This window comes from Streptomyces sp. NPDC001744 (assembly GCF_042892575.1).
Classification (GTDB): Bacteria; Actinomycetota; Actinomycetes; order Streptomycetales; family Streptomycetaceae; genus Streptomyces.
In genome coordinates this window covers 1-54,034 of record NZ_JBIAUG010000014.1, presented here as the reverse complement: position 1 = coordinate 54,034, position 54,034 = coordinate 1, and the positions used below count along the sequence as shown (strand labels likewise).

Sequence of the window (54,034 nt, the reverse complement as noted above, 5' to 3'; positions counted from 1 at the left end):
TCCGGGCGGCGGGAGCGGCGGAGCACGGCCATCGGGGTCCTCCTTCGGGGTCGGCGGCCGGGAGTCGCGGGGCGGACCGACGGAGCACGGGTCCGTGCCGGACGGGGCGGGGCGGGAGCGGGCGCGCCGCGCCGGGAACGGGGACCGGACGTGGCCGCAGCGTATTCCACGCCCGGCACGGGCGGGCCCGGCCCCCTCGTCCGGGGAGCGGGGCCGGGGGTCAGAAGTCCGTCGCGTAGTTCTTGTCGCGACCGCCCGTGCGGGCGCCGGGCGTGGGCGCGCCGGCGGCCTCGGTGGCGGCGAGGGCGCGGGCGGCGTCCAGGCGGGCCGGGCGGCGGTAGTAGTCGCTGCCCGCCCGCCGGTGGACCACCAGCGGGACCACGCCGAGGAGCAGGCCGCCGAGGCCGATGGCGAGGGCGGTCCTGGAGAGTTCGCCGAGCGATGCGACGAAGGCCCAGAGCATGAACGCCGAACCGAACAGCGGCCAGAGGCCGCCGATGACCAGGTTGGGCACGGAGCGGAACAGGACCGACTTGTACGCGACGACGGCGGCGATGCCCGCGAGGCCGTAGTAGAAGGCGATCTGGAGGCCGATCGCGGCGACCGCGTCCCTGAGGACGCGTTGGACGGAACCGGCCGCCGCCGCGGCGGCGAACAGCAGCAGTGCCGCCCCGCCGACCGTGACGATCGCGACCCAGGGGGTGTTCCAGCGGCGGTGCACGGTGCCGAGCGCGGCCGGCAGGGTCCGGTCGCGGCCCATCGCGAAGAGCGAGCGGGTGACCTGGATGAGCGTGGTCTCCAGGGTGGCGACGGTCGACAGGAGCACGGCCCCGACGAGCAGCTTGCCACCGATGCCGGGCCACACCTCCTGCCCGACGACGGCGAGGACGTTGGGCCCGGCGGCGCGGATCTCCTCCGCCGTCAGGAGGAGGTTGACGGTGACGGTGATGACCTCGAAGAGGACGAAGACGAAGCCGACGCCGACGAGCGCGGAGACGCCCGCGGTCCGGCGGCTGTCGCGGGTCTCCTCGCTGAGGTTGCCGGTGACGTCCCAGCCCCAGTAGTAGAACGCGGCGATCAGCGCCCCGGCGGCGAAGCCCTGCGTTCCGTGGAACTGGCCGAGGCCGAACCACGACCAGTCGAAGGCGCTGGCCCGGCCCCGGTGCATCACGGCCGCGAGGACGAAGCCGGCCAGGATCAGCATCTCGATCCCGGACATGACCAGTTGGGCCCGCACGGTGAGCCGGGCGCCGCCCAGGACGACGAGCAGCATCGCCAGGAACCAGCAGGCGCCGACCGCCGCCGCGAGCGGGGTGCTGTCGGCGAGGTCCGGGGCGATCAGGGAGAGCGTGAGGGTCCCGGCGGGCAGCGAACCGGCCACCATGAAGACGGTGGTGGAGAAGACCAGCGCCCAGCCGGAGAGGAACCCGAGGAAGGGGTGCAGGGTGCGGCCCACCCAGGAGTACGCGGCACCGGCGTTGACGTCGATCCGGCCCAGCCGGGCGTACGCGAGGACGATGCCGAGCATCGGTATCGCGCAGTACAGCAGGGCCGCAGGACCGCCGAAGCCGACCGCGCCGAAGAGGACGGCGGTGGTCGCGGCGAGCGAGTAGGCGGGGGCGCTTCCGGCGACGGCCATCACGATCGTGTCGAAGGTGCCGAGGACATTGGGCTGGAGCCCTCTGCCGCTGGTGGTGGTGCGCATGGCGGGTCCTCGGGGCGCGGGGGCGAGGCAGGACGAAGTGGCCTGCCCGCCGGGCCGGTCGACACCGGCGGCGGCGGGCGCGGATCACCGTGAATGGGCGCATCGTAGTCGGAGGGACGGAAGGGGGTGACGGCGGTGGAAGGATTCCGTTCCGTCACCGCCGGTGAACCGCCGCGTACGCCTCCGGGAGGGGGTCAGCGCAGGTCGGGTCCGGCGATGGCGCGCGCGGCCCGGACCTCCTGGCGGAGCGGCTCCAGGACTCCGTTCTCGTCGCCGGGCAGTTCGGTGCGGACCTCCACGAGGGTGTCGCTCGACCGCAGCCCCTCGGCGAGTTCGCGCAGTTCCCCGGCCACGGCGGCCACTTCGGCCCGGTCGGGGGCGGGGGCGCCGTGGCCGGCCCGGACGCGGGCGGCGGTCGTGGCGTCCACGATCCGTTCGACGGCGACGACCAGCGGCCACCAGGCGGCGGCGCGGGTGCCGGTCGGCGGGGGTTCGGTCAGCGCCCGCTGGAACTCGGAGCGGACCGTCGACAGGTCCCGGTAGAGCGTCCGGCGGGCCCGCAGCCGCGCGTGCGGATCGGACCGTTCCGTGTCGGAGAACGCCATGTCCACGTAGTCGGCGGTGTCGGAGACGGCGTCCGCGAGCCGGGCCCCGACCCGGGTGTGCCAGGACTCGGGCCAGAGCAGGTACCCGGCGACGAGCGTGATCCCGCAGCCGATGAGCGAGTCGTAGAGGCGCGGCAGGACGAGGGCGGAGCCCTGGTGGTTGAGGACGTCGGAGAGCAGCAGGATGACGGGGGTGACGGCGGCCGTCTGGAAGGCGTACCCCTTCGCGGAGAACGCCGGGATCAGGGCGGCGAGCACCAGCAGGACGGGCACGTCCCACCAGCCCCGGGGCACTCCGGACAGGACGAGGGCGGCGAGGACGAGGCCGAGCACGGTGCCGGCGGCGCGGAGCACGGCCCGGGAGAAGACCGAGCCGAAGTCGGGCTTCATCACGAAGGTGACGGTGAGGGCGACCCAGTAGGAGCGGGGCACGGGGACCAGCGACACGAGCGCCTGCGCCAGGCCGACGCAGAGCGCGAGCCGCAGTCCGTACCGCCAGGAGGCGCCGGAGAGGAGGACGGCGCGGGCGTTGCGCCGCACGCGGACGCGGAGCGCGGCGGGCCGGCCGAGCCGGTCGCCGGGATCGGGTTCCCGCTCGTGGACGACGTTCGCCGCGTGCCGCAGGGCGTGGTCGACGGCCTTCTCGGAGGGCCGCTCCGGGACGGGCAGGTCCGGGACGGGGGCGCCGGTGCGGCCCTCCTGGACGGCGTCCGCGAGCTCCCGCACGGCCGCCGGGACCGCGGCGGGCAGCGGGCCGGACCGCCGGGCCCCGAAGTGGGCGGCGGGCGCGGCCTCGACGAGCGGGACGAGGACGTTGAGCCGGGCGAGCAGCCCGACCAGGGGCGAGGCGCGGCCGTGCTGGCGGGCGCGCCGGGCCAGGACCAGGTCGTAGGCGTGGTTCAGGGAGTCGGTGACGGCCTGCCGTCTCCCGTCGTACGCGGAGGTGCCCGCGGCCTCGTAGAGGTCGGCCACCGCCCGGTACGTGGCGGCGACGGCGTCCCGTTCGGGCGCGCCCCGCCGCACCGGCCAGCCGAGCAGGGTGAGGACGAGGACGACGAGCCCGCCCAGGGAGAGCAGGACGGGCGCCGTCCACCAGGGGTCGGGCAGGGGGAGCCCGGCGCCGACGACGGCGTTGAGGAGCAGGAGCAGCCCGGAGACGGAGGCGACCGCGCCGATCGAGGAGATCATCCCGGAGACGAGCGCGACGCCGGTGAGCACGGCGACGGCGACCCAGCCGTGCCCGAAGGCGAGGGTGCCGAGGGTGACGCCGAGGACCCCGAAGAGCTGCGGCACGGCGATGTTGAAGACCCGCATCCGGTAGGCGTCGGCGGTGTCCCCGATGACCCCGGACAGGGCGCCCATGGAGACCAGCGCCCCGTACGCGGGCCGGTCGGCGGCCAGTCCGGCGGCGAGCGGCGCGGCCATCGCGACACCGGCCCGGAGGACGGCGGCCCGGGGAACCGGCACGGGCGCGGGCCTGAGCCCGGCGGTCAGCCAGGCCGGCGGGACGAGCCGCCCGGCTTCTTCGGTACGCGCCATGCCGTCCAACGTACTGTCCGGCCCGCCGGGGCGCCGCCGGGCGGGCGGCCCCGGGGGTCCCGCCGGTCCCTAGGATGGAGGGCCGTCACGAGAAGAAACGAGCACGCATGCGTCCTCAGCGGTTCACCGATTTCGTCGTAGGCGTCGTGAAGGACACCCCGACCGCCGGCGGGGTGCGGACCCTCGCCGAGACGGGCGACACGAAGCACCCCTTCGGGGTGGTCGTCACGGTGGGATCGGCCGAGCACCGGTGGCAGTTCACCGGGCTGCTGCCCGAAGGGGCCAAGCACGAGGGGTTCCTGGACGAGCCCGTCACCGGCGACCCGGTGCCGCCCGGGGAGGAGCCCCGGGCGGACGACTCCCCGGAGGCGTGGCTCGCCGCCGCCCTCGCGCGGGCCGGGAGCCCGGAGATCTCGGGGATCGAACGGTGGTCCGCCCAGCCCGACACCGTCGGCCGGGCGGGGCTGACCGTGTCGTTCCACAGCGGGGCCCGGATCTACGCCCGCGTCTTCTGACGGCACCGGCGGGTCGTCCCGTACGGCGCCGACCGGTCCCGGACCGCACCGGACCGCGCCGGTCGCACGGCCCCGGCTCAGTTGCGGTAGGACTCCACCTCGGCCGCCGGGCGGATCGTCTCCGTGTCCGGGTCCTCGCCGAACTCCGCCTTCGCGCGGCGCCGGCGCAGCAGGTCCCAGCACTGGTCGAGGCGGATCTCCACCTCGGTCAGGCGGGCCCGCTCCCCGGGCGTGAGGCCGTCCCCGCGCTGCCGCAGCGCGCGTTCCTCCTCCACGAGGGCGCCGATGTCGTCCAGGATCTCCTCGTTGTCCATGCCTTCCAGCGTGGCCGATCAGCGCCCTTCCCGCAGGTCGAGATCGGCGAGCACGGCCCGGTGGTCGCTGCCCGCGAGGTCCAGGAGGCGGAAGCCCACCGGGACGAAGCCGGGGCCGGCCAGGACGTGGTCGATCTGCACGTACGGGGGGAGGGGGCCCTCCAGCGGCCAGGTGGGGGCGCGGCTCCTCCCGGCCTGCCGGGCCGCGTCGTGGAGGCCGCCCGCGTCGAGGATCGCGCGGAAGGCCGCGTGGTCCTGGGAGGCGTTGAAGTCGCCCGCGATCAGGACCGGCTCCCGGGACCCGGCGGCGAAGTCCGCGATCCGGCCCAGCTCCCGCTTCCACACGTCCACCTGGCCCGGCAGCGGTGGCATCGGGTGGGCGAGCTGGAGGCGCACCGGACGCCCGCCGATCTCGGCGGTGGCCCCCGGCATGCCCATCGTCGCCGGGATTGTCCACCGGTCGCGCAGCGGGAAGGCGCTCAGCAGGACGGAGCCCGCCGAGCCGTCCGCCCCGACGGAGACGTGGTGGGGCAGTTCGGCGGCGAAGGCCGTGGTCAGGGCGCGCCCGCAGGCGCGGTCGCACTCGGAGACGTACACGAGCCGGGGCCGTTCGCGTCCGACCGCGGCGATCAGCGCCTCCGTGGCCTGTCCGAACTCGACGTTGGCGGCCAGGACGCGGACCCGGGCGAGGAGCGCCCCGTGGCCGTCGACGGCCCCCGCCCGCGGGGGGAGGGCGCTCCAGCCGGTGGCGGCGAGGACGACGACGGCGGCGAAGGAGAGGGCGCGGCGGCGGGCGGCGGCCGCGAGGAGCAGTCCGAGCCCGGCCGGGACGGTGAGCCAGGGCAGGAACGAGAGCAGCTGCGGCACGGGCGTGACCGCGTCCGTGCCGAGCAGGCGGCAGCCGGCGACCGTCGCGGGCACGGCGAGGAGCGCTCCGGCGGCCCCGGCGAGGAGGCGGCGCCTCCGGCGGAGGGGCGGCGGGGCCGCGTCCGCCGTGGCGGTTCCGGGGGGTGCGGAGGAGGCGGGGTCGGGGGCCACGCCCGCCAGTGTCGCAGGGCCCGTCCCGTCCCCGCCCCGCCGTACCCGGGAGCCGGTGGGGCCCCGGAGGCGCGCCGGTCCTCAGTACCGCTCGTCGGGTCCGTACGCGTCGTCCGTCGCCAGGGCCCAGATCACGAAGATCGACACGGCCATGGAGAAGAGCGACCACCACGGCTGGTAGGGCAGGAAGAGGAAGTGGAACAGGATGTTCAGGGAGGCGAGCACGATGCCCGTGACCCGGCCCCACTCGGCGCCCTTCAGGATGCCGTAACCGGCGACGACCAGGATCACGCCCAGGATCAGGTGGATCCAGCCCCACGTGGTGAGGTCGAACTTGAAGACGTAGTCGCCCACGCGGGTGTAGACGTCGTCCTCGGCGATCCCGGCGATGCCCTGGAAGACGTCCATGAAGCCGATGACCAGCATGAGGACGCCGGCGAAGAGGGTGCCGCCGGAGGCCCAGGCCCCGGCGGTGCTCCGCCTGTGGGACGGGTCGGTGCTCTGTGTACGGGGCGGGGCGGTGTTCCGGCCCGTGGCTCCGTCGTCGTTCTGGCTCATGACCCCATCGTGGGAGCGCCCGCCCGTCCGCGAACCTCCAGGCGGGCCGTACGGGTGAACGGGGGGAGCCGTCCGCGGGCCCGTCCCCGGGTACGGGCGCGGCCCGGCCCGGGGGCGCGTCCGGGGCCGCCGCACGCCGGGGCCGGAGGGACGGCCGCGGACCTTGACCTTCCCCGTACGGGAAGGCCGAGCATCCTCGTCACCGGGCGCCACGAGGGCGGCCGGTACGGGGAGGTGGCACGCGGTGGAACGGCACGGAACGTCCGGAGAGCGCGAACCGCTCATGACGATCGGGGAGTTCGCCCGCGCGTCCCGGCTCTCGGCCAAGGCGCTGCGCCGCTACGACGAACTCGGCCTGCTCCCGCCCGCCCGCGTCGACGCGTACACCGGTTACCGGTACTACGCCGGGACGCAGGTGGAGCGGGCGCGTCTGGTGGCCTGGCTGCGGCGGATCGGGATGCCGCTCGCGGAGGTCGGGGACGTGTGCGCGCTGCACGGCACGGACCCGGGGGCGGCGGCCCGCGCGGTCCGGGCCCACTGGGCGCGCGTCGAGGCCGAGACGGCGGCGCGGCGGGACCTGGCCGCCTCCCTGGCCGACCGACTGGGAGGAAGTACCCACATGACGACGAACGTACGGCCCGGGTCCGTGTGGCCCTGTGCCCTGGCCACCGCCGCGCTCTCGGAGCGCGGGCGGGTGCGGGAGACCAACCAGGACCGGGCGCACGCGGGTCCCCGTCTGCTCGCCGTCGCGGACGGCTACGGCCCGGTGGGGGACCTCGCCGCGTCGGCCGCCCTCGCGGCGGTCGGCGCGGTTCCGGTGACCGGCCGGGCCGGGGACCTGCTCAACGCCCTGGAGGACGCCGTCCGCCGCGCGGACGCGGAGGTGGGCGCGGCGGCGCCCGGCGCGGGGACGACCCTGACGGCCGGGGTGTGGACCGGCTCCCGGCTCGCGCTCGCGCACGTGGGGGACGGGCGCGCGTACCTGCTGCGGGACGGGGGGCTCGTCCGCCTCACCCGGGACCACACCGCGGTGCAGGCCCGGGTGGACGCGGGCGAACTCACCCCGTCCGAGGCGGCGGACCACCCGGACCGGGCCCTGCTCCTCCGGGCGCTCGACGGGGCGGGGGCGGGAAGCGGTCCCGTACCGGACCTGAGCCTGCACGAGGGGCGGCCCGGGGACCGCTGGCTGCTGTGCACGGACGGCCTGTCGGCGGTCGTCCCGGAGGCGGAGCTCCGTGCCGTCCTGGCGGCGGGCGACGACCCGGACGGCACCGTCCGGGCCCTCGCCGCGCTGGCCGACGCGCGGGGCGGCCCGGACAACGTGTCGTGCGTCGTGGCGGACGTGCGGCCGGCGGACGCGCCGCCGGCGCGCACCGGTCCGGATCACTGAGGGCCGCCCCGCCGTACGGGCCGGTCCCGCCCGCCGCACGGGCCGGCCCGGTGAGGGCGGGGCGGCGGCCGGGCCGGGGCGGTCAGCCGGGCCGCAGGCCGGCCAGCTGCTCCTCGAACGGCACGACCTCGTCCTCGTCCGCCTCCCGGACCGGCCGGGCCGCCACCGCGTCCGCCAGTTCGTGCCCGGCCCGGGTGATCCGGGCCGGCAGCCCGTCCGTGTGGGCGTCGCCGCCCGAGCCCCAGTCCTCCGAGGCCGCGTAGACGGCGGTGGGGACGGTGTGGGCCCGCAGGTAGGCGAAGAGGGGGCGCAACGCGTGGTCCAGGACGAGCGAGTGGCGGGCGGTGCCGCCGGTCGCGCCGATCAGGACCGGGGTGCCGGTCAGCGCGGCCGGGTCGACCAGGTCGAAGAACGACTTGAACAGGCCGCTGTACGAGGCGGTGAAGACCGGCGTGACCGCGACGACGCCGTCCGCGCCGGTCACCGCGTCGATCGCTTCCCGGAGCGCGGCGGAGGGGAAGCCGGTGACGAAGTTCTTGGCGATGTCGACGGCCAGGTCGCGCAGTTCGACGACCTGGACGTCGACCGCGTACTCCCGCTCGGCCAGCCGGTACCGGGCCGCCCGGAGGAGGCGGTCGGCGAGCAGCCGGGTGGAGGAGGGGGAGCCGAGGCCGGCGGAGACCGCGACCAGTTTCAGCGTCCGCACGGTGTCAGACCTCCTTGGTGGCGAGGACGGCGGGGTGGAGCGGGGCGGTGGCGGGGACGCCGGCCGGGCGCAGGCTCTCGAACTCCTTGCGCAGCACCGGGACGACCTCTTCGCCGAGGATGTCGAGCTGTTCCAGGACGGTCTTCAGGGGCAGGCCCGCGTGGTCGACCAGGAACAGCTGGCGCTGGTAGTCGCCCGCGTACTCGCGGAAGGACAGGGTCCGCTCGATGACCTCCTGCGGGGAGCCGACGGTCAGCGGGGTCTCGCGGCTGAACTCCTCCAGGGAGGGGCCGTGGCCGTAGACCGGGGCGTTGTCGAAGTACGGGCGGAACTCCCGTACCGCGTCCTGCGAGTTCTTCCTCATGAAGACCTGGCCGCCGAGGCCGACGATCGCCTGCTCGGGGGTGCCGTGGCCGTAGTGCGCGTACCGCTGCCGGTAGAGCCGGACCATCTTCTCGGTGTGCTGCTTGGGCCAGAAGATGTGGTTCGCGAAGAACCCGTCGCCGTAGTAGGCGGCCTGCTCGGCGATCTCGGGGGAGCGGATGGAGCCGTGCCAGACGAAGGGCGGGACGCCGTCGAGCGGGCGCGGGGTGGAGGTGAAGCCCTGGAGGGCGGTGCGGAACGTGCCCTCCCAGTCGACCACGTCCTCCCTCCACAGCTTGTGGAGGAGCGCGTAGTGCTCGATGGCGAGCGGGATGCCCTGCCGGATGTCCTGGCCGAACCACGGGTAGACCGGGCCGGTGTTGCCGCGTCCCGTCATCAGGTCCACGCGTCCGTCCGCGAGGTGCTGGAGGGTCGCGTAGTCCTCGGCGATCTTCACCGGGTCGTTGGTGGTGATCAGGGTCGTGGACGTGGACAGGACCAGGTTCTCCGTGCGGGCGGCGATGTGCCCGAGGAGGGTGGTGGGGGACGACGGGACGAACGGCGGGTTGTGGTGCTCGCCGGTCGCGAAGACGTCCAGGCCGACCTCCTCGGCCTTGAGCGCGATGGCGACGGTGTTCTTGATCCGCTCGTGCTCGGTGGGGGTGCGGCCGGTGGTGGGGTCGGTCGTCACGTCACCGACGGTGAAGATCCCGAACTGCATCGTGCTCACCTCTCGCGTTGCCTCGCGTTTCCGCGTATTGGTTGAATCTTAAACCATCTCGTCCAACGGTGCGACCGCCCCGGCTATTCCGTCTTCGCTGTTCCCGCTCCCGCTGTTCCCGCTCCCGCTGTTCCCGCTCCCGCTGTTCCCGCTCCCGCTGTTCCGGCCCCGCGTCCGCCCGCGCCCGTGTCCGCTCCGGACTCCCGCGCCCGTACGCTGAAGGGCATGACCGCCCCCGTGACCGACACCGAGCGCTGGAAAGAGCGCGGCGTGATGCTCCGCGTCTTCGTGTACGTCTTCGCCACGCACGCCTTCGCCGGCTTCGTCTGGATCCTCTTCTCCGTCGGGCAGCACGCCCAGAAGTGAGCGGAGGGACGGACGGCCCGTCCTCCCGGACGTGAGCACGGCCACGAGGAGGGGGAACCGGGGCCTCCCGTAGAGTTCGGCGGCGTGAACGGTGCGATATCGGTCGTCGGAATCGGCGCGGACGGCTGGGACGGGCTCCCCGAGTCCTCCCGCCGCGTCCTGCGCTCCGCCGAGGTCCTGCTCGGCGCCCCCCGCCAGCTCGGCCTGCTGCCCGCCGGCGACTGCCCCGGCGAGCGGATCGCCTGGCCCTCCCCCCTCCGTCCCGCCGTCCCCGGTCTGATCGCCGCCCACGAGGGCCGCGCGATCGCCGTCCTGGCCAGCGGCGACCCCTCCTTCCACGGCATCGGCCGCACCCTCGCGGAGACCGTCGGCGCCGACCGGCTCCGGATCCACCCGCACCCGTCCTCCGTCTCGTACGCCTGCGCCCGGCTCGGCTGGCCCCTGGAGCGGACCGAGACGGTGTCCCTGGTGGCCCGGCCGCTCGCCGCCCTCGCCGCCGTCCTCCACCCCGGCCGCCGGGTCCTCGTCCTCGGCGAGGGCCCCGGCACCCCCGCCGACGTGGCCGCGTACCTCCGCGACACCGGCTGGGGCGGCACCCGCGTCCGGGTCCTGGAACAGCTCGGCGGACCCCGCGAACGGCTCCTCGACGCGACCGCCGCCGACTGGCCGTACGAGCGGACCGACGCCCTCCACGTCCTCGCGCTCGACTGCGTGCGCGACCCGGGCGCCCTGCGGCTCGGCGCCGTGCCCGGCCTCCCGGACGAGGCGTACGAACACGACGGGCAGCTCACCAAGCGGTACGTGCGCGCCGCCACCCTCGCCGCCCTCGCCCCCGCCCCCGGCGAACTCCTCTGGGACGTCGGCGGCGGCTCCGGTTCCATCGGCATCGAATGGATGCGGGCCCACCGCTTCTGCCGCGCCGTCGCGATCGAGAAGAGCCCCGGACGGGCCGCCCGCATCGCCCGCAACGCCGACGCCCTCGGCGTCCCCGGCCTGGAGGTCGTCACCGCCCCGGCGCCGGAGGGACTGGCCGGCCTCCCCACCCCGGACGCGGTCTTCGTCGGCGGCGGCCTGACCGCCCCCGGCCTGCTCGCGGCCTGCTGGGACGCGCTGCCCCCCGGCGGACGGCTCGTCGCCAACACCGTCACGCTGGAGTCCGAGGCGCTGCTCGCCGAAGCCCACCGCCGCCACGGCGGGGAGCTGGTCCGCCTCGCCGTCGCCACCGCCGTCCCCGTCGGCGGCTTCACCGGCTGGCGTCAGGCGATGCCGGTCACGCAGTGGTCCGTCACCAAGGAAGAGGAAGCATGACCGTCTACTTCATCGGCGCGGGTCCCGGCGCGGCCGACCTCATCACCGTGCGCGGCGCGCGGACCCTGGCGCGGTGCGGGGTCTGCCTCTACGCCGGCTCCCTCGTCCCCGTCGACCTGCTCGCCGAGTGCCCGCCGGACGCCCGGCTCGTGGACACGGCCCGGATGGACCTGGACGGGATCGTCGCCGAGATCGCCGCCGCCCACGAGGCCGGACGGGACGTGGCCCGGCTGCACTCCGGGGACCCGTCGGTGTTCAGCGCGATGGCGGAGCAGATGCGGCGCCTCGACGCGCTCGGCATTCCGTACGAGGTCGTCCCGGGCGTCCCGGCCTTCGCGGCGGCCGCCGCCGCGCTCAAGCGGGAGCTGACCGTCCCCACGGTCGGCCAGACCGTCGTCCTCACGCGCGTCGCGCAGCAGGCCACGCCGATGCCCGAGGGCGAGGACCTGGCGACCCTGGGCCGCAGCGGCGCCCTGCTCGTCCTCCACCTCGCCGCGCGGTACGTGGACCGGGTCGTCGCCGAACTCGTCCCCCACTACGGCGCCGACTGCCCGGCCGCCGTCGTCGCGATGGCCAGCCGCCCCGACGAGGTGGTCCTGCGCGGCACCCTGGACGACATCGCGGAGCGGACGAAGGCGGCCGGGATCACGAAGACCGCCGTCATCCTCGTGGGCCGCACCCTCGCGGCCTCGGAGTTCCGCGACAGCCACCTGTACGACCCGGCGCGCGACCGCCACGCCTGCTGAGGGCCGTCCGCGCGCGAGGAGGGGCCCCGGGGATCTCCCCGGGGCCCCTCCGGCGCGTCGGCCCGGCTCAGGTGTTCGGCCGCTTGCCGTGGTTCGCGCCCTTCTTCTTCCGGGCCCGCCGCTTGTTGCCGCGCTTCGACATGAGACTCCCTCTCGGTTCATCGGTCGGGTGTTCGTCGGCAAGCCTAGGGGCGGGGGACCGGAGTCGCACGTGGACCGAAAACCGGTACGGCGCTCCGTACGGAGAGTATGGTCGTGAGTATGGCCACGAAGAAGGTGACGGTGACGATTCCGGAGGACCTCCTGGAGGAGGTCCGCGCCGAGGCGGCCGAGCACGGCTTGTCGGCGTACGTCGCGGAGGCGCTGCGGCTGCGTCGCGACCGCGACCGGCTGCGGGAACTGGTCGACTGGCTGGAGGAGGAGCACGGGCCGGTCACGGCGGCCGAGCGGGCCGGCGCGCACGCCGAGCTGGACGAGCTCGACGCCGAGCACGAACGTCGTCGGCGGGCGCGGGAGGCGCGCACGGGTGAGGCCGCGTGACGAAGCGGACGGACCGGCGGCCCCGGGTCTTCGTCCTGGACAGTGAGGCGCTCTCGCTCGCGGTCCGGGGAGACCGCGTGATGATCGCCCGCCTCGACCTGGCCGCCCGCGGGGAGGCCGATGTGATCACCTCCCCCCTGACCCTCGTCGAGGCGTACGACGGCAGGACGACCGAGCAGCGCTGGGACTGGGTGCTGTCCCGTGTCCGGGTCGCGGACATCGGCAGGGACGAGGCCCGCCGGGCCCGCCGCCTCCTGGCCGACACCGGACTGCACGGGCACAAGTACGCCATCGACGCCGTCCTCGCCGTCGTCGCCCGGGAGCAGGCGGGCGACGTCACGGTCTTCACGTCGGACGTGGACGACCTGGAGAAGCTGGTTCCGGACCGGATCGTCGTCGTCAAGGTCTGACGGACCGATCCGCCCTACGCCCCCGCCCCCCGCACCGGCGACCGCCCCACCACCGTCCCCGCCCGGTCGACGCAGACCACGTCCACCGCGACCGGGGCGCCCCGCAGGACCGCCAGGGCCTCGTCGCGGGCGCGGACGGCGACCAGGTCGCCCAGGGGGACGGCGGCGGCCTCGCAGAGGCGGAGGGCGGCCAGGCCCGTGTTCGCGGTGGCGATCTCCGCCGCCAGGGCCTCGGACGCGCCGCCCGTACGGGCCAGGTCCGCCAGGAAGCCCTTGTCGACCTGGGAGCGGGCCGAGTGCAGGTCCAGGTGGCCGGCCGCGAGCTTGGAGAGCTTCGCGAAGCCGCCGCAGACCGTCAGCCGGTCCACCGGGTGGCGGCGGACGTACTTCAGGACCGCGCCCGCGAAGTCGCCCATGTCGAGCAGGGCGATCTCCGGCAGGCCGTACAGGTCCGTCACCGTCCGCTCCGAGGTCGAGCCGGTGCAGCCGGCGACGTGCGTGAGGCCGCCCGCGCGGGCCACGTCCACGCCCCGCCGGATCGAGTCGATCCAGGCCGAACAGGAGTACGGGACGACGACCCCGGTCGTGCCCAGGATCGACAGGCCGCCGAGGATGCCGATCCGGGGGTTCCAGGTGGAGCGGGCGATCTCGGCGCCGTCGTCGACGGAGATCGTGATCTCGACGTCGCCCGTGCCGCCGTGCGCGGCGGCGACCCGCGCCACGTGCTCCCGCATCAGCTGCCGGGGCACCGGGTTGATCGCCGGTTCGCCCACGTCGAGGGGCAGCCCGGGGAGGGTGACCGTGCCGACGCCCTCGCCCGCCCGGAAGACGACGCCGGAACCCGGCGGAAGGAGCCGTACCGTCGAGCGGATCACGGCGCCGTGCGTGACGTCCGGGTCGTCGCCCGCGTCCTTGGTCACGGCCGCCATGGCCGTACCGGCACCCAGGGACTCGGCGGTCAGCGCGAACGACGGCGTCCGCCCCTTCGGCAGCGCGATCGTCACCGGGTCCGGGAAGTCCCCGGTGAGCAGGGCCGTGTACGCGGCGGTCGTCGCCGCCGTCGCACAGGCACCGGTCGTCCACCCCGGCCGCAGGCCGGTGTGCTTGAGTTGGGCCTCGCGCCCGCCGCCTGAACTCACGAAGGGGCTCCTGTGCACGTACTCGTTCTCGGCGGGACCACCGAGGCCCGCGCCCTCGCGGGACTGCTCCACCCCCGCGTCCGGGTCACCAGCTCGCTCGCGGGCCGGGTCGCCCGGCCCCGGCTGCCCGAGGGCGAGGTCCGGATCGGCGGCTTCGGCGGCGCCGAAGGACTCGCGGCGTGGCTGCGGGAGCACGCGGTGGACGCGGTCATCGACGCCACCCATCCCTTCGCCGAGCGGATCAGCTTCCACGCGGCCCGTGCGGCCGCCTCCACCCATGTTCCCCTGCTCGCGCTGCGCCGTCCCGGCTGGGTCCCGGAGGAGGGCGACGACTGGCGCGACGTGGGCTCCCTGGACGAGGCCGCCGCCGCCCTCGACGCCCTCGGCGACCGCGTCTTCCTCACCACCGGCCGCATGGGCCTCGCCGCCTTCGCCGCGCGCCCGGAGTGGTTCCTCGTCCGCTCGGTGGACCCCCCGGACGGACCGGTGCCGGCCCGCGCCGACATCCTCCTCGACCGGGGCCCCTTCACCCTCGACGGCGAACGCGGCCTGCTGCGCCGCCACCGGATCGACGTCCTGGTCACCAAGGACAGCGGCGGCGCGGCCACCGCCCCGAAGCTCACCGCCGCCCGCGAGGCCGGCGTCCCGGTCGTCGTCGTGCGCCGCCCCCCGGTCCCGGAGGGCGTCCCGGTGGCGACGACCCCCGGGGAGGCCGCCGCCCTGGTACTGGAGGGCCGGCTCAGCCGTACCGGCGCGGCGTCCACGTGAGCGTGCGGCCGTCCGGGCGCTCCACCGTCCGCGTCTGCGACGAGCCGATCAGGAGCAGGGTGCGCATGTCGACCTCGGAGGGGTCGAGGGACTTCAGGGTCAGCACCCGAACCGACTGCTCCGGGCCGCCCACGTCGCGCGCGACGACCACCGGGGTGTCGGGGGAGCGGAGCTCCAGGAGCAGCTCGCGGGCGGCCGCCACCTGGTGGGTGCGGGACTTCGAGCCCGGGTTGTAGAGGGCGATGACCAGGTCCGCCCCGGCCGCCGCGCGCAGCCGGTCCGCGATGACGTCCCAGGGCTTGAGCCGGTCGGAGAGCGAGATCGTCGCGTAGTCGTGGCCGAGCGGGGCGCCCGCCGCGGCGGCGGCCGCGTTGGCGGCGGTCACCCCCGGGAGGACCCGTACGGGAACGTCCGCGTACTCCGGTTCCGACGCCACCTCCAGGACCGCCGTCGCCATCGCGAAGACGCCCGGGTCACCGCCCGAGACGACCGCGACCCGGTGCCCGCGCCGGGCCAGGTCGAGGGCGAACTCGGCGCGCTCCGACTCCACCTTGTTGTCGGAGCCGTGCCGCCGCTGCCCGGGGCGCAGGACCGGCACCCGGTCCAGGTAGGTGGTGTAGCCGACCAGGTCGTCCGCGTTGAGCAGCGCCCCGCGCGACTCCGGGGTCAGCCAGGGCGCGCCCGCCGGCCCGGTGCCGACGACGACGACCTCGCCCCGGTCCCGTACGGGGGGCTCCTGGTCGATGCGGGAGGGCAGCACGGCGACCGAGAAGTACGGGACGGACTCCGGGTCCACCTCCGCCAGGCGCTCCGTCCGCTCGCCCGCCATGAACGCCCGCTCCACGTACCGCGCGTCCTCCAGGCGGCCCGCCCGCTCCAGGGCCCGCCGCACGGTGGGGAAGGTGCGGCCGAGCTTCATGACGACCGCCGAGTCGGTGCCCGCGAGCCGGGCCGTCAGCTCGTCCTCCGGGAGCGTGCCGGGAACGATCGTCAGGACCTCCTCCGCCTCGCACAGCGGCTCGCCGAGCCGGGCGGCGGCGGCGCTCACCGAGGTGACGCCCGGGACGACGGTCGTGTCGTAGCGGTGCGCGAGCCGCTTGTGCATGTGCTGGTACGAGCCGTAGAAGAGCGGGTCGCCCTCGGCGAGGACCGCGACGGTGCGGCCCGCGTCCAGGTGGGCGGCGAGGCGGGCCGCCGCCTCCTCGTAGAAGTCGTTCAGGGCGCCCCGGTAGCCGCCGGGGTGGTCCGTGGTCTCCACCGTGAGCGGGTACACCAGCCGCTCCTCGACGTGGTCCTCGCGCAGGTGCGGGGCGGCGATCGAGCGGGCGATGGAGCGGCCGTGGCGGGCCGAGTGGTACGCGACCACGTCGGCCTCGGCGATGGCCTTCACGGCGGCGAGGGTGAGGAGGTCCGGATCGCCGGGGCCGAGGCCCACGCCGTACAGCTTGCCGACGGTGTTCCCGGTCACTGCTGGATCTCCGCTTCGTGCGCGAGGGCGTTGATCGCGGCGGCCGTCATGGCGCTGCCGCCGCGCCGGCCCCGGACGACGAGGTGGTCGAGGCCGAGGGTGTTGGCGGCGAGGGCGTCCTTGGACTCGGCGGCGCCGATGAAGCCGACCGGTATGCCGAGGACGGCGGCGGGCCTCCCCGCGCCCTTCGCGACCATCTCCAGGAGGTGGAAGAGGGCGGTGGGGGCGTTGCCGATGGCGACGACGGAGCCTTCGAGGCGGTCCCGCCACAGCTCCAGGGCGGCGGCGGAACGGGTGGTGCCCAGCTCGGCGGCGAGGTCCGGCACGGCCGGGTCGGAGAGGGTGCAGACCACGTCGTTGCCGGCGGGCAGCCGCTTGCGGGTGACGCCGCTGGCGACCATCTGCGCGTCGCAGAGGATCGGCGCGCCCGCCCGGAGCGCGGCGCGGGCGCTCGCGACGACGCCCGGCGAGTACGCGATGTCCCGGACGAGGTCGGTCATGCCGCAGGCGTGGATCATCCGGACCGCCACCTGGGCGACGTCGGCGGGCAGGCCCGTGAGATCCGCCTCGGCGCGGATCGTGGCAAAGGACCGGCGGTAGATCTCCGTCCCGTCCTTCTCGTAGTCGAACATCCTGTTGCTCTCGCTCATCTCGTCGTACGGGCCGTGGCCACGGCTTCGGGCAGGGAGGTGCGGGGGGTGGGGGCGCCGTTCACCAGGTAGCCGCCGCCGGGGACGGCGAGGACGTCGATCCAGTCGCCGTGCGGACGGCCGCAGCGCCGCTCGCACCCGGAGTAGTGGACGGGCAGGCCGGGGGAGCCCGGTACGGCGTCCGCCCGGACGTCCGCGAGCGACTTGGCGCAGCCGGGCCGCCCGGTGCAGGCGCTGACGCCGGCCCAGGGGGAGCCGGGCCGGGTGATCAGGCCGTGCGCCTCCAGGGCGGGCAGCCGTCCGGGGTCCGTCCCGGTGACGACGGCCCCGCGCCAGGGCGTGAGCCGCACCTCGCCGGCGGGCAACAGGGCCCGCAGCTGGGCGGCGGTGAGGCGGCCGAGGGGGGCGAGGACGTGGAGGGCGGAGGCGCCGAGGGGGCCGGGGGCGGGGGGCGCCGCGCGGGGCGGGACCGGCTCCCGTCCGTCCTCCGCCGCGATCCCGGCCCGCGCGAGCGCTTCCCGCACGTCCACGTCGTGCCCCTCCGGCAGTTCGCGGACGCGCCAGGCGCCCGTACCGGCCTCGCGGGCGGCGGACAGGAAGGCGCGGGCGGCGGCGAGCGCGGCGCGCGGGGCGTCGGCGGCGGCGACGCGGACGGTGCGGCCGCCGAGGCGCAGGAGCGCGGCGTCCGGGGCCGCTGCGACCAAGGTCACATCGCCGCCGAGGCCGGTGACGTCGCCCCGGCCGTCGTCGAGGACGAAGAGGAAGCGGCCCGAGAGCGCCGCCGCCCAGGGCGCGGCGCAGAGCCGTTCGTCCAGCTCGCGGGCCCACAACTGCACGTCGGCGTGGCCGAGTCCGTCGAGTCCGGCGGCCGGGGAGGCCACGATGTTGCGGACGCGTTCGTGGGTGGGGGAGGGCAGCAGGCCCGCCTCCGTCAGGAGCGGCGCCAGCTCCGCCCCGCAGCCCTCCGCCAGGCCGCGCAGCTCCGCGTTGCCGCGCGAGGTGACGCTGATCCGCCCGTCGCCCAGGGTCTCCGCGGCGTCCGCCAGGGCCTCCACCTGACGGGGCGTCAGGCGGCCTCCGGGCAGCCGCAGTCGGGCCAGGAGGCCGTCGTCGGCGGAGTGCAGGCGCAGCGCCCCGGGACAGGCGTCGCCCCGGTCCCGTACGCGGGGAGCGCCGGGGTCGGGCGTCGGGGACGGGGTGGGCGGCATGGCGGCGAGCATACCCACGGGGAACCGGCTGCCGGCCGGGTGTGATCAGCCTGACTCCCGGGCGCCCGGCGGGTGGGTCCGGGGGTGTCTTCCGGGTTCGGGGCGGGTGGGTCCGGGGGTGTCTTCCGGGTTCGGGGCGGGTGGGTCCGGGGTGTCTTCCGGGTTCGGGGCGGGTGGGTCCGGGGTGTCTTCCGGGTTCGGGACGTGTGGGTCCGGGGTGTCTTCCGGGTTTTGGCCAAGCGGGTCCCGGGGCGTCTTCCGGGTTTCGGGCGGGCGGGGCCGGGGTCCCCGGCCGGGTGGGATCCGCCCGGCCCTCCCGGCTCCCGGAGCCCACGATCTAGGATGCAAGCGGCATGGGGTTCCAGGACCCCGGGGAGGAAGCCCGGTGAGATTCCGGCGCGGTCCCGCCACTGTGAACCGGCCCGGCGCTTTCGGGGCGGTGAGTCAGGAACTCCCTTCCCCGAGCTCTCGGCTTCGCTCGAGCAAGGGGAGGCCCCAACCCACACGACCACCCGGGGCGCGGACAACCCCGAGGAAGGCCTGCCTCGCCATGCTCCTGCTGCTGTCGCACTCCGACACCGACCTGCTCAGCGCCCGCGCGGCCGGCGGCCCGGTCGCGTACCGGTTCGCCAACCCGGCCCGGCTCCCGCTCGCCGACCTCCCCGGCCTCCTCGACGGGGCCGACCTCGTCGTCGTCCGGCTCCTCGGCGGCCTCCGCTCCTGGGAGGACGGGCTCGACGCGATCCGCGCCTCGGGGAAGCCGGTGGTCGTGCTCAGCGGCGAACAGGCGCCCGACGCCCAGCTGATGGAGGTCTCCACCGTGCCCGTCGGCGTCGCCACCGAGGCGCACGCGTACCTGGCGCACGGCGGCCCCGCCAACCTGGAGCAGCTGGCCCGCTTCCTCTCCGACACCGTCCTGCTCACCGGCCACGGCTTCGAGGCGCCGGCCGCCGCCCCCACCTGGGGCCCGCTGGAGCGCACCCCGAAGGCCACCGACGGCCCGACCGTCGCCGTGCTCTACTACCGCGCCCACCACATGAGCGGCAACACCGCCTTCGTCGGCGCCCTGTGCGACGCGATCGAGGACGCCGGGGCCCGGCCGCTCCCGCTGTACGTGGCCTCCCTGCGCGCCCCCGAGCCGGAGCTGATCGACACCCTCCGCGCCGCCGACGCCCTCGTCACCACCGTCCTCGCGGCGGGCGGCACCAAGCCCGCCGAGGCGCAGGCGGGCGGCGACGAGGAGGCGTGGGACGCGGGCGCGCTCGCCGCGCTCGACGTGCCGATCCTCCAGGCCCTGTGCCTGACCGGCTCCCGCGCGGCCTGGGAGGAGAACGACGAGGGCCTGTCCCCGCTGGACGCCGCGGGCCAGGTCGCCGTCCCCGAGTTCGACGGGCGCCTGATCACCGTCCCGTTCTCCTTCAAGGAGATCGACGAGGACGGCCTGCCCGCCTACGTAGCGGACCCCGAGCGCGCGGCCCGCGTCGCCGGGATCGCCGTGCGGCACGCCCGCCTCCGGCACATCCCGAACGCCGAGAAGAGGATCGCGCTCGTCCTCTCCGCGTACCCCACCAAGCACTCCCGCATCGGCAACGCCGTCGGCCTGGACACCCCCGCCTCCGCCGTCGCCCTGCTGCGCCGGCTGATCGGGGAGGGGTACGACTTCGGCCCCGCCGAGGAACTGCCCGGTCTGGTCTCGGGCGACGGCGACGAGCTGATCCACGCCCTCATCGAGGCCGGCGGCCACGACCAGGACTGGCTGACCGAGGAGCAGCTGGCCAGGAACCCGGTCCGCATCCCGGCCGCCGACTACCGGCGCTGGTACGCCACCCTCCCCGAGGAGCTGCGCACGCGCGTCGAGGAGCACTGGGGCCCGGCGCCCGGCGAGATGTTCCTCGACCGGTCGCGGAACCCGGAGGGCGACATCGTGCTCGCCGCCCTGCGGCGCGGGAACCTCCTGATCCTCATCCAGCCGCCGCGCGGCTTCGGCGAGAACCCGATCGCGATCTACCACGACCCCGACCTCCCGCCGTCCCACCACTACCTGGCCGCCTACCGCTGGATCGCGGCCCGCGCCGAGGACGGCGGCTTCGGCGCCGACGCCATGGTGCACCTGGGCAAGCACGGCAACCTGGAGTGGCTGCCCGGCAAGAACGCCGGCCTGTCCGCCTCCTGCGGCCCGGACGCGGCCCTCGGCGACCTGCCGCTGGTCTACCCGTTCCTGGTCAACGACCCGGGCGAGGGCACGCAGGCCAAGCGGCGCGCGCACGCGACCCTGGTCGACCACCTGGTGCCGCCGATGGCCCGCGCCGACTCGTACGGCGACATCGCGCGCCTGGAGCAGCTGCTCGACGAGTACGCGCAGATCTCCTCCATGGACCCGGCGAAGCTGCCCGCGATCCGCGCCCAGATCTGGACCCTGATCCAGGCCGCCCGGCTCGACCACGACCTGGGTCTGGAGGAGCGGCCGGAGGACGACGGCTTCGACGACTTCCTGCTGCACGTCGACGGCTGGCTGTGCGAGGTCAAGGACGCCCAGATCCGCGACGGCCTGCACGTCCTCGGCGGCGCCCCGGCCGGCGAGGCCCGGGTCAACCTGGTCCTCTCCATCCTGCGCGCCCGCCAGATCTGGGGCGGCACGCAGGCCCTGCCCGGCCTGCGCGAGGCCCTGGGCCTGGACGAGTCGGCCGCGACCCGCACCACCGCCGACGAGGCGGAGGCGGAGGCGCGCGAGCTGGTCGAGGCGATGGAGGCGGCGGACTGGGTGGTGGAGGCGGTCGAGTCGGTCGCGGCCGGCCACGGCCCCGACGTGCGGGCCGTGCTGCGCTTCGCCGCCGAGCAGGTCGTGCCGCGCCTGGCCGCCACCACCGACGAGCTGACGCACGCCGTGCACGCCCTGAACGGCGGTTTCGTCCCGGCGGGCCCGTCCGGCTCCCCCCTCCGGGGCCTGGTCAACGTCCTGCCGACCGGCCGCAACTTCTACTCGGTCGACCCGAAGGCCGTCCCCTCCCGGCTCGCCTGGGAGACCGGCCAGGCGCTCGCGGACTCGCTCCTGGAGCGCTACCGCGCCGACAACGGCGACTGGCCGACCTCCGTGGGCCTCTCCCTGTGGGGCACGAGCGCGATGCGCACCGCCGGCGACGACGTCGCCGAGGCCCTCGCCCTGCTCGGCGTCCGCCCGCTGTGGGACGAGGCGTCGCGCCGCGTGAACGGCCTGGAGCCGATCCCGCTCACCGAACTCGGCCGTCCGCGCGTCGACGTCACGCTGCGCATCTCCGGCTTCTTCCGGGACGCGTTCCCGCACGTCATCGGCCTCCTGGACGACGCCGTACGGCTGGTGGCCGGCCTCGACGAGCCGGCCTCGGACAACTACGTACGGGCGCACGCGCAGGCCGACCTGGCCGAGCACGGCGACGAGCGGCGCGCCACGACCCGCATCTTCGGCTCCCGGCCCGGGACGTACGGCGCGGGCATCCTCCAGCTCATCGACTCGCGCGACTGGCGCACGGACGCCGACCTCGCCGAGGTGTACACGGTGTGGGGCGGCTACGCGTACGGGCGCGGGCTCGAAGGGCGCCCGGCGCGGGCCGAGATGGAGACCGCGTACAAGCGGATCGCGGTGGCCGCGAAGAACACGGACACGCGCGAGCACGACATCGCGGACTCCGACGACTACTTCCAGTACCACGGCGGCATGGTCGCGACCGTCCGCGCGCTCCGGGGCACGGCCCCCGAGGCGTACATCGGCGACTCGACCCGCCCGGAGACCGTCCGCACCCGCACCCTGGTCGAGGAGACCTCCCGCGTCTTCCGCGCCCGCGTGGTCAACCCGCGCTGGATCGAGGCGATGCGCCGCCACGGCTACAAGGGCGCGTTCGAGCTGGCGGCGACCGTCGACTACCTCTTCGGGTACGACGCGACGACGGGCGTGGTCGCGGACTGGATGTACGACAAGCTGACGCAGGAGTACGTCCTCGACCCGGAGAACCAGGCGTTCCTGAAGGAGGCCAACCCCTGGGCCCTGCACGGCATCGCGGAACGGCTCCTGGAGGCCGAGTCCCGGGGCATGTGGGAGAAGCCGGACCCGGAGACGCTCGCCGCGCTGCGGCAGGTGTTCCTGGAGACGGAGGGGGACCTGGAGGATTCTTCCGACGACTAGGCCGTCGTCGGGGCGGCCTCCGGGGCCAGCTCCAGCCGGCGGCCCCGGAAGCCCTCCCGCAGCCGCCGGTCGTGGCTGACGACGACCAGCGTGCCCCGGTAGGACGCGAGCGCGGCCTCGATCTCCTCCACCAGGCCCGGGGCCAGGTGGTTGGTCGGCTCGTCGAGGAGGAGCAGGTGGGCGGGTGAGGTCACGAGCCGGGCCGGCTCCAGCTTGCGGCGCTGTCCGACCGACAGGTGCCGGACGGGGGTCGTCAGGTCGCGGGCGGAGAAGAGGCCGAGGGCGAGGAGTTCGTCCGTGCGGTCCGCTCCGAACGCCTCGCCCACCGTACGGGGGTCGGTGGGCGGGTCCGTCTCCTGGCGGAGCAGCCCGGCCCGGGCGGGCCGGCGCACGGTGCCGCCGTCCGGGGCGAGTTCGCCCGCGAGGACCTTCAGGAGGGTGGACTTCCCGGCGCCGTTCGGGCCGGTGACCAGGAGCCGTTCGCCCGCGTCGGGGTGGAGGGCGCCGAGCCGGAGTCGCCCCTCCACCCGGACGTCCACGAGGTCCACGGACGCGCCCCCGCCCGCGAGGCGCGCGCGGAACCGGAGGGGTTCCGGGGGCGCGGGCACGGGGTGGGCGGTGAGCCGGGCGAGGCGTTCGCGGGCGGCCCGGACGCGACTCATGGCGCCGTGCGCCCGCGACCGGGCCCGGAAGGCGCCGGCCCCGCTGAACGCGGCCGGGGCCTTGCGGGGGATCGCGGAGAACCGGTCGATGCGCGTGTCCGCGAGGGCCGTGTACCGGGCGAGTTCGGCCTTCCACTCCTCGTACTCCCGGGCCCTGCGGGCCCGTTCGGCCGCGCGCCCGGCCAGGTAGCCGGCGTAGCCGTTGCCGTAGCGGCGCAGGGTGTGGCGGTCCTCGTCGACCTCCAGGACGGCGGTGGCGACCCGGTCGAGGAAGACGCGGTCGTGGGAGACGGCGACGACCGCGCCCCGGTGGGCGCGCAGCCGCTCCTCCAGCCAGGCCACGGCCTCGTCGTCGAGGTCGTTGGTGGGCTCGTCGAGCAGCAGCAGTTCGGGTGCGGCGGCGAGCACGGCGGCGAGGGCGAGCCGGGAGCGCTGTCCGCCGGAGAGCGTCCCGAGGGGCCGGGCGCGGTCGAGCGGCCGGCGCTCCCCGAGCCGCCGCAGCGTCGTCTCCACCCGCCGGTCGGCCCCGGCGCCGCCCCGGGCCTCGTACGCGGCGAGCAGCCGGGCGTACCCGTCGAGGTCGCCGGTCGCGGCGAGGTCCGCCTCGGCGGCCCGGACGGCCCGCTCCAGCTCCCGCACCTCCGCGAGGGCGTGGTCGACGGCGTCCCCGGCGGTGGCGTCCGGGGGAGGTCCAGGGTCTGGCCGAGGTGGCCGAGGCCGCCGGGCGCGACGACGTCGACGGTCCCGTGGTCGGGGGCCTCGATCCCGGCGAGGAGGCGCAGGAGGGTGGACTTCCCGGACCCGTTGTCCCCGACGACCCCGAGGCGTTCACCCGGCCGGACGGTGAGGGGGACCCGGTCGAACACGGTCCGGGGCCGCGCGGGCGGTCCGTCGTGGCGCTTGGTGACGTCGGTGAGCAGGACACGGAACAAGGGCGGCCTCCTGGGCGGGACGCGAGCGGAAGATGACGAGACGTCTCGTCTCGTTTAAGGTACGGCGCCCGCCGGTCCCCCGCAAGACGTTTCGTCTCGCGGGGGCGGGCGAGGGGTGTGCGACGCCCGGCCGCCGTGCGCCCCGCACCCCGCACCCCGCGCCCCGAAGCGCGCAGCGCGCAGCGCGGCCGCCGCGCGCCCCGGAGCCCTGCCGCACGCGGTACCCCCTGAGCGCATTGTTCTAGTAGAGTGCGAACAAGGAGGTTCCCATGAACCGTTCACCGTTCCGTCTCCGCGCGCTCGCCGCGCTCCCCTTCGTCCTCGCGTTCTCCGTCCACCTGCTGGCGCTCGTCCTCTGGTACGACCGGCTCCCCGACCCCCTCGCCACCCACTTCGGCCCCGGCGGAGGCCGCGCCGACGGCTTCACCGGCCGGGCCGCGTACACCGCGATCAGCGCGGCCCTGCTCCTCGGCGTCGCCGCCGCCTGGGTGTTCTTCGTCCGCCGCGCCTCGCTGTGGGGCGCGTGGGCGACGGCCGGCTTCACCGGGACGCTGCTCGTCCTCCTCCTGCGGGACAACCTGGACGCCGCCGAGGCCGCCCGGGTCGCCTCGCCGCTCACCCACCTCGCCGTCGCGGCGGGCGCCGCCGCCCTCTGCGCGCTCGCGGGCCAGGCCCTGGCCCGGCTCGTCCCCCGGGAGGAGCCCGCGTCCGGCCCCGCCGACGCGCCCCGGCTCCCGCTCGGGGAGAGCGAGGTCGCCGGCTGGTCCCGCGACGCCGGCTCCCGGGCCCTCACCGCCCTCGCGGTGCTCGCCCTCGTCGCCGTCCCCGTCGTCCTGCTCCTCGCCCCGTGGCCCGCCGCCTGGCTCGCGCTCCTCGGACCGGTCGTCGGAGTGCCGGTGCTCGCCCTCGCCCGCGTCCGGGTCGCCGTCGACCGCCGGGGCCTCACGGTCCGGCCCGCCCTCGTCCCCCGCCCCCGGGTCCGCGTCCCGCTCGACCGGGTCGCCTCCGCGTCCGCCCGGGACGTGGACGCCCTCGCGGACTTCGGCGGCTGGGGCTACCGGGTGAGGCCGGGCCGCACGGGCGTGGTGCTGCGGTCCGGCGAAGCCCTCGTCGTACGGCGGGACGACGGGCGCGAGTTCGCGGTCACCGTGCCCGACGCGGGCACCGCCGCCGCCCTGCTGAACACGCTCGTCGAGCGGCGTGGGAGGGTCTGACCGTGCTCTTCCGCGTCGATCCGGCCTCCGCCGTCCCCCTGGGCGACCAGATCGCGGCCTGTGTCCGGGGAGCCCTCGCCGACGGCTCGGTCGCGCCCGGTGAACGCCTTCCGGCCGCCCGGGAACTCGCCGACTCCCTCGGCGTCAACGTCCACACCGTCCTCCGCGGCTACCAGCGGCTCCGCGAGGAGGGCCTGATCGAACTCCGCCGGGGCCGGGGCGCCCTCGTCGTGCCCGGCGCCGGTGCCCCCGACCGCGCCCGCCTGGTCTCCCGCCTCCGCGAGGCGGCGGCGGACGCCCGCGCGCTGGGCCTCTCGGAGGCGGAGTTCCTGGAACTGGCGCGCACGAGCCTGGAGTAGGGGCGTCCGTGCCCCGGGCCGGTGCGCGCCCCGGTGAGCCCGCCGGGCTCCGCCGGAGGGGGGCGCGACGAGGGCGGCGTCCTCGCGATCCCCCTCCGGAAGCCGCCGGGAGGGGGATCGGCCGTGCAGGGATCAGCCGCGCAGGGGGATCATCCGCCCCCCGGTGACCGGGAGCGGCGCGGGCGGCGGCGGTACGGCCGGGAGGGGTGCGGACGGGCGGGTCGCCCCGCCGTCGTCCTCCCAGGACCGCTCGTCGCGCCGGGCGTCCCGGAGGCCGCGGTCGACCGCGGCCTCGTCGGACAGCAGCGTTCCCGCGGTGCGGTGCCCGCCGGGGGTCGAGGCGGCGGCCATCAGCCGGGCCGCCGCGGCGGGTTCGGTGCCGGGCGGGATCACGAGCAGGTCGCAGCGGGCGACCGCGTACGAGAGCAGGATGATCTTGTCGGGGTCCTGCTCCGTGAACCAGCCCGCGTGCACGGCGTGCCCGCGGACGGGGACCTTGTGCGGGACGACGGACCAGTGCGCGGGGTGCACCGCGACGCGGGTGATGCGGCCCCAGCGTTCCCGGAGGGCGTCCACCAGCGCCGGAAGCTCGGCCGCCAGATCGCGCGAACGGGGCCACCAGGCACCGTCCAGACGGCCGGGGAGAGGGCTCGCGGGCGTGAACGCCAGGCGGGCCGGAAGCGGGGCGACGGGGGCGCGGACGGCGCTCCGGTCGATGGTCGCGGACATGGCACGAACCCGTCCCCGGGCCGCGCCGAAGGGGAGCGGCCCAGTGTATTGATCGCCGGAAACGACGTCCGCGTGGAAGCGGGTGTACGGGGTACTCCCGGTAACCCCCAGCCTACTCCGGCGGGGCGCCCGGCGGACCGTTCCCGGCCCCCCGGTCTCCGCCGCCCGGGGAGGCCCCGGGAGGCCCGGAGCACGCGGGGCCCCGCCGTCCGTACGGCGGACGGCTCAACCCGACGCCCGGCCCGGCTCCTGCCCCGGCTCCCGGTCCCCGGCCTGTTCCGTCCGCCCGGCCGGGCCCGCCCCGGCGGGCGTCCCCGCCCCCGACTCCTCCGCCGCCCGCCGGTACTCGGCGTTGATGCGCTGGGCCTCCTCCAGCTGGTCCTCCAGGATGACGATGCGGCAGGCCGCCTCGACCGGAGTGCCCTGGTCCACGAGTTCCCGGGCGCGGGCCGCGACCCGCAGCTGGTAGCGGGAGTAGCGCCGGTGGCCGCCCTCGGAGCGCAGCGGGGTGATCAGGCGGGCCTCGCCGATGGCGCGGAGGAAGCCCGGGGTCGTGCCGAGCATCTCGGCGGCCCTGCCCATCGTGTAGGCCGGGTAGTCGTCGTCGTCGAGTCGGCCGCCGAGCGGATTGTCCGCTGTCATCTGCACCTCTTCCAGGGAACGCTTCGGGGCCCCGGTGCCGCGCGGCACCGGGGCCCCGGGGGAAATTCAACCACCGGAGGGCGCGCCGCCTAGAATCGGCTCTCATGTCGAAGCCTGACGAACTGCTCGTTGACATTGCCGCCACGGTGGAGTCCGGGCAGAGCAACCAGATGTCCCTGACCGTGGTCGCGGGGGGCGTGGTCATCACCGGGCGGCTGGCCCCGGAGGCGCTCTGGAGAGAGCGGGTGTCGGAGGTCCTGACGGACTCCGCCCTGCTGGGGGAGTTCTCCAAGGTCTTCAGCCCCGTCGAACGGAGGGAAGAGCCCCCCACGCACCTTCACTTCCACCTCGCCCGGATCCTCCAGGGCACGGTGGGCATCCCCGAGACCGGCGGAATGTACCGCGTCGCGATCGCGGATGTCAGCGCCTGGACGGTGGGCGACTTCAGCTACTCCGACCACTGACCCGACGACGAAGGCCCGACCGGCGTGCCGGTCGGGCCCTGTCGTCGTTCCTCCGCGCGGGGCGGTCAGACGGTCTCGGCCGTCTCCACGGGGAACGTGCCGCAGGTGAAGCCGAGGCGGGTCATGGCGCGCACGACCTCGCCGGCGCTGAAGTCGCGCCGGTCCTGGCGGGTGACGACCTCGCCGACCTGCTTCACGGGGTACTGGCGGCGACCGATGGTCACGAACTCACCGGTACCCGGCTCGGGCTTGACGCCCTTCATCGAGTCCAGCACGCCGCTCTTCGTCAGGTCGAAGGGGAAACGGGCGATGACACAGCGCATGATGCCTCTCAGGGGGTAGCGGGGAGCGGGGAGCGGGAGGGGTGCGGCCCGGACGCCGGGGGGGCGTACGGACCGGAGGAGAACGTCCGGGGGAACGGCCGGCCGGGGCCGCCCGGGGAAGGGCGGCCGGCGGCGACCGCTCAGCAGGGCGGCGCGAGGACGACGTCCCGCAGCCGGAGCCGGTCCGTGTACGAGGTGCCGTCGCGGACGGCCGTGAGCTGGGCACGGGTGACCAGGCCGGTGGACTCGCCGTCGACGTCGCAGACGAGCAGCCGCCCGGTGCGGGACCCGGCCATGACGGACAGGGCCACTTCGACGGTCATGTGGTCGGCCGCCCGCGTGGCCGCCTCGTCGGGAGAGACGTGGCGGGACTGCGTGGGGAGCGGTGTCACGGGTGCCTCCTGCGGAGAAGTGAGGGTGCGCCGCACCGGGACGCGCGACCGGCCCGGGACACGTCCCGGCCGCCGCGCGGTGCCGGGGCGGTGGGTCCCCGGCGCCCGCGCGGGGACGGGCTACGCCGCCGCGCGACGGGGGGCCCGGCGGGGACGGCTCCGGCGGGGGCGGCCGGTGGCGCCGTCGCGGCGCCGTTCCGCCGGCGGGGCCGTGATGACGACGGGGACGCCGGACGGGGCCTGCGCGCCGGTGATGCGGTGCAGCTCGGGCTCGCCGGAACGGACCTGGGTGACGTGGGGGCGGATGCCCGCGTCCGCCATGAGGCGGACCATGCCCCGGCGCTGGGCCGGGGTGACCAGGGTGACGACGCTGCCGGACTCGCCCGCGCGGGCGGTGCGGCCGCCGCGGTGCAGGTAGTCCTTGTGGTCGGCGGGCGGGTCCACGTTGACGACGAGGTCGAGGTTGTCGACGTGGATGCCGCGCGCGGCGACGTTCGTGGCGACGAGCACGGAGACGTGCCCGGTCTTGAACTGCGCCAGGGTGCGGGTGCGCTGCGACTGCGACTTCCCGCCGTGCAGCGCGGCGGCCCGTACGCCGCTCAGGAGGAGGTCCCGGGTCAGCCGGTCCACGTCGTGCTTGGTGTCGAGGAACATGATCACGCGCCCGTCGCGGGCGGCGATCTCCGTCGTGGTGGCCTGCTTGTCGGAGCCGTGGACGTGCAGCACGTGGTGCTCCATCGTCGTGACCGCGCCGGCGGACGGGTCGACCGAGTGGACGACCGGGTCGGTCAGGTAGCGGCGTACGAGGAGATCGACGTTGCGGTCCAGGGTGGCGGAGAACAGCATCCGCTGGCCCTCCGGCCGCACCTGGTCGAGCAGCGCGGTGACCTGCGGCATGAAGCCCATGTCGGCCATCTGGTCGGCCTCGTCCAGGACGGTGATCTCGACGCGGTCGAGGACGCAGTCGCCGCGGTCGATGAGGTCCTTGAGGCGGCCGGGGGTGGCCACGACGACCTCGGCACCGGCGCGGAGCGCGTGCGTCTGGCGTCCGATCGACACCCCGCCGACGACGGTGGTCGTCCGCAGCCTGAGCGAGCGGGCGTACGGGGTGAGGGCGTCGGTCACCTGCTGGGCCAGCTCGCGGGTGGGCACGAGGACCAGGGCGAGCGGCTGCCGGGGCTCGGCGCGCTTCCCGGCGGTCCGGGCGAGCAGCGCGAGGCCGAAGGCCAGGGTCTTGCCGGAGCCGGTCCGGCCCCGGCCCAGGGCGTCACGGCCCGCGAGGGTGTTCGGCAGGGTCGCGCCCTGGATCGGGAACGGCACCGTCATGCCCTCGGCGGCGAGCGCGGAGAGCAGCGGGGCGGGCAGGTCGAGCGCGGCGAACGTCTCGACGGCCGGCAGCGCGGGGGTGACCGTCCGGGGGAGGGCGAACTCGGCCGGCGGGCCCGAGGGCGCGCGGCCTCCGCCCTGGGGGCGGGTGCGGCCGCGGGGCTGCTGGGTGCGGGTGGGACGGCTGTGCGTGCGTGTACGGTTCACGGCGAACCTTCCTCGATGCGGCGCATATCAAGGAATTCCCGCAGCAGAAGTGCAGCACGGATAATTGCGAGACAAGCCGAACCGAAAGTGGGAGTGCGGCCGACCGGCGGTTCCTGCGGCGGGTCGAACGCCGAAACATGCGTTCATACGCATGATCGAAATGTGCAACGAGCCGGGCCCCGCACCCCAAGGTGCGGGTCCCGGCTCGTCCTGCGCGTCAGTGCTCGATGCCGGTGTCGGCGTCAGCGCTGGGCGTCGATGTTCAGGCGGAGACGATGTTCTCGGCCGTCGGGCCCTTCTGGCCCTGCGCGATGTCGAAGTTCACCTTCTGGCCTTCCTGGAGCTCACGGAAGCCCTGCGAGGCGATGTTCGAGTAGTGGGCGAACACGTCGGGGCCGCCACCGTCCTGCTCGATGAAGCCGAAGCCCTTTTCCGCGTTGAACCACTTCACGGTGCCAGATGCCATGTCAATTCTCCTTCGGGGCAGTGCTCGGAATCCACACCGTGCGGACTCCGTGTCGCCGCGATGATTGCCCCAACCGGAAAAGACCGGAAATGCCTCAAGCTTTGGGAACCACAACTGCAACTTCTATCGACAGTAGCACGGTGGGCGGAGCATTGTGGGGTGGTCAATGCTTTCCGTGTGGACCGGTGAGAAATCCTCACGGCGCCTGGTGCCGAATTCTTACTTCGCGGATGCAGATTTTTTCCGGTCGGCTCTCACGGGGCGGGCGCCGCCCCGGCCCCGCCCGGCCGCCGGTTCGCCGGTCCACCGTTTCGCTGGTTCACCGGTTCGCCGGTTCACCGTTTCGTCCCCGAGACGACGAGGAACGGCGGATGGTCCGCCTCCGCCGGATCGTTCCCCAGCAGGGCGGAGTGGCGGGGGAGCACGGGTTCGTGGACGTCGAGGTCGGTGAAACCGGCCTTGCCCAGGACGTCCAGGTAGGTCTGGCACGGCCAGTGGTGGTCGGACCGCTCCAGCGGGGCGCCGCCGCCCGGCCGGTCGAGCAGGGTCCGCCGGGGCTCGCCCTTGGTGTACACGCGGCCGGGTTCGCCGCTGCGGAAGGTGGAGAAGCGGATGCCGGCGCTGCGCGGGTTGACGTCCAGCACGGCGTACCGGCCGCCGGGGCGCAGGACGCGGTGGACCTCGGCGGCGATGTCGTGCAGGGTCCCGGTCTCGCCGGCGGCGGCGAAGACGAAGCAGGACATGGCGGCGTCCACGGAGCCGTCGTCCAGGAACGGCAGCCGGCCGTCCTCGATCCGGCGGAGGTCGATCCGGGGGTGCGGGCGCCGCTCGCGGGCGAGGGCCAGCGCGCGGGGCGAGGCGTCGGCGGCCACGACGCGCGCGTCCGAGGCCGCGACGATCCGGGCGGCGGCCCTGCCGGACCCGCAGCCGTGGTCCAGGACCGTGCGGACGGCGGAGGAGCCGATGCCGAGGGCGTGGAAGACGGCCGGGTAGCCGACGAGGCGTTCGGGGAGGTCGTCGTAGGAGTCGTGGGCGCGGACGTGGGCGTCGTCGCGGGGGTCGTGGCCGTCGGCGGGGTTCCCGGTGGGACCGTCGGCGAGGTCGGCGGCGGGAGCGTCGGCACCCGCCCGCACCGCTCCGGTGCCGGCCTCGTCCGCGCCGCGGGCGCCGCTCGTGCCGCTCGTGGGGGTCGTCAGGGTCATACGGGGTCGCCTTTCGGTGGTCGGTCCGGGACGGGACGGTGCCGGGACGACCCGGCGCCACCGTGATCCGGTTCCGCCGGAACGTACTGGTTGTCCCGTCGTGTCGGTATCCGCCCGATCAGCCGGGATCATCCTCGTACGGCAGGGAGTCCTCGCAGGTCAGAAGAGGTACGGGCGGCCCGGCGGGCCCGGGAGGAGGGGGCGCGCACGGCGCGGGAGGCCGCTTCGTCACCCCTCCAACGGGCGAACCCCCGCCCCGGCCGCCGTACGGAACCGCAGGTCGGAGGCGTGGGGACCGTCAAGGCGGCGAAGAGGGCGCGGTGCCCGGCCCCGATCCCGGCCCCGGCCCCCCGATCCCGGACCGGCCCCGGCCCCGGAGCCTCCTCCCCCGTCCTCCCTCACCCGCCCGGGTCAACCGCCGTCTCCGTCGCCGGGCGCCGTCCCCGCTCCCGTGGGTTGATGGGGGCACGGCCGTCCGCGACGGACGGGCCGGTGACGGTGAGCGAAGGGGAGACCGTGGCGCTCCACGAGACGAGGTCCCCGGCGGGCGGCGGCAGGGCGACGGACGTGTTCGCCTCGCCGCTCAGCGAGCGGGTCCTGCCGAAGTACCGCATGCCCGAGGAGCCCTCCCTCCCCGAGGTCGTCTACGCGCTGCTCCACAACGAGCTGCTGCTCGACGGGAACGCGGCGCAGAACCTGGCGACGTTCTGCACGACCTGGTCGGACGACGAGGTCCGCCGGCTGATGGACGAGTGCCTCGACAAGAACATGATCGACAAGGACGAGTACCCGCAGACCGCCGAGATCGAGGCGCGCTGCGTGAACATCCTGGCCGATCTGTGGAACGCCCCGGAGGTCGCGGACGGCGGCGCCATGGGCTGCTCCACCACCGGTTCCAGCGAGGCCGCCATGCTGGGCGGCCTGGCGCTGAAGTGGCGGTGGCGCGAGCGCCGCCGGGCCGAGGGCCGGTCCACCGACCGGCCCAACATCGTCGCGGGGCCCGTACAGATCTGCTGGGAGAAGTTCGCCCGCTACTTCGACGTCGAACTGCGGCAGGTCCCCCTCGAAGAGGGGGCGACCGGCCTGCGTCCCCACCAGCTGCGGGAGTACGTCGACGAGAACACCATCGGCGTCGTCGCCATCCTCGGCGTCACCTTCACCTGCGACTACGAGCCGGTCGCGGAGATCGCCGCCGAACTCGACCGGATCCAGCGGGAGACCGGCCTCGACGTCCCCGTCCACGTCGACGCCGCGAGCGGCGGTTTCGTCGCGCCCTTCCTCCACCGGGACCTCGTGTGGGACTTCCGCCTCGAACGGGTCTCCTCCATCAACGCGTCCGGCCACAAGTACGGCCTCGCGCCCCTCGGCGTCGGCTGGGCGGTCTGGCGCACCGGGGACCTGCTGCCGAAGGACCTGGTGTTCGACGTGGACTACCTCGGCGGTGACCTCCCGACCTTCGCCCTCAACTTCTCCCGCCCCGGCGGCGAGATCGTCGCCCAGTACTACAACTTCCTGCGCCTGGGCCGCACGGGCTACCGGCTCGTCCAGCAGGCGTGCGCGGACACCGCCCGGTACCTGGCCGGGCAGGTGGCGGAGATGGGCCCGTTCACCCTGCTCTACGACGGGAGGGGCGCGCTGCCCGCCGTCTCGTACACCCTCACCGACCCGGCGGGCGCGGGCTTCAGCCTGTACGACCTCTCCGACCAGCTCCGGATGCGCGGCTGGCAGGTGCCCTCCTACCCGCTGCCCGCCGACCGGCAGGAGACCGTCGTCCAGCGGGTCCTGATCCGGCACGGCATCGGCCGGGACGAGGTGGACCTGCTGGCCCGGGACATGCGCCACTCCCTGGAGCGCCTGACGCGCGGCAGGCCGGCGGACGAGGACCGCACGGCCTTCCACCACTGAGCGGACCGGCCCGCCGGGACCGGAACCCGCGTCCTCCCCGGGCCGTCCGGAACCGGTCAGGATCGGAGAAGCGCGGGACCGCCGCCCCCGTCTAGCGTGAGGCGCATGGACCTCACCATTCACACCACCGCCCTTCCGCACGACGACCCGGACGCCTCCCTGGCCTTCTACCGCGACGCCCTCGGCTTCGAGGTGCGCGGCGACGTCGGCCAGGGAAGGACGCGCTGGATCACGGTCGGACCGGCCGGACAGCCCGGCACGTCGATCCTGCTCGCGCCGCCGGCCATGGACCCCGGCATCACCGAGGAGGAGCGCCGCACCATCACCGAGATGATGGCCAAGGGCACGTACGGCTGGATCCTGCTGGCCACCCCCGACCTCGACGCCACCTTCGAGAAGGTGCGGGCCGCCGACGCCGAGGTCGTCCAGGAGCCGACGGAGCAGCCGTACGGCATCCGCGACTGCGCCTTCCGCGACCCGGCGGGCAACCTGATCCGCATCCAGGAAGTCCGCTGACCCGCCGGGCCGGAAGGAGCACGCCGTGTGCCACCCCGCATGGGCCCGCGCCCGCGCCGTAGCGCGGCACCTGGACGACCTCGCGCGCCTGCGCCGCGTCCGCGACCTGATCGACCGGGAGTACGCGCGTCCGCTGGACGTCGGGGAACTGGCCCGCCGCGCGGGCATGGCGCCCGGACACCTCAGCCGCGCGTTCCGGCTCGCGTACGGCGCCCCGCCGCACGCCTACCTGACGGCGCGGCGCGTCGAACGCGCGAGGACGCTGCTGCACCACGGCGACCCGGGCGACGCCGCACTGGGCGGACTGGTCGGCCTCCTGCCGCCGTCCGCCTTCCGCGCCCGTTTCACCGAACTGGTCGGCACACCGCCGGACGCCTACCACCGGGCGGCCGCGCGCCGCCTCCCCGGGGTGCGGGGCGCGTGACGGGGGCGTACGGCCGGGAGCCGGTCCCGCCGGCTCCCGGGAAGCGCCCGCGGGAGCGGGCCCCCTGCACGGAGACACACCGACGAAGCACCGCGGAGACCGCGGAAGGGGAGAAGACGATGACCGCCAGGACCGCCACGACCGCCACGACCTCCGCCGCCGCCGGTACGCCCGGCGGGGAGAAGGACCACGACGGCTTCACCGTCGAGGAGCGCGCCGCGATGAAGGAGCGCGCCCGGGAGCTGAGGACGACCACGCGCCGGAGCCCGCGTGCCGCCGGGACCGACGGGGAGGCCGACGTCCTCGCGAAGATCGGCGAGATGCCGGAGGCGGACCGCGTCCTCGCCGAGCGGGTCCACGCCGTCGTCCGCGCGACCGCCCCGGAGCTGACGCCGAAGCTCTGGTACGGGATGCCGGCGTACGCCAGGGGCGGCAAGGTCGTCTGCTTCTTCCAGGGCGCGTACAAGTTCAAGGCGCGGTACGCCACGCTCGGCTTCAACGACGCGGCGGCCCTCGACGACGGCGACATGTGGCCGACCGCCTTCGCCCTGACGGCCCCGACCCCCGCCGTCGAGGAGCGGATCGCCGCGCTCGTCGCGCGGGCGGCGGGCTGAGCGGGAGCGCGCCGTGCGGGCCGCCGCGCTCCTCGTCCCCGGCCGGGGCGGGGGCCCCGTCGGTCGGACGTCCTGGCCCCGCGCCCCGGAACTGGAGGCGCGTCTAACCCCGGGCTCCCATCAGGGCGTTGAGCTCGCCGTAGTCGACGGCGTCCGCGAGGGACGTGTAGGTGCCGGTGGCGGTCAGCTCCGCCGCCGCCCGGCGGGCCGTCGCGTACGCCGCCTGGGCGACCGAGGAGCCGAGGCTGACCCGGGCGACGCCCAGCTTCGCCAGCTCGGCCACGGTCGGGGCGCCGGGACCGGCGAGGATGTTCACCGGGGCCGGGATGCCCGCGGTGAGGGCGGCCACCGTGCCGGGGTCGGTGACGCCGGGGACGAAGATGCCGCTGGCCCCGGCGTCGAGACAGGCGCGGGCGCGGTCCAGGGTCTCCTGGAGGCGGGTCTCCTCCGGCCCGGCGCCGAGGAGGTACGTGTCCACCCGGGCGTTGACGTAGAGCCGTACGCCCGCCGCTTCCGCCGCCGCACGGGCGGCGGCGACGCGCGCGCACTGCTCGGCGGACGGGCGCAGCACGGAGCCGCCGTCCGGGTGCCCGTCCTCGATGTTGATGCCGACGGCCCCGGCGGCGACGACCCGGGCGACGGTCTCGGCGACCTCGTCCGGGGTCGCGCCGAACCCGCTCTCGATGTCGGCGGTGACCGGGACGGACACCGCGCCCACCACCCGGGCGATCAGGGCGACGGCCCCGTCCCGGTCGAGCCGGTTGCCGTCCGCCGCTCCCAGGCCCCAGGCGACGCCGGCACTGGTGGTGGCGATCGCGCGGGCTCCGGCGTCCTGGATCAGACGGGCGCTCGCGGCGTCCCAGGCGTTGGCCAGCGCCAGGGGAGCGGCGGGGTCGTGCAGGGCGTGGAACAGCTCGGCGCTGTCGTGCTGAGTGGTCATGAACGGTATTGCACCAGGCCCAACAGCCCTTCCGCTGGCGAGTTTTCGACATTGCGGTTTCCGGAGGGCACGGTTTCCGGAAGGCGCGGCTTCCGGACGTCACCGCCGGACCCGGCCACGGCGGTGGCCTCCGGGACCGGGCGTCGGCGCGGTTCCGATCCTGGTGCCGTTCCGATCAGGCCGGTGCGGTCGGTGGGGCCGGTGCGGGCGGGAAGCGCACGCCGAACCACTGCTCGGCGCCGTACTCCTCGAACCGTTCGACCTCGGTGAAGCCCAGCTTCGCCGCGAGGCGCATCGCGCGGACGTTGGCGCTCCGGGTCGAGAGCACCACGGGTTCGCCGGGACGCACCCCGGCGAACCGGTCGAGCACCGCCGCGCACGCCTCGAAGGCGTATCCGTGCCCCCACGCCCCGGGCAGGAACAGATAGCCGAGTTCGGTCTCCCCCGCCTCGGGACGGACGTGTCCGCGGCGTCCGGCGTCGCGCGGGTCGAGGGTGACCAGGCCGATCATCCTCCCGTCGAGTTCGGCGACGAAACAGCCGGGGCGCCGGCCGGGCACTTCGGGCATCGCGCGTTCGAGTTCGTCGCGGGGCCGGGCGCCGCCGATGTGGGTCCCCACTTCGGGCGAGGCGAACAGCTCGACGAACACCGGGCGATCCCGGGCCTCGGACGCGCGGAGCACGAGCCGTTCGGTCGCCGTCGGGCCGGACGGCAGGAGGAGGGTCCTGGGCTCGGTCATGGTGGGGAACTTACCGCGTACCCGGGGGAGTTCGACGGGGAAGGCCGCATGACGACGGGGCGATCGACGGGGAAACCCGGCTCTCGCCCCGGCTCCCGCCCCGCGTCCCCTCCCGGCCGTCCGCGAACGGGTCGGCTTCCGGCGCGCGTGCGGACCGGCCGGAACGCGGGAGGCGGGTCGGGGGTGTGAGGCACGGATCGGCGAGGGAGAAGCGGGAACACGAGATGTCGTTGTCCGCCACGGGACCCGGCCGTGCGGCCGGAGGAACAGGAGCCGTTTCATGCCGGACGGGATCGCCACCGCCACCGCCACCGCCGACGGGACGCAGCGAGGGGACGGGTGCGGCGAGGGGACGCGGGACGCGGAGCGGCGGACGGGCGGGGGACACGCGGCGTGAACGACGACCGGGTGCGCGAAGCGTTCCGGCAGGAGTGCGAGGCCCTCGCCGGTGCCGTGGCCGGACTCTCCGGGGCCGACTGGACCCTTCCGACACGCTGTGTTCCGTGGACCGTGCGCGACCTCCTCGGGCACGTGTGCGTGGTGATCGACCGGCTTCCGGACGTGCTGGCCGCGCCGGCCCCCGGCGGGGCGGAGATCTCGGCGGCGGAGTACTACCGCCCGGACGACCGCTTCTCGCCCCGTTCCAACCGCACACGGGTCACGGCGGCCGAGGACCGCGCGGCGCGGTGGGCCGACGGCACCGACGCCGCCGAGGACTTCGCCGCGACCTGGCGGCGGGCCGCCCGGCTGTGCGGGGACCGGCCGGCCGGCCGGACCGTGCGGACGCGCCACGGCGACGCCATGCTCCTGTCGGAGTTCCTCCTCACCCGCGTCGTGGAGGTCGCCCTCCACGGCCTCGACCTGGCCGACGCGCTCGGACGCGACGCCTGGCTCACCCCGGCGGCCGGTGACGCCGTGGCGGAGCTGATCCTCGGCGCGGAGCACGCCGGGGCGGCGGGCGAGCCGGGAGGGAACCGGCCCCGCCTCCTGCGCAAGGTCACCGGCCGGGAACCCCTGGACGGAGCGGAAGCCGCACGGATCGAACGGCTCGGCGTCCGCCGGCTCACCCTGGGCTGACCCCCGCGCCGCACGCGTCCCGCGGCCTCACGGCCGTCCGTCGGGAACCGCCGTGCGGAGCACATCGGCGAAGGCGGCGGTCCCGGCTCCGGGCGGGCGGTGACCACCGGTGGGCGCGGGTCGGCCCCGGACGCCCGGCCGGTGCCGGGGCGACGAGGAGCCCGGCGTGCAGGGCCCGCCGAACCGGGTAACGTCCTTGGCGTGTTCTTCTGGACGCCGATCCACGGGTGAGGGCGTGAGGGGCCCCTGCCGATGTCCTTCGACGCCGCCGCGCCCGTCCCGCACGATGGATCCGTACCCCACTCCACGACACCGGGAGAATCCGTGACCGACAGCAAGAACATCAACAACCCCGTGGGCCAGGGCGGCGGCCAGCGCAAGAAGCTGTCCCGCGCCGAACGGCAGAACAACGGCCCGCACCGCAACCTCGACCGTCAGGGCGCCGCCGACCGGAAGGCGGAGCTGGTGCGCAAGATGCGCGAGAAGACGGGCACGGCCGAGGGCGCCGACCGGACGGACGACGACACCGCGCGGAGCTGACGCGCCGCAGCCGGCGGCACGCCGCGGCACGGTCGCCCGGCCGGCCGACGGCGTCCGCCCCGGTTCCGCACGCCCCCGGAGCACGGGGCAGGGCAGGGCCCGCCCGTACGCGGATCAGCGCGCGAGCCGTCGGAGGACGGCCGCCGGGGAGCGACGGGGGTCCGGCGCCCTCCGCCTCTGCCCGGGCGAGGGCGCCGGCACGTTCGCGCCCCGCGCGAAGCCCGGCGGCGGCCGGGTCACGATGCCGACGCCGCCGTCACGATCGGGGGCTAGCGCGTCCCGCGCCGAGCCGCACTCGTGCCGGAGGCGGACGCTTGCGCGTCCTCGTCGAACGGGAAGGTTTCGACCTCCCCGAAGTCGGGCGCCCGGAAGGGGCTCGTGGTGGGACGCGGTGATGCCGCGGCGGCGCGGGGGGACGCTTCTGCCGGAGCGGAGAACGGCGAGGTCAGGTCGATGGCAGAGGTCCTCTTCCTTGCGGGTCCATGAACGGATCTGGTCGGCTGTGACCGGGCACGGCGGCCCTACAGCTTGGTCATCTTGGCGTACGGACTCACGATCCGCTCTTGCACCGAGCCGAAATCCACGACCGCCGCCGTCCCGTTCTCGATACCGGTGACCCGGCCGAGGCCGTGCACGTCGTGTGTGACCTGGTCGCCCACGGCGAACTGCTGGGGAGGCGGCGTGACCGGGGCTTTGAAGGGACTGGTGGGCAAGAAGCGCTTCGGTGCACTGGGCTTTGTCATCCCTACCAGTATGCGCCCACGCGTATCCGCCACGGCCGTTCGCGTCCGCAGCGCACGGTGGCGGAGAAGGGTCTCACCGGAAAGCGCCGGCCCCAGGGCGCCGGCCCGGGACTTCGCCGGGGAGCGGAGGACGGGAGTCCAACCCGTGCCACAAGCGCGGGAATCCTCTGGCGCTTGGGCACGCGAAGGGCGTTTGACCTGCAGGAACGGTCTGCGGGCGGACCGTTCCGGCTCGGTGCTTCGGAGTCGTGCCGTTCAGGCGGATTCGAGGACCGGGCGGATCTCGACGGTCTCCGGGGTGGGAAGGCTCTTGGCCAGTTCGATGGCTTCCGCCCGGTCGGTGACGTCGACGACGAACCAGCCACCGAGGGTCTCCTCGCCGGTGTGCGCGGGCCCGTCGGTCACCACCGGTGTCCCGTCGGCCGGGGTGCGCACCGTCGCCGGGGCGGTGTGCCCGGTCTCCAGGGCCTCGCCGCCGACCAGCTTCCCGGCCGCGGCGAGGCCGCCGATCCAGTCCTCGTACTCCTTGCGGTAGGCGGTCCGGTCGGCCTGGATCCGGCGGCGGGATTCGTCCGTCTCGAAGATCACGAGTGCGTACTTCACGAAGGTTCCTCTCCGGTCGCCGTACGGGCGACCGCTGTCGGCGGTGCGGGGCGGGGGCCGTTCAGACGGTGTCGTCCGGCGGGGTGACGCGGGCGGGCGCGCCGGTCTCGGGCGCGGTCCGCAGGGCGCCGTCGGGACCGGCGGCGATGCGTTCGATGTCGGCCGGGGTTCCGGCCATGAGGGTGCGGGCGTGTGCGGTGACCAGGTCGGCGGGCCAGTCCCACCAGGCGGCGCGCCGCAGCCGTTCGACGTCGGCGTCGTCGTGGCGTCGCCGGATCGGCCTGGCAGGGTTGCCGCCGACGATCGTGTAGGGCGGGACGTCGGCGGTGACCACGGCGCCGGCCGCGATGATCGCGCCGTCCCCGATCCGCACGCCGGGCATGACGGTCGCCCGGTAGCCGAACCAGACGTCGTTGCCGACGACCGTGTCGCCACGGCTGGGCATGGACGTGACGATGTCCAGGGTCTCCTCGGCCCACCGGCCGCCGAACATGGTGAACGGGTACGTCGACACTCCCGTGGCGGGGTGCGCGGCGCCGGCCATCAGGAAGGTGGTTCCCGTGGCGATCGCGCAGTACCTGCCGATGATCAGGCGCTCGGGGCCGTAGGCGTACAGGACGTTGCGGTGCTCGAACTCCGTGGCGCCGTCCGGATCGTCGTAGTACGTGTACTCGCCCACGGTGATGTTCGGCGAGGTGACCAGCGGCTTGAGGAACACCACGCGTTCGTGCGCGGGCAGCGGGTGAAGGGTGGTCGGGTCGGGCGACAAGGTGATTCTCCTCGGGGAGGGGGTGACCGGGGGGCGGCGGAAACGGGACGGGGGACGGCTTTGGTTCAACTCGGGCTGTCGGCGGGTGACTCGTTCTGGCCCGGGCTGTCGGCGGACGCCCTGTCCGAAGCGGTGATCGCACCTGGCCCGGTGGTACGGCGCGGGGCCGCGGGGTCTTCCACGGGCTTGGACTCCGCGGACGTGGACCTCGCCGGCCCCAGGCCGGTGAACACGGCGGTGACCAGGGTGACGGCGCCGGCCGCGAAGAAGGCGCTGTCGAGGCCGGTCTCGAAGGAGGCGCCGCCGGACTGGCGGGCGCGGACGACGGCTCCGAGCACCGCCACGCCGAGCACCGCGCCGATCTGCCGGGTGGTGCTGCTGATGCCGGAGGCGAGGCCGCCTTCCTGCGGGCCGACTGCTTGGACGGCGGCTCCCGTCAGGGGGGACAGGGTGAGCGCGAAGCCGGTGCCGGCGAGGCCCAGCCGCCACCACACGTTCCCGTACCCGGTGTCGGCGTGCACCGCGCCCAGCGCGAGGAGGCCCAGGCCGGCCAGGGCCAGGCCGGTGGTGACCACGCCTCGGAACCCGTACCGGGCGGCGAGCCGGCCCGCGTACGGGCTGACGACCACCATGGCGAGGGAGAGCGGCAGGGTCTGCAGTCCGGCGCGCAGGATCGAGCTGCCCTGGACGTACACGAAGAACTGGGAGAAGAAGAACGACGAGCCCATGAGCGCGAACCCGACCACGGTCATGGCGGTGTGGGACACGGTGAACAGCCGCTGCCGGAACAGCCGCAGCGGCAGCATCGGTGCGGGACGACGCGCTTCGACGGCGACGAAGGCGGCGAGGAGGGTCACCGCGGCGGCGAAGCTCCCCAGGATCACCGGCGACGTCCAGCCGAGGGCACCGCCCTCGATCAGCCCGTAGGTGAGCACGCCCACGCCGAGGACGGACAGCACCGTGCCCGGGATGTCGATCGCTGGGGCGCCCGGGTTGCGGGACTCGTCGAGGTGGCGCCGGCCGACCAGCAGCAGGACCACGCCGACGGGCAGGTTGACCAGGAAGATCGCGGGCCAGCCGAAGGCGTCCGTCAGCACGCCGCCGGCCACGGGGCCGGCGGCCAGACCGATTCCGCTGAGCCCGGCCCACAGCCCGATCGCCCTGACGCGTTCCCGCGGTGCGGGATGGGCGGCGGCGAGCAGGGCCAGCGAGGCGGGACTCAGCGCCGCCGCCCCGACGCCCTGCAGCGCCCGGCCGAGGACCAGCCAGCCGAGCGAGGGCGCGAGGCTGCACAGCACCGACGCGGCGGTGAACACCGCCACGCCGGTCAGGTACACCCGCTTGCGGCCGAACCGGTCGGCGAAGACGCCGCCGGACAGCAGCAGCATGGCGACCAGCAGGACGTACGCGTCGACGATCCACTGCAGGCCGGTCAACTCCGTGTGCAGCCGCTGCCGCATGTCGGGCAGCGCCGCTCCGACGATCGTGTTGTCGAGCAGGACCATGAACTGGCCCAGGCAGGTCACCGCGAGCAGCACGGCCCGGTTGGACCGGCCGGCTGGGGCCGCGTGCGGTGCCGTCATCGGGATCCCCCTTCGATCGTTGGTCGGACCCGGCCGGTGCGACGCGGGCGGTGGTACGACTGAGCAAGCTAAAGCAGCCAGTGGCTGCGTTAAGCGACTGTAGGGAAGGTCGACCCGTAAACGCAAGTGGGAACTGCGTTAAGGTGGTGGGGTGAACGAGCGACAGCAAACCCGGCGCCCCGGCGGGCGCAGCGCCCGCGTCGGCGCCCAGGTGCACCAGGCCGTCACCGACCTGATCGGCGAACGCGGTTACGGCAACTTCACCGTCGGCGAGGTCGCGGCCCGCGCGGGCGTGGCCGACAGCAGCGTCTACCGCCGGTGGGGCAACCTGGAGGCCCTGCTCGCCGACGTGGCGCTCACTCGCCTCGACGCGCGGTCGCCGATGCCCGACACCGGGAGCCTCGCCGGCGACCTGCGCACGTACGCGGCCCAAGTGGCCCGCGAGATCACCGGGCCCGACGGCCCCGCGGTACTGCACCTGGCCGTCGCCCTGTCCGGCAGGGGCGAGCGGGGCGCGCGGGCGGCCGAGGAGCTCCGCGCCGCACGCACCCGGCAACTGCGGTCGATGCTCGACCGCGCCCGCGAACGCGGCGAGGAGGCACCCGACGTGCTCGACGTGCTGGACCACGTCCTGGCCCCGATGTACATCCGCGTCCTGTTCGGCATGGGCCCGCTGACCCCGGACTACGTCGACGGGCTGGTCGACCGCTTGCTGTGACCCCGCCCCCGCCGGCGCGGCTGCGGCCCCGTCAACTCCCCTTGCTTCACCGGACGGACGGGGCTATGGTCTGCGGCGACATCGCGTGTCGGTCACCGGCTGGGTGAGGCATGGAGGTGTCGGGACATGCCTTCGGAGGCATTCCTTGTCAGTCGAGTTGAACCACACGATCGTCCACGCCCGGGACAACCGGGAGTCCGCGGAATTCTTCGCGAATCTGCTCCATCTCGAGATCACCGCCGAGTGGGGCCCGTTCATCGCGATCGCCCTGGGCAACGGCGTCACGCTGGACTTCGCCACCGTCCCGGCGGACAGCATCACCCCCCAGCACTACGCCTTCCTGATCTCCGAGGAGGAGTTCGACGCGGCGTACGCGCAGATCGCACAGCGCGGCATCGAGCACTACGCCGATCCCCAGCGGAAGCAGCCCGGCGCGATCAACCACAACGACGGTGGCCGCGGCGTGTACTTCATGGACCCGGCGGGCCACGCCATGGAACTCATCACCGTGCCGTACGGCGGCTGAACCTCGTCACCGCCCGCGCCGGGGGCCGCACACCCGGCGCGGAGTGCGGCCCCCGACCGCTGCTCGTGCCCCGGCACGAACGGAAGACGGGAATCGAACCCGCGTCACAGGCGTGGGAATCACCCGGCACGTGGACCCGCACGGAGGACCTGCGCGGCGGAAGAACCGGATCGATGTCGATGCGTCGTCGTCCCTTCGGTTCCCTCGTCCGTCGTCCGCTGTCGGCCGCCTCTACGGGCACGTTGTGGCGCGGCCCTTCCGGAGGGACGCGCCAGGAAGCTCCGGTCGGCGTGTGACCCGGTGCACACGGACAGGAGCGATGAGTCCGCTCCCCGTCGTCGGTCGGAGGGGTGACAACGACGAAGCGAGGAAGGCCCCGCCATGACCGACACGCTCACCGCGCCCCACCCCGCCCTTTCCGCCGTATCCGCCGCGCGGTGGGCCGCGGTCGGTGGCACGGGGGCGGGTCCGCTCTTCCTCGCGGCCGGTCTCGCCCAGGGGTTCGCGCGGGACGGCTTCGACTTCACCCGGAACGCGATCAGCCAGCTCGCCCTCGGTGCGGCGGGCTGGATCCAGACGGTGAGCTTCGTGCTCACCGGAACGCTGCTGATCGCGGGTGCGGCCGGACTGCGGCGGATGCTGCGGGGCGGTCCCGGCGCGACGTGGGGGCCGGCCCTGGTGGGCGTGTTCGGCGTCTCCTTCTGGGCCGCTGCGGCCTTCCCGGCCGACGCCGGGGCAGGCTTTCCCGTCGGGGCGCCCGAGGAGACCGTGATGAGCGGGCACGGTGCGGCCCACATGTTCGGCGGAATGATCGGCTACCTCGCCCTGTGCGCCGCGTTCTTCGTCCTGGCCCGTCCGCTCGCCGTCCGGGGCCTGCGGGGCTGGGCCGTCGCGTCCCGCCTCGTCCCCCTGGCCGTCCTCGCCGGCTTCACGGCCTCGGCCACCTCGGTCCTGGCCTTCACCGCCGGCGCCGGACTCGGCCTGCTGTGGCTGAGCGCGGTGACGGCCCGCCTGGCCACCGCTCCGGCCGGCCGCCGGCCCGAGGCCCGGCCGTCCGCCGTTCCGGCGGGCACGGACCGCGACGGCCTCGTTCCCCCTCGTCGTCCGTCCCTCGCCGGGGGCAGCGGCAGGTGATCAGGCCGGGGCGCCGGGGCCGGCTTCCTCACCCAGGCGTTCCGGCAGGCCGAACAGGGGAAAGAGGCGCGCGGTGTCGCGGAAGGCGATGATGTGCGCGATGCGGTCGCCGGAGAATTCGACGACCTGGAGCGCCCAGGGCTCGTAGCCGGTCCCGTCCGTACGGGGCCGGTACTGGCCGAACACGGGGGAGCCGTTCGCCACGGTCGGCACGAGCCGCGGCAGCCGACGGCCGGTCCGGTCAGCCACGCCTCGATGTCGTCCGTCCCGCGCATCCACTTGGCGTACGGCGGCAGCGACAGCGTGGCGTCGACGTGGGGCAGGAGCTTCAACTCCTCCATGTCGTACCGGGAGAACGCCGAGGCGTACCGCTTGGCCAGGGCCCGCCGGACGCCGCCGGGTGCCGGGGAGCCGAGTCCGCCGGTTTCCTTCCGGCGCTCGGCCGGCGTGGCGCGGGCCCGTTGCAGGGCGCTGTTGGCGGAGGCGACGGTGAAGCCGTGCGGGTCGGCGACCTCACGGGCCGAGAATCCCAGGACGTCCCGCAGGACCAGCGTGGCCCGCTGCCTGGGCGGCAGGTGCTGGAGCACGGCGACGAACGCCAGGCGCACCGACTCGGCGGATGTCACCGCGACCCCCGGATCGCTACCGGGCAGGGGATCGACCCAGAGCACGTCGCCCGCCGGAGCCCCCGGAGGCACGGCGCCGTCCGACGGCGCCGAAAGGTCCATCGGCAACGCCCGCTGCTTCCCGGCGGCGAGCGCGTCCAGGCACACGTTCGTGGCGATGCGATACACCCACGACCGCAGGGACGACCTGCCCTCGAACCGCTCGACGCTCCGCCAGACCCGGACCAGAGCCTCCTGCACCGCGTCCTCGGCCTCCGCGTACGACCCCGGCATCCGGTAACAGTGGCCGGTCAACTCACCCCGGTAAGAATCCAGTTCCCACGTCATCGCACGCTCCCCGCGTCCCTCGCGCCCCACTCCTCCGCTCCGGAGCCCCCAGCCCATGGAGAGGACACCGGTCCGACCGCCGCAACGATATGTGCGGGTCACGAGCTCACAACACAACGAAGCCCCAGGTCGCTGACCTGGGGCTTTGCTATGGAGCGGATGACGGGAATCGAACCCGCGCTACAAGCTTGGGAATTACCGACGCCCAGACCATCAGCATGCCCTCTGACCTGCGCGTATGGCCCGTGATCGGGGGTGCTGTCACGCCCCCTGGGAGCCGTCGTTGACCGTTGTTCACCGCTTCGAAGGGCACGGCTGGGGCACGGTGCCGGCCGAGGCTTTCACGACTGGGCGTATCCGGTCCGAATGACAGGGGAAGCATCGCGCGGCAGGTCTCCGGCTATGCGTTCCGGACCTGGTACGCCCGGCCGCGCGCCGGGTAGCGGCTGAGGCGCCCTCCGAGGGGCGAGGAGGGCGGAGTCAGGCGTCCCACCCTCAGGATCAGTACGGGCACCCAGGCCGTTCCCTCGCTCCCGACCCGCGACCCTTCAGGATGGAAGCGGCTTGGTCACGTGAAGGCGGCGGCGTTGCGCTTGGCCCAGTCGGCGAAGGTGGTGGCTGCCCGACCGGCACTCTCGCCGCAGAGCTCGGAAAACGCGACCAAGGTGGCCTGGACGTCGAAGCGGGCAGGGTCGTCCGGATCCTGCTGACCTGGGTGGAGGATCAGTTCCGCGAGCTCGGCCAGCCGGATCCCGAGGGGCTGGCCCTTGCCCTGGTGGGCGCATGTCAGGGCATGCCCTTGCTGGCCAACGCCCTGCGGGATCCGGGGGTCATGGACCGTGCGGGCGCACGCCTGATCGCCTGGATCGACTCCCTCGAGGCCGCCTGAGCCCGCCGCGTCGACGGTCCCCCTCTCCGCAGCGACGCGGAGGGCCTCGGCGTCAGGTGGGCCGTCTCAGCTGTCGACGAGCCCGCAGAGGAGGTCCAGGCCCGCCGGCCAGTGACCGAGGCCGCTGCCGGAATTGATGTGGCCGTGGCCTTCGAGGAGGTGACCTCGTGCTCGCCACCCGTGTGCGAAGGAGGCGGACGTCTTCGGCTCGCAGTAGGGGTCGTCGTCGCTGGACACCACCAGGCCCGGGCACGTCAAGGGGCGAGCGGACAGACCCGCGAACGTCGGCGCGGCCCCGCGCGGGAACGCCGGCCCCCGGGGATCGGGAGGCGCGACCAGGAACGCCGCCACCGTGTCGGGTCGCGCCTGCTCCAGCCAGTGCGCGGCCGCCCAGCAACCAAGGCTGTGGGCCACCAACGCCACCTGATCGTCCCGCCGGGAAACGATCTCGTAGGCGGCCTGAATCGCGGCGACCCAGTCCGACAGGTCCGGCCTGTTCCACGAGGCAGGCGCGATCCGGACCGCCGAGGGCCCCCACCGCTTCTCCCACAAGCTCTGCCAGTGGCCCTCATCCGAACCATCGATCCCAGGAATGATGACGTACGCGACCATCGTCCACCGCCGCTTCCCTCGTGGCCTCCGCACTTCGCGGGGACACCCGGGGCGATCCTCGATGGATCAGCGCCGGTGATCGGGCTCAGCAAGTGATCTCAAAGAAAGTGCGGGCGACAACGATGGAATCACTCGACGAGATCGACCGTGCCATCCTGGATCTGCTCCAGGCCGACGGCCGGCTCACCGGAGCGGAGGTCGGACGCCGAGTCGGGCTGTCCCAGCCGGCGGCCGGCGCCCGCATCCAACGCCTGGAGAAGAGCGGGATCATCACCGGCTACCGCGCCGTCGTCGCCCCGACCGCAGTCGGCTTGAACATCCATGCCGTCGTGCGGCTGCGCACCACCCACGCGCAGCTGACCCAGGCGCTCACTCTTGCCGCCCGGACTCCCGAGGTCGTCTCGACCCTCCGCGTGACCGGCGAGGACTGCCTGGTGCTCGACGTGTACTGCTCTCACGCCGAACGCCTCGAGCGGATCGTGGACTCCCTCGCCCGCTACGGACCGGTCACCACCTCCCTCGTCCTGCGCAGCTATCCGCCCAAGTCGCTGCCGACGGCGCCGTAGGCAACGCCCCGGCCCTCTGACCGTCGGTCGCCGCAGCCGTTCGGGCGGGTCCTTCGCGAGGTCTGCACGGTGGGCGGATCTCACCCCTTGTAGGAATTGATGAGCCGGGCCAGGTGCTCGCCCGCGACCGTCAGCGGTGTCTCGCTCTTGTAGACCTGTGCGGTGAGTTCTGCGCCTTCGAGGGTGCTGATGACGGTGGTGGCCAGGTCGTGCGCGTCGTTCTCCGGGAATCCGGCTTCGCGCAGTGTGTCAGCCACCATGTCCCGCCAGTGCTGGAAGGCCAGGGTGACGGCCTTCTCGATATCGGGGGATCGTCCGGTGGTTTCCAGCGCGGTCGCGCTGATCGGGCAGCCGTCCACCCACCCGGAGTCGCGCAGGTGGCGGGCGAGCGTGCGGGCGCAGGCGGCGATGGCCTTCGCCGGGTCGGCCTCTTCGGACAGTGACGCCGACAGCAGGTCGGCGAACTCCTGGTCGGCGTGCCGGACCGCGGCCACACCCACCGCCTGCTTCCCGCCGGGGAAGAAGTGGTAGACGGAGCCGAGCGTGGCCTCGGCCTCCTGGGCGATCTGCTTGATGCCGGTCCCCTCGTACCCCTGTCGCTGCATCAGCAGGGAGGCCGCGCGGATGATGCGCTCCCGTGTGCCCAGCTGTGGTGATGTCGCCATGCGGCAGAGCCTACTGGGTAAAACGTTCGTTCTAGCTTGTGGGGCGCGCAAGCGCCGTGTTAGCGTCTGGCTTGTTAGAACGTTCTTTTTAGACCTCTCGTAGCGAGGAGCTGAAGATGGAACACAAGCGGATCACCGTCAACGGCCTTGACCTGGCGTACGTCGAAGCAGGCGAAGGGCCGCTCGCTCTGATGCTGCACGGCTTCGACACGCCCCACCTGTACCGGTACCTCATGCCCGCGCTGGCCGGGGCGGGGTACCATGCCGTGGTCCCCACCATGCGAGGCTTCGCCCCGTCCCAGCTGCCGCCGGACGGCAGCATGCGCCTTCCCGACCTGATCGCCGACGCCAACGCCCTGCACGAGGCGCTCGGCGGCGGCTCCGACGCCGTCCTGATCGGGCACGACTGGGGCGGCTTCACCACCTGGGGGGCCGCCGCGGTCGCACCCGAACGGTGGGCCAAGATCGTCGTCAACGACGTCCCGCCCCTGGAGTTCTACGACCGCGACAGCGCGGATCCCGGCAGGATCGAGCGGTACGTCCACTTCTACTTCTTCCAGATGGCCATAGCCGACCAGCTCGTCGCGGCCAACGACCTCGCCTACCTCGACTGGCTCTGGGACCACTGGACGGGGACCGTCCCCGGCTACGACTCCACCGAGGACCGCAGGGCCATGAAGGAGGGACTCAACACGCCGGAGAGGCTCCACCTCGGCCTGGAGCTCTACCGGCAGAACTTCCCGGCCGCCACGTTCGGCACCCCCCAGTGGGAGATGGTCCGCGTGCTGGACAAGCTGCCTTCCCAGCCCACCCTGTACCTCCACGGAACCGAGGACCCCGTGGTCGACAAGGCGACGCTCGCCGACGTCATCGCCATGCTGCCCCCCGGATCGGACGGCGCGATGATCGAAGGCGCCGGCCACCATCTCCTCGCCGAGAAGCCGGAGGAAGTCAACGAGCGCATCCTCGCCTTCCTGGCCCGCTAATCCGCCCCTGTGCCGTGCCGGGGTGCCATTCCCGATGGCGCGCGTTCTGGATCGGCCTCTGCCCTGACGCCGTATGAGGTCCCGCACGGCAGACAGCGGGCACGTGAGCGCGGAGAAGTCCGGGCAACAGTGAGGCCCCGGGTCGGTGACCCGGGGCCTCACTCACGAGCGGATGACGGGAATCGAACCCGCGCTATAAGCTTGGGAATCACCGACACCCAGCTTGATCAACGGGCGCCTGACCTGCGAAAACGTTCTCCGAGGCGGAGCCGGTCGCTGGCTCTGTGGTACCTGTGTCGACCGCTGTTCACCGCTCCGAAGGGCACGGAAGGGGCACGGCCCGGAGTCTCGGGCTGCCGGATCGAGTTCCTCGGTCGGCCGAGAGCGGGCCCCACTCGATCGAGCGCTGCTGCGGGATCGTCGGCGGTGCGGTCCATGTGGACGTTCTTTGTCCTGACGCAACGGCGCGCCTGACGAGGTGGGTGAGTCGGGTGGGTGAGAGTTCCGGGTCGGTCGGTGATCTGCGGGCTTCGTGTGAAGGGCTGGCGCCGGCGTATCCGCGGGAGGTGGGTCTTCCGGAGCTGTTCGTGCGGCGGACCGACGAGAGGGGGTGTCGGCGGGACGGCACCACTGTCCGTGTGATCGCCGTCCCCGCAGGGTGGACCGCTGGCCCGCATCCGGCCCTGACTGGTCCGCGTGAACGCAAGGGGGCGTCGCCGCGGGATCAACTGCAAGTATTACGCGTAGGTGATACTATGCAGGGGTATTAGTCGACCAGAGGGGCTCATGCCGTACGAGATCAAGGTCATCGAGCCGGCGCTCGCCTGGCTTCATGGTCTGCGTCGCACTGACCGGGAGACGCTGGTGCAGATCGCCAGCGCCCTTGACGTCCTCAAACAGGAAGGCCCCACGTTGGGGCGTCCCTTGGTCGATCACATCAAGGGATCGAAGCTCCCGAACCTCAAGGAGCTCCGGCCAGGCTCATCCGGATCAACTGAGGTCAGGCTGTTGTTCGTCTTCGACCCTGACCGGAACGCGGTGATCCTGGTCGGCGGCGACAAGTCGGGGAATTGGCAGACCTGGTACCCGAGCGCGATCAAACAGGCCGAAGCGGCATACGCGATCTACCGAGAGGAGACGCAGACATGACCACCGATAAGAGCGGCGCCACCTCGTGGGACGACCTTAAGGAAGATCTCGCGTTCACACCCGAAGAGAAGGCAAGGATCGAGGCGGGGACGCAGCAGATGCTTGCCGAGGTTCGGGCGTACCGCTTGGCGGAAGTGCGGAAGCGTCAGCACATCACGCAGAACCAGGTCGCGGAGATCTTGGGTGTCACCCAGGGCCGCGTCTCAGCCATCGAGAGGGGCGAGGTGAGGCGCTCTGAAGTCGAGACCCTGGCCTCCTACGTGGCGGCTCTGGGTGGGCAGCTCAAGCTTGTGGCGGACTTCGGGGACGAATCCTTGGTCCTTGGCTGACTCGGCTCCTGCGGTGGTAGTGGGCCCGGCCCCCTACCTGACACCCACTACCACCGGCCGTTGCGGCGGCGCTCGGCCTCTCACCGGGCCTGCTCAGCCCCTCTCGCCTTGCCCTGGCGGTGGCACTCGGCAGCCCCGAGTCCACCCGGCGCCTCAGCTTCGAGTCCCGCCTGGAGCACGAGTGAACCCCAACCGGCGACCTGGGCGGCGGTCCGGTGCCGGAGGGGAACGCGCCGGGCGCGGACGACAACCGGCGAAGGCGGGCGATGCTCACTGAGGCGGGCTCACGGCACCAACCGGCGATCTCGGGTGTCGCCCGGTTCGCACGAGGCAGTCTGCCCGGCCCGCCTGGCGGCCCGGAGCCCGCGGGCCCCAGGAGGTCTGGAAAAGGATGAAGCCCCAGGTCGCTGACCTGGGGCTTCGTTCACGAGCGGATGACGGGAATCGAACCCGCGCCACAAGCTTGGGAATCACCGCTGCTTTGGTCGCCCACATGGCCCCTGACCTGCGGACAAGTCCCTTCGCGGGTCCTGGCCGGAGGCTCTGCGCACACCTGTGGTGACCGCTGTTCACCGCCCTGGAGGGGCACGGACGGGACACGTACCGGCTCCCACCCGGCGGTCCGGTGCGGCTGGACGGGTGTAGTTCGGCACCCGACTTCGGCGCCGTCCGCCGGGAACGCCACTCGGCCGGATTACATGAGTCTGCGCCTCGGCGCGGGGCGTGCCGGTGCTCTTCGCGGCCCCGGACCCGACGACTGGAAGAGCACCATGGCAGAGCGCCACCCTCGCAACCGCGCCGGCCGCAGTCCGCTACGTCGCGGGCTCGCCGCCGCCGTGCTCGCGGTCGGCATGATGACGGCTTCGACAGCACCCGGATACGGGACGGGCCCGACCGCACCGGCGCCCGGCCCCCGGTTCACGCCGTTGACGGCGGCCGTGATGACCGAACCGACGCCGTTCGACGCCACAGACGGCAAGACGCACCTCTCGTACGAACTGCTCACCACGAGCGCGCTGCCCGGCAGCACGCGGGTGCGACTGGACCGCGTCGAGGTCCGGGACGCCCGCACGCGCCGGGTGGTGGGCTCGCTGAGCGGGCAGGCGCTGGCCGATGCCGCCAACCCGGTGGGCGATCCCCTGCCGGGTGCGGACGGGTACACGCCGGCGCCCCCCGGACCGACGCCGACCGTCATCCCGGGCTCCCAGCAGTGGGTCGTCTGGCTCGACCTGGTCCTCGACCGCGGTCAGCGGGTGCCAAGAGTCCTCGAACACCACCTTTCGGGCGCCGTCCTCACCCCCTCCGGTGCCTCCCCGTTCGAGGAGACGGTCCAGATCACCAGGACCGACCGCACCGCGCCGTTGAACCTGGACGCGCCGGTCCGTCCCGGCACCTGGTACTCCAGCGAGTCGTGCTGCGGCAACACCCACCACCGGCGCGGCCTCGCCCCGATCAACGGTCGCTTCTACGTACCGCAGCGCTTCGCGATCGACTGGTACCGGGTCGGCGAGCGGGGACAGACCTGGGAGGGCGACCCCGCGCGGCTCACCGACTACCTGAGCTACCGGCAGCCGGTCGTCGCCGCGGTCGGCGGCAGGGTGGTGGAGGTCCAGGACGGGATCCCGGACAACACGCCGCCCGTCGCGCCGCCGGTCCCGCCCATCGAGGAGACCGTCGGCAACCACGTCACCGTGGAGGTCGAGCCGGGCCGCTACCTGCTCTACGCGCACCTGACGCCCGGCTCGCCCAGGGTCCGGGAAGGCGACCGCGTCGAACCCGGCCAGGTCCTCGGCCTGATCGGCAACAGCGGCAACTCGACCACGCCGCACCTCCACTTCCAGGTGATGACCACGCCCGAGTTCTTCCCGACCGACAGCCCCCCGTTCACCTTCCGGAAGTTCCGCGTCGTCGGTCAGGTCGAACCCCGCATCTGGGACGACAACCTGGGCCTCCAGCCGACCGGCGTCCTCCCGGTCACCCCGTCACCGCACGACGGCCCCCACCACGCGCGCTATCCGCTGGACCGCGAGGTGCTGGAGTTCTGACCGCTCCCGGCGCGCGACGCCCGGAGAGCCCCCGGACAACGACGAAGCCCCAGGTCGCTGACCTGGGGCTTCGCTCAAGAGCGGATGACGGGAATCGAACCCGCGCTATAAGCTTGGGAAGCTCATGTTCTACCATTAAACTACATCCGCGCAGCGGCCGGATGATCCCTGCCGCATCGTTGCACACTGTACCCCATGCCCCACACGAGGCGAAGCCGGTGGTCCCGGGGCGCGTGCGGAGTGCCGTCCGGAGGCGGGCCCCGCGATCCCCTAGGGTGGCTTCTCGTTCGCCGCACGTGTAGGGGAAGGGACTTGATGGGTCCGATGGAGCGCACCGTCGTCCGCTGTGCCGAAGGGCACGTGTTCAGTACCGCCTCGTTCCCGCTCCAGCAGCTCGGAGCCGGGCGGATCGGGCCCGGGCGGCTCATCCGGTGTCCGCGCTGTGCGCGGTTGCGGCACGCGGTGCCGGTGGAGCTCGAACGGCGCTGACGGCGCCGGGGAGCGTCCGGGGGCGCGGAGTCCTGCCGATTGGGGCAGGTCCGCGCCCTCTGCGTATCGTGGGGGCGTGCTTCTCTCAGACAAGGACATCCGGGCCGAGATCGATGCCGGGCGGGTGCGCATCGACCCGTACGACGAATCCATGGTGCAGCCCTCGAGCATCGACGTGAGGCTTGACCGCTTCTTCCGGGTGTTCGAGAACCACCGCTACCCGCACATCGACCCCGCCGTCGAGCAGCTCGACCTGACGCGCGAGGTCGAGCCGGAGGGCGACGAGGCGTTCATCCTGCACCCGGGCGAGTTCGTCCTGGCCTCCACCTACGAGGTCATCACCCTCCCGGACGACCTCGCGTCCCGCCTGGAGGGGAAGAGTTCCCTGGGGCGGCTGGGCCTGGTGACCCACTCGACCGCCGGGTTCATCGACCCCGGTTTCTCCGGGCACGTGACCCTGGAGCTGTCGAACCTCGCCACCCTCCCCATCAAGCTCTGGCCGGGGATGAAGATCGGGCAGCTGTGCATGTTCCGGCTCAGCTCGCCCGCCGAGCACCCCTACGGGAGCGAGCGGTACGGCTCGCGGTACCAGGGCCAGCGGGGGCCGACGGCCTCCCGCTCGTACATGAACTTCCATCGGACCCAGGTGTGAGGCGGTCGCAGTCATGAGTGAAGTACGCGAGAACCTGACGTACGAGGGATTCGGGCGCGCCGTCCGCGAGCTGGCCCAGTCCATCGCCGACGACGGCTACGAGCCCGACGTCGTCCTCTCCATCGCCCGCGGCGGCGTCTTCGTCGCCGGCGGTCTGGCCTACGCCCTGGACTGCAAGAACATCCACCTCGTGAACGTGGAGTTCTACACCGGGGTGGGGACGACCCTGGAGATGCCCGTCATGCTGGCGCCCGTCCCCAACGTGATCGACTTCTCCGACAAGAAGGTCCTGATCGCCGACGACGTCGCCGACACGGGCAAGACCCTCAAGCTCGTCCACGACTTCTGCGTCGACCACGTCGCCGAGGTCCGCTCGGCCGTCGTCTACGAGAAGTCGCACTCCCTCGTGAAGTGCGAGTACGTGTGGAAGAAGACGGACGACTGGATCAACTTCCCCTGGTCCGTCGAGCCGCCCGTCGTCAGGCGCGAGGGCCAGATCCTCGACGCCTGAGCGGTACGGGCGCGCCGGGCCCCGGGCCGCGGGGGGGGGGGGGGGGGGGGGGGGGGGGGGGGGGGGGGGGGGGGGGGGGGGGGGGGGGGGGGGGGGGGGGGGGGGGGGGGGGGGGGTGGGGGGGGGGGGGGGGGGGGGGGGGGGGGGGGTGTCTTCCGGGTTCGGGACGTGTGGGTCCGGGGTGTCTTCCGGGTTTTGGCCAAGCGGGTCCCGGGGCGTCTTCCGG

57 protein-coding genes, 1 tRNA gene, 2 pseudogenes and 1 riboswitch (1 of these 61 cut by a window edge) are annotated in these 54,034 nt (G+C 74.2%); of the genes and pseudogenes, 29 read left to right on the top strand and 31 right to left on the bottom strand.

The genetic code is table 11. From position 1 onward, the window contains the following. From ACFYZY_RS18190 to ACFYZY_RS18180, 3 genes are all read right to left on the bottom strand, one after another. On the bottom strand, positions 1-32 hold the 5' end (the start) of the coding sequence (locus tag ACFYZY_RS18190) for a hypothetical protein (protein ID WP_388694926.1). 949 nt of this gene lie to the left of the window's left edge; 32 of the gene's 981 nt are visible here — the first part of the coding sequence; its start codon is at positions 30-32; its stop codon lies beyond the left edge, outside the window. Positions 33-220: 188 nt separating this feature from the next. Next, entirely contained in the window at positions 221-1,705 is a 1,485-nt protein-coding gene (locus tag ACFYZY_RS18185; protein WP_388694923.1) for an APC family permease, read from the bottom strand. Between the two features lie 194 nt (positions 1,706-1,899). Next, positions 1,900-3,849, bottom strand: a complete 1,950-nt coding sequence (locus ACFYZY_RS18180; protein ID WP_388694921.1) for an FUSC family protein — start codon at positions 3,847-3,849, stop codon at positions 1,900-1,902. Positions 3,850-3,956: 107 nt separating this feature from the next. Here ACFYZY_RS18180 and ACFYZY_RS18175 point away from each other — a divergent pair, with 107 nt between their 5' ends. Then, a complete protein-coding gene (locus ACFYZY_RS18175; protein WP_388694918.1) occupies positions 3,957-4,364 on the top strand; it encodes a hypothetical protein in 408 nt (135 codons plus the stop codon). A 77-nt stretch (positions 4,365-4,441) separates the two neighbouring features. Here ACFYZY_RS18175 and ACFYZY_RS18170 read toward each other — a convergent pair whose 3' ends face one another. The 3 genes from ACFYZY_RS18170 to ACFYZY_RS18160 all read right to left on the bottom strand — a co-directional run bounded on the left by ACFYZY_RS18170 (position 4,442) and on the right by ACFYZY_RS18160 (position 6,274). Continuing rightward, the gene (locus tag ACFYZY_RS18170; RefSeq protein WP_388694915.1) at positions 4,442-4,678 is read right to left on the bottom strand and encodes a DUF2630 family protein; all 237 of its coding nucleotides are present in this window, start codon (positions 4,676-4,678) and stop codon (positions 4,442-4,444) included. 18 nt (positions 4,679-4,696) lie between these two features. After that, positions 4,697-5,716 (bottom strand): endonuclease/exonuclease/phosphatase family protein, encoded by a 1,020-nt coding sequence (locus tag ACFYZY_RS18165; protein WP_388694912.1) that lies wholly within the window; start codon positions 5,714-5,716, stop codon positions 4,697-4,699. An 81-nt stretch (positions 5,717-5,797) separates the two neighbouring features. Next, entirely contained in the window at positions 5,798-6,274 is a 477-nt protein-coding gene (locus ACFYZY_RS18160; protein ID WP_388694909.1) for a hypothetical protein, read from the bottom strand. Positions 6,275-6,557: 283 nt separating this feature from the next. Here ACFYZY_RS18160 and ACFYZY_RS18155 point away from each other — a divergent pair, with 283 nt between their 5' ends. Beyond that, complete coding sequence (locus ACFYZY_RS18155; RefSeq protein WP_388695171.1) at positions 6,558-7,664, top strand: MerR family transcriptional regulator; 1,107 nt, start codon at positions 6,558-6,560, stop codon at positions 7,662-7,664. Positions 7,665-7,746: 82 nt separating this feature from the next. On the opposite strand, the gene ACFYZY_RS18150 is transcribed toward ACFYZY_RS18155, so the two are convergent. Continuing rightward, complete coding sequence (locus ACFYZY_RS18150; protein WP_388694906.1) at positions 7,747-8,370, bottom strand: FMN reductase; 624 nt, start codon at positions 8,368-8,370, stop codon at positions 7,747-7,749. A gap of 4 nt (positions 8,371-8,374) precedes the next feature. Further along, a complete protein-coding gene (locus ACFYZY_RS18145; protein ID WP_388694903.1) occupies positions 8,375-9,454 on the bottom strand; it encodes an LLM class flavin-dependent oxidoreductase in 1,080 nt (359 codons plus the stop codon). Positions 9,455-9,679: 225 nt separating this feature from the next. On the opposite strand from ACFYZY_RS18145, the gene ACFYZY_RS18140 reads away from it, so the two are divergent. The 3 genes from ACFYZY_RS18140 to cobM all read left to right on the top strand — a co-directional run bounded on the left by ACFYZY_RS18140 (position 9,680) and on the right by cobM (position 11,874). Next, on the top strand, positions 9,680-9,820 hold the full coding sequence (locus ACFYZY_RS18140; protein ID WP_388694901.1) for a DUF6126 family protein: 141 nt from the start codon (positions 9,680-9,682) through the stop codon (positions 9,818-9,820). Between the two features lie 84 nt (positions 9,821-9,904). Continuing rightward, positions 9,905-11,128 (top strand): precorrin-6y C5,15-methyltransferase (decarboxylating) subunit CbiE, encoded by a 1,224-nt coding sequence (gene cbiE / locus ACFYZY_RS18135; RefSeq protein WP_388694900.1) that lies wholly within the window; start codon positions 9,905-9,907, stop codon positions 11,126-11,128. Next, entirely contained in the window at positions 11,125-11,874 is a 750-nt protein-coding gene (cobM, locus tag ACFYZY_RS18130) for a precorrin-4 C(11)-methyltransferase (protein ID WP_388694897.1), read from the top strand. The genes cbiE and cobM overlap by 4 nt, the downstream gene beginning before the upstream one ends. 67 nt (positions 11,875-11,941) lie before the next feature. On the opposite strand, the gene ACFYZY_RS18125 is transcribed toward cobM, so the two are convergent. Further along, positions 11,942-12,016, bottom strand: a complete 75-nt coding sequence (locus ACFYZY_RS18125) for a 50S ribosomal protein bL37 (protein WP_372460710.1) — start codon at positions 12,014-12,016, stop codon at positions 11,942-11,944. 119 nt (positions 12,017-12,135) lie between these two features. Between ACFYZY_RS18125 and ACFYZY_RS18120 the strand changes: the two genes are divergently transcribed. Next, positions 12,136-12,414, top strand: a complete 279-nt coding sequence (locus ACFYZY_RS18120; protein WP_388694895.1) for a CopG family transcriptional regulator — start codon at positions 12,136-12,138, stop codon at positions 12,412-12,414. Then, positions 12,411-12,824 carry a PIN domain-containing protein gene (locus ACFYZY_RS18115; RefSeq protein ID WP_388694892.1) on the top strand — a complete coding sequence of 138 codons (414 nt, stop codon included), beginning with the start codon at positions 12,411-12,413 and terminating at the stop codon, positions 12,822-12,824. Before ACFYZY_RS18120 ends, ACFYZY_RS18115 begins: the two co-directional genes overlap by 4 nt. Positions 12,825-12,838: 14 nt before the next feature. Here the strand turns inward: ACFYZY_RS18115 and ACFYZY_RS18110 are convergent, their stop codons facing one another. Continuing rightward, the gene (locus ACFYZY_RS18110; RefSeq protein ID WP_388694890.1) at positions 12,839-13,963 is read right to left on the bottom strand and encodes a cobalt-precorrin-5B (C(1))-methyltransferase; all 1,125 of its coding nucleotides are present in this window, start codon (positions 13,961-13,963) and stop codon (positions 12,839-12,841) included. A 12-nt stretch (positions 13,964-13,975) separates the two neighbouring features. Here ACFYZY_RS18110 and ACFYZY_RS18105 point away from each other — a divergent pair, with 12 nt between their 5' ends. After that, a complete protein-coding gene (locus ACFYZY_RS18105) occupies positions 13,976-14,731 on the top strand; it encodes a cobalt-precorrin-6A reductase (RefSeq protein WP_388694887.1) in 756 nt (251 codons plus the stop codon). On the opposite strand, the gene ACFYZY_RS18100 is transcribed toward ACFYZY_RS18105, so the two are convergent. The 3 genes from ACFYZY_RS18100 to ACFYZY_RS18090 are packed head-to-tail and all read right to left on the bottom strand — an operon-like array spanning position 14,703 to position 18,069. Continuing rightward, positions 14,703-16,199 carry a precorrin-2 C(20)-methyltransferase gene (locus ACFYZY_RS18100; protein WP_388694885.1) on the bottom strand — a complete coding sequence of 499 codons (1,497 nt, stop codon included), beginning with the start codon at positions 16,197-16,199 and terminating at the stop codon, positions 14,703-14,705. The genes ACFYZY_RS18105 and ACFYZY_RS18100 overlap by 29 nt on opposite strands. Then, on the bottom strand, positions 16,196-16,849 hold the full coding sequence (locus tag ACFYZY_RS18095) for a precorrin-8X methylmutase (RefSeq protein WP_388694883.1): 654 nt from the start codon (positions 16,847-16,849) through the stop codon (positions 16,196-16,198). Before ACFYZY_RS18095 ends, ACFYZY_RS18100 begins: the two co-directional genes overlap by 4 nt. Beyond that, the gene (locus ACFYZY_RS18090) at positions 16,846-18,069 is read right to left on the bottom strand and encodes a cobalamin biosynthesis protein CobG (protein WP_388695168.1); all 1,224 of its coding nucleotides are present in this window, start codon (positions 18,067-18,069) and stop codon (positions 16,846-16,848) included. Before ACFYZY_RS18090 ends, ACFYZY_RS18095 begins: the two co-directional genes overlap by 4 nt. A gap of 326 nt (positions 18,070-18,395) precedes the next feature. Further along, a riboswitch (cobalamin riboswitch) is annotated at positions 18,396-18,530 on the top strand. 77 nt (positions 18,531-18,607) lie between these two features. On the opposite strand from ACFYZY_RS18090, the gene cobN reads away from it, so the two are divergent. Continuing rightward, a complete protein-coding gene (gene cobN, locus ACFYZY_RS18085; RefSeq protein WP_388694880.1) occupies positions 18,608-22,213 on the top strand; it encodes a cobaltochelatase subunit CobN in 3,606 nt (1,201 codons plus the stop codon). Here the strand turns inward: cobN and ACFYZY_RS18080 are convergent. Continuing rightward, positions 22,210-23,807: pseudogene (locus ACFYZY_RS18080) on the bottom strand (ABC-F family ATP-binding cassette domain-containing protein). The gene cobN and the pseudogene ACFYZY_RS18080 overlap by 4 nt on opposite strands. A gap of 269 nt (positions 23,808-24,076) precedes the next feature. On the opposite strand from ACFYZY_RS18080, the gene ACFYZY_RS18075 reads away from it, so the two are divergent. Together ACFYZY_RS18075 and ACFYZY_RS18070 are read left to right on the top strand one after the other, a co-directional pair. After that, positions 24,077-25,021 (top strand): DUF1648 domain-containing protein, encoded by a 945-nt coding sequence (locus ACFYZY_RS18075; RefSeq protein ID WP_388694877.1) that lies wholly within the window; start codon positions 24,077-24,079, stop codon positions 25,019-25,021. 2 nt (positions 25,022-25,023) lie between these two features. Continuing rightward, a complete protein-coding gene (locus ACFYZY_RS18070; protein ID WP_388694875.1) occupies positions 25,024-25,380 on the top strand; it encodes a GntR family transcriptional regulator in 357 nt (118 codons plus the stop codon). 132 nt (positions 25,381-25,512) lie between these two features. On the opposite strand, the gene ACFYZY_RS18065 is transcribed toward ACFYZY_RS18070, so the two are convergent. After that, positions 25,513-26,109, bottom strand: a complete 597-nt coding sequence (locus ACFYZY_RS18065) for a DUF5994 family protein (protein ID WP_388694873.1) — start codon at positions 26,107-26,109, stop codon at positions 25,513-25,515. Between the two features lie 225 nt (positions 26,110-26,334). After that, complete coding sequence (locus tag ACFYZY_RS18060; RefSeq protein ID WP_388694871.1) at positions 26,335-26,751, bottom strand: MerR family transcriptional regulator; 417 nt, start codon at positions 26,749-26,751, stop codon at positions 26,335-26,337. Positions 26,752-26,855: 104 nt separating this feature from the next. On the opposite strand from ACFYZY_RS18060, the gene ACFYZY_RS18055 reads away from it, so the two are divergent. Continuing rightward, on the top strand, positions 26,856-27,215 hold the full coding sequence (locus ACFYZY_RS18055; RefSeq protein WP_388694868.1) for a hypothetical protein: 360 nt from the start codon (positions 26,856-26,858) through the stop codon (positions 27,213-27,215). 65 nt (positions 27,216-27,280) lie between these two features. Here ACFYZY_RS18055 and ACFYZY_RS18050 read toward each other — a convergent pair whose 3' ends face one another. The 5 genes from ACFYZY_RS18050 to ACFYZY_RS18030 form a co-directional block, all read right to left on the bottom strand. After that, positions 27,281-27,538, bottom strand: a complete 258-nt coding sequence (locus ACFYZY_RS18050) for an SCO5918 family protein (protein WP_388694865.1) — start codon at positions 27,536-27,538, stop codon at positions 27,281-27,283. Positions 27,539-27,678: 140 nt separating this feature from the next. Then, positions 27,679-27,930, bottom strand: coding sequence for a CBS domain-containing protein (locus tag ACFYZY_RS18045; protein WP_388694863.1), 252 nt, complete (start codon positions 27,928-27,930; stop codon positions 27,679-27,681). A 120-nt stretch (positions 27,931-28,050) separates the two neighbouring features. Continuing rightward, entirely contained in the window at positions 28,051-29,463 is a 1,413-nt protein-coding gene (locus ACFYZY_RS18040) for a DEAD/DEAH box helicase (RefSeq protein WP_388694861.1), read from the bottom strand. Between the two features lie 262 nt (positions 29,464-29,725). Then, positions 29,726-29,929, bottom strand: a complete 204-nt coding sequence (locus tag ACFYZY_RS18035; protein ID WP_030206327.1) for a cold-shock protein — start codon at positions 29,927-29,929, stop codon at positions 29,726-29,728. Positions 29,930-30,264: 335 nt separating this feature from the next. Next, positions 30,265-31,131: a class I SAM-dependent methyltransferase gene (locus ACFYZY_RS18030; protein WP_388694859.1), complete on the bottom strand. Its 867-nt coding sequence runs from the start codon at positions 31,129-31,131 to the stop codon at positions 30,265-30,267. A 516-nt stretch (positions 31,132-31,647) separates the two neighbouring features. Between ACFYZY_RS18030 and ACFYZY_RS18025 the strand changes: the two genes are divergently transcribed. The 4 genes from ACFYZY_RS18025 (at position 31,648) to ACFYZY_RS18010 (ending at position 34,590) form a co-directional block, all read left to right on the top strand. Beyond that, positions 31,648-33,036, top strand: coding sequence for a glutamate decarboxylase (locus tag ACFYZY_RS18025; RefSeq protein WP_388695165.1), 1,389 nt, complete (start codon positions 31,648-31,650; stop codon positions 33,034-33,036). Between the two features lie 105 nt (positions 33,037-33,141). Next, positions 33,142-33,552: a VOC family protein gene (locus ACFYZY_RS18020; protein WP_388694856.1), complete on the top strand. Its 411-nt coding sequence runs from the start codon at positions 33,142-33,144 to the stop codon at positions 33,550-33,552. A 25-nt stretch (positions 33,553-33,577) separates the two neighbouring features. Then, a complete protein-coding gene (locus tag ACFYZY_RS18015; RefSeq protein ID WP_388694853.1) occupies positions 33,578-33,976 on the top strand; it encodes a helix-turn-helix domain-containing protein in 399 nt (132 codons plus the stop codon). A gap of 119 nt (positions 33,977-34,095) precedes the next feature. Continuing rightward, on the top strand, positions 34,096-34,590 hold the full coding sequence (locus ACFYZY_RS18010; RefSeq protein ID WP_388694850.1) for an iron chaperone: 495 nt from the start codon (positions 34,096-34,098) through the stop codon (positions 34,588-34,590). Between the two features lie 103 nt (positions 34,591-34,693). On the opposite strand, the gene ACFYZY_RS18005 is transcribed toward ACFYZY_RS18010, so the two are convergent. Together ACFYZY_RS18005 and ACFYZY_RS18000 are read right to left on the bottom strand one after the other, a co-directional pair. After that, entirely contained in the window at positions 34,694-35,530 is an 837-nt protein-coding gene (locus ACFYZY_RS18005; protein ID WP_388694847.1) for an isocitrate lyase/phosphoenolpyruvate mutase family protein, read from the bottom strand. Positions 35,531-35,705: 175 nt separating this feature from the next. Further along, positions 35,706-36,269 (bottom strand): GNAT family N-acetyltransferase, encoded by a 564-nt coding sequence (locus ACFYZY_RS18000; protein ID WP_388694844.1) that lies wholly within the window; start codon positions 36,267-36,269, stop codon positions 35,706-35,708. Positions 36,270-36,662: 393 nt separating this feature from the next. Here ACFYZY_RS18000 and ACFYZY_RS17995 point away from each other — a divergent pair, with 393 nt between their 5' ends. Both ACFYZY_RS17995 and ACFYZY_RS17990 read left to right on the top strand, forming a co-directional pair. Next, complete coding sequence (locus tag ACFYZY_RS17995) at positions 36,663-37,346, top strand: maleylpyruvate isomerase family mycothiol-dependent enzyme (RefSeq protein WP_388694841.1); 684 nt, start codon at positions 36,663-36,665, stop codon at positions 37,344-37,346. A gap of 324 nt (positions 37,347-37,670) precedes the next feature. Beyond that, positions 37,671-37,886, top strand: coding sequence for a DUF6243 family protein (locus ACFYZY_RS17990; protein ID WP_388694838.1), 216 nt, complete (start codon positions 37,671-37,673; stop codon positions 37,884-37,886). A 521-nt stretch (positions 37,887-38,407) separates the two neighbouring features. On the opposite strand, the gene ACFYZY_RS17985 is transcribed toward ACFYZY_RS17990, so the two are convergent. From ACFYZY_RS17985 to ACFYZY_RS17970, 4 genes are all read right to left on the bottom strand, one after another. Further along, positions 38,408-38,629: a CarD family transcriptional regulator gene (locus tag ACFYZY_RS17985; protein ID WP_388694835.1), complete on the bottom strand. Its 222-nt coding sequence runs from the start codon at positions 38,627-38,629 to the stop codon at positions 38,408-38,410. 255 nt (positions 38,630-38,884) lie between these two features. Further along, positions 38,885-39,232, bottom strand: coding sequence for a YciI family protein (locus ACFYZY_RS17980; protein WP_388694832.1), 348 nt, complete (start codon positions 39,230-39,232; stop codon positions 38,885-38,887). A 61-nt stretch (positions 39,233-39,293) separates the two neighbouring features. Next, complete coding sequence (locus tag ACFYZY_RS17975) at positions 39,294-40,001, bottom strand: CatB-related O-acetyltransferase (RefSeq protein WP_388694830.1); 708 nt, start codon at positions 39,999-40,001, stop codon at positions 39,294-39,296. A 65-nt stretch (positions 40,002-40,066) separates the two neighbouring features. After that, positions 40,067-41,584, bottom strand: coding sequence for an MFS transporter (locus ACFYZY_RS17970; RefSeq protein ID WP_388694827.1), 1,518 nt, complete (start codon positions 41,582-41,584; stop codon positions 40,067-40,069). A gap of 151 nt (positions 41,585-41,735) precedes the next feature. Between ACFYZY_RS17970 and ACFYZY_RS17965 the strand changes: the two genes are divergently transcribed. From ACFYZY_RS17965 to ACFYZY_RS17955, 3 genes are all read left to right on the top strand, one after another. Beyond that, positions 41,736-42,302 (top strand): TetR/AcrR family transcriptional regulator, encoded by a 567-nt coding sequence (locus tag ACFYZY_RS17965; RefSeq protein WP_388694824.1) that lies wholly within the window; start codon positions 41,736-41,738, stop codon positions 42,300-42,302. A 145-nt stretch (positions 42,303-42,447) separates the two neighbouring features. Further along, entirely contained in the window at positions 42,448-42,828 is a 381-nt protein-coding gene (locus ACFYZY_RS17960; RefSeq protein ID WP_388694821.1) for a VOC family protein, read from the top strand. A gap of 381 nt (positions 42,829-43,209) precedes the next feature. Then, a complete protein-coding gene (locus ACFYZY_RS17955) occupies positions 43,210-43,962 on the top strand; it encodes a DUF998 domain-containing protein (RefSeq protein WP_388694818.1) in 753 nt (250 codons plus the stop codon). Here ACFYZY_RS17955 and ACFYZY_RS17950 read toward each other — a convergent pair. After that, positions 43,963-44,915, bottom strand: a pseudogene (locus ACFYZY_RS17950) (sigma-70 family RNA polymerase sigma factor). A gap of 553 nt (positions 44,916-45,468) precedes the next feature. On the opposite strand from ACFYZY_RS17950, the gene ACFYZY_RS17945 reads away from it, so the two are divergent. Further along, positions 45,469-45,804 carry a hypothetical protein gene (locus ACFYZY_RS17945; RefSeq protein WP_388694816.1) on the top strand — a complete coding sequence of 112 codons (336 nt, stop codon included), beginning with the start codon at positions 45,469-45,471 and terminating at the stop codon, positions 45,802-45,804. Between the two features lie 66 nt (positions 45,805-45,870). On the opposite strand, the gene ACFYZY_RS17940 is transcribed toward ACFYZY_RS17945, so the two are convergent. After that, positions 45,871-46,416 carry an alpha/beta hydrolase gene (locus ACFYZY_RS17940; protein WP_359674711.1) on the bottom strand — a complete coding sequence of 182 codons (546 nt, stop codon included), beginning with the start codon at positions 46,414-46,416 and terminating at the stop codon, positions 45,871-45,873. Between the two features lie 122 nt (positions 46,417-46,538). Here ACFYZY_RS17940 and ACFYZY_RS17935 point away from each other — a divergent pair, with 122 nt between their 5' ends. After that, the gene (locus tag ACFYZY_RS17935) at positions 46,539-46,982 is read left to right on the top strand and encodes an Lrp/AsnC family transcriptional regulator (RefSeq protein WP_359674712.1); all 444 of its coding nucleotides are present in this window, start codon (positions 46,539-46,541) and stop codon (positions 46,980-46,982) included. An 80-nt stretch (positions 46,983-47,062) separates the two neighbouring features. On the opposite strand, the gene ACFYZY_RS17930 is transcribed toward ACFYZY_RS17935, so the two are convergent. Then, positions 47,063-47,647: a TetR/AcrR family transcriptional regulator gene (locus ACFYZY_RS17930; RefSeq protein ID WP_388694812.1), complete on the bottom strand. Its 585-nt coding sequence runs from the start codon at positions 47,645-47,647 to the stop codon at positions 47,063-47,065. Positions 47,648-47,763: 116 nt separating this feature from the next. On the opposite strand from ACFYZY_RS17930, the gene ACFYZY_RS17925 reads away from it, so the two are divergent. From ACFYZY_RS17925 to ACFYZY_RS17910, 4 genes are all read left to right on the top strand, one after another. Then, positions 47,764-48,633 (top strand): alpha/beta fold hydrolase, encoded by an 870-nt coding sequence (locus tag ACFYZY_RS17925; protein WP_388694810.1) that lies wholly within the window; start codon positions 47,764-47,766, stop codon positions 48,631-48,633. Positions 48,634-49,419: 786 nt separating this feature from the next. Further along, positions 49,420-49,782 (top strand): type II toxin-antitoxin system RelE/ParE family toxin, encoded by a 363-nt coding sequence (locus ACFYZY_RS17920; RefSeq protein WP_388694808.1) that lies wholly within the window; start codon positions 49,420-49,422, stop codon positions 49,780-49,782. Then, positions 49,779-50,111, top strand: coding sequence for an XRE family transcriptional regulator (locus ACFYZY_RS17915; protein WP_388694805.1), 333 nt, complete (start codon positions 49,779-49,781; stop codon positions 50,109-50,111). Before ACFYZY_RS17920 ends, ACFYZY_RS17915 begins: the two co-directional genes overlap by 4 nt. A 770-nt stretch (positions 50,112-50,881) precedes the next feature. Next, on the top strand, positions 50,882-52,156 hold the full coding sequence (locus ACFYZY_RS17910) for a M23 family metallopeptidase (RefSeq protein WP_388694804.1): 1,275 nt from the start codon (positions 50,882-50,884) through the stop codon (positions 52,154-52,156). A 79-nt stretch (positions 52,157-52,235) separates the two neighbouring features. Here the strand turns inward: ACFYZY_RS17910 and ACFYZY_RS17905 are convergent. Beyond that, positions 52,236-52,306: transfer RNA gene (locus ACFYZY_RS17905), tRNA-Gly, on the bottom strand. A 415-nt stretch (positions 52,307-52,721) separates the two neighbouring features. Here ACFYZY_RS17905 and dcd point away from each other — a divergent pair. Both dcd and ACFYZY_RS17895 read left to right on the top strand, forming a co-directional pair. Beyond that, positions 52,722-53,297 carry a dCTP deaminase gene (gene dcd, locus ACFYZY_RS17900; protein WP_388694802.1) on the top strand — a complete coding sequence of 192 codons (576 nt, stop codon included), beginning with the start codon at positions 52,722-52,724 and terminating at the stop codon, positions 53,295-53,297. Positions 53,298-53,310: 13 nt separating this feature from the next. Further along, positions 53,311-53,808 carry a phosphoribosyltransferase gene (locus tag ACFYZY_RS17895; protein ID WP_388694800.1) on the top strand — a complete coding sequence of 166 codons (498 nt, stop codon included), beginning with the start codon at positions 53,311-53,313 and terminating at the stop codon, positions 53,806-53,808. The last annotated feature ends 226 nt before the right edge of the window (positions 53,809-54,034 follow it).

What these genes read in the sequence shown, in the direction of transcription:
- ACFYZY_RS18035 (WP_030206327.1), bottom strand. Translation starts at nt 29,929, where the DNA reads ATGGCATCTGGCACCGTGAAGTGGTTCAACGCGGAAAAGGGCTTCGGC.
- ACFYZY_RS18010 (WP_388694850.1), top strand. Translation starts at nt 34,096, where the DNA reads ATGACCGCCAGGACCGCCACGACCGCCACGACCTCCGCCGCCGCCGGT.
- ACFYZY_RS17985 (WP_388694835.1), bottom strand. Translation starts at nt 38,629, where the DNA reads ATGACAAAGCCCAGTGCACCGAAGCGCTTCTTGCCCACCAGTCCCTTC.
- ACFYZY_RS18055 (WP_388694868.1), top strand. Translation starts at nt 26,856, where the DNA reads ATGTCGAAGCCTGACGAACTGCTCGTTGACATTGCCGCCACGGTGGAG.
- ACFYZY_RS18000 (WP_388694844.1), bottom strand. Translation starts at nt 36,269, where the DNA reads ATGACCGAGCCCAGGACCCTCCTCCTGCCGTCCGGCCCGACGGCGACC.
- ACFYZY_RS18170 (WP_388694915.1), bottom strand. Translation starts at nt 4,678, where the DNA reads ATGGACAACGAGGAGATCCTGGACGACATCGGCGCCCTCGTGGAGGAG.
- ACFYZY_RS18140 (WP_388694901.1), top strand. Translation starts at nt 9,680, where the DNA reads ATGACCGCCCCCGTGACCGACACCGAGCGCTGGAAAGAGCGCGGCGTG.
- cobM (WP_388694897.1), top strand. Translation starts at nt 11,125, where the DNA reads ATGACCGTCTACTTCATCGGCGCGGGTCCCGGCGCGGCCGACCTCATC.
- ACFYZY_RS17895 (WP_388694800.1), top strand. Translation starts at nt 53,311, where the DNA reads ATGAGTGAAGTACGCGAGAACCTGACGTACGAGGGATTCGGGCGCGCC.
- ACFYZY_RS18005 (WP_388694847.1), bottom strand. Translation starts at nt 35,530, where the DNA reads ATGACCACTCAGCACGACAGCGCCGAGCTGTTCCACGCCCTGCACGAC.
- ACFYZY_RS18185 (WP_388694923.1), bottom strand. Translation starts at nt 1,705, where the DNA reads ATGCGCACCACCACCAGCGGCAGAGGGCTCCAGCCCAATGTCCTCGGC.
- ACFYZY_RS17910 (WP_388694804.1), top strand. Translation starts at nt 50,882, where the DNA reads ATGGCAGAGCGCCACCCTCGCAACCGCGCCGGCCGCAGTCCGCTACGT.
- ACFYZY_RS18095 (WP_388694883.1), bottom strand. Translation starts at nt 16,849, where the DNA reads ATGAGCGAGAGCAACAGGATGTTCGACTACGAGAAGGACGGGACGGAG.
- ACFYZY_RS17955 (WP_388694818.1), top strand. Translation starts at nt 43,210, where the DNA reads ATGACCGACACGCTCACCGCGCCCCACCCCGCCCTTTCCGCCGTATCC.
- ACFYZY_RS18160 (WP_388694909.1), bottom strand. Translation starts at nt 6,274, where the DNA reads ATGAGCCAGAACGACGACGGAGCCACGGGCCGGAACACCGCCCCGCCC.
- ACFYZY_RS17915 (WP_388694805.1), top strand. Translation starts at nt 49,779, where the DNA reads ATGACCACCGATAAGAGCGGCGCCACCTCGTGGGACGACCTTAAGGAA.
- ACFYZY_RS18050 (WP_388694865.1), bottom strand. Translation starts at nt 27,538, where the DNA reads ATGCGCTGTGTCATCGCCCGTTTCCCCTTCGACCTGACGAAGAGCGGC.
- ACFYZY_RS18175 (WP_388694918.1), top strand. Translation starts at nt 3,957, where the DNA reads ATGCGTCCTCAGCGGTTCACCGATTTCGTCGTAGGCGTCGTGAAGGAC.
- ACFYZY_RS17930 (WP_388694812.1), bottom strand. Translation starts at nt 47,647, where the DNA reads ATGGCGACATCACCACAGCTGGGCACACGGGAGCGCATCATCCGCGCG.
- ACFYZY_RS17920 (WP_388694808.1), top strand. Translation starts at nt 49,420, where the DNA reads ATGCCGTACGAGATCAAGGTCATCGAGCCGGCGCTCGCCTGGCTTCAT.
- ACFYZY_RS18180 (WP_388694921.1), bottom strand. Translation starts at nt 3,849, where the DNA reads ATGGCGCGTACCGAAGAAGCCGGGCGGCTCGTCCCGCCGGCCTGGCTG.
- ACFYZY_RS18065 (WP_388694873.1), bottom strand. Translation starts at nt 26,109, where the DNA reads ATGTCCGCGACCATCGACCGGAGCGCCGTCCGCGCCCCCGTCGCCCCG.
- ACFYZY_RS17970 (WP_388694827.1), bottom strand. Translation starts at nt 41,584, where the DNA reads ATGACGGCACCGCACGCGGCCCCAGCCGGCCGGTCCAACCGGGCCGTG.
- ACFYZY_RS18090 (WP_388695168.1), bottom strand. Translation starts at nt 18,069, where the DNA reads ATGCTCGCCGCCATGCCGCCCACCCCGTCCCCGACGCCCGACCCCGGC.
- ACFYZY_RS17945 (WP_388694816.1), top strand. Translation starts at nt 45,469, where the DNA reads ATGGAAGCGGCTTGGTCACGTGAAGGCGGCGGCGTTGCGCTTGGCCCA.
- ACFYZY_RS18155 (WP_388695171.1), top strand. Translation starts at nt 6,558, where the DNA reads ATGACGATCGGGGAGTTCGCCCGCGCGTCCCGGCTCTCGGCCAAGGCG.
- ACFYZY_RS18020 (WP_388694856.1), top strand. Translation starts at nt 33,142, where the DNA reads ATGGACCTCACCATTCACACCACCGCCCTTCCGCACGACGACCCGGAC.
- ACFYZY_RS18145 (WP_388694903.1), bottom strand. Translation starts at nt 9,454, where the DNA reads ATGCAGTTCGGGATCTTCACCGTCGGTGACGTGACGACCGACCCCACC.
- ACFYZY_RS18030 (WP_388694859.1), bottom strand. Translation starts at nt 31,131, where the DNA reads ATGACCCTGACGACCCCCACGAGCGGCACGAGCGGCGCCCGCGGCGCG.
- ACFYZY_RS17940 (WP_359674711.1), bottom strand. Translation starts at nt 46,416, where the DNA reads ATGGTCGCGTACGTCATCATTCCTGGGATCGATGGTTCGGATGAGGGC.
- ACFYZY_RS17935 (WP_359674712.1), top strand. Translation starts at nt 46,539, where the DNA reads ATGGAATCACTCGACGAGATCGACCGTGCCATCCTGGATCTGCTCCAG.
- ACFYZY_RS18120 (WP_388694895.1), top strand. Translation starts at nt 12,136, where the DNA reads ATGGCCACGAAGAAGGTGACGGTGACGATTCCGGAGGACCTCCTGGAG.
- ACFYZY_RS17925 (WP_388694810.1), top strand. Translation starts at nt 47,764, where the DNA reads ATGGAACACAAGCGGATCACCGTCAACGGCCTTGACCTGGCGTACGTC.
- ACFYZY_RS18075 (WP_388694877.1), top strand. Translation starts at nt 24,077, where the DNA reads ATGAACCGTTCACCGTTCCGTCTCCGCGCGCTCGCCGCGCTCCCCTTC.
- cobN (WP_388694880.1), top strand. Translation starts at nt 18,608, where the DNA reads ATGCTCCTGCTGCTGTCGCACTCCGACACCGACCTGCTCAGCGCCCGC.
- ACFYZY_RS18060 (WP_388694871.1), bottom strand. Translation starts at nt 26,751, where the DNA reads ATGACAGCGGACAATCCGCTCGGCGGCCGACTCGACGACGACGACTAC.